The organism is Xanthomonas arboricola (assembly GCF_003353015.1).
Taxonomy (GTDB): Bacteria; Pseudomonadota; Gammaproteobacteria; order Xanthomonadales; family Xanthomonadaceae; genus Xanthomonas; species Xanthomonas arboricola_E.
The window spans coordinates 58,984-114,598 of sequence record NZ_QREM01000001.1; the positions used below are offsets into that span (position 1 = coordinate 58,984).

53 protein-coding genes, 1 other RNA gene and 3 pseudogenes (1 of these 57 cut by a window edge) are annotated in these 55,615 nt (G+C 67.3%); 30 read left to right on the forward strand and 27 right to left on the reverse strand.

The features are described from left to right. On the forward strand, positions 1-157 hold a 157-nt coding region (locus C0541_RS21200; RefSeq protein ID WP_238601243.1), incomplete at its 5' end, for an integrase core domain-containing protein. Positions 158-280: 123 nt separating this feature from the next. Here the strand turns inward: C0541_RS21200 and C0541_RS00280 are convergent. Continuing rightward, complete coding sequence (locus C0541_RS00280; RefSeq protein WP_115045201.1) at positions 281-883, reverse strand: hypothetical protein; 603 nt, start codon at positions 881-883, stop codon at positions 281-283. Positions 884-930: 47 nt separating this feature from the next. On the opposite strand from C0541_RS00280, the gene C0541_RS21205 reads away from it, so the two are divergent. Further along, the gene (locus C0541_RS21205) at positions 931-1,227 is read left to right on the forward strand and encodes a hypothetical protein (protein WP_238601228.1); all 297 of its coding nucleotides are present in this window, start codon (positions 931-933) and stop codon (positions 1,225-1,227) included. Between the two features lie 82 nt (positions 1,228-1,309). On the opposite strand, the gene C0541_RS00290 is transcribed toward C0541_RS21205, so the two are convergent. The 4 genes from C0541_RS00290 to C0541_RS20560 form a co-directional block, all read right to left on the reverse strand. Further along, positions 1,310-1,780, reverse strand: coding sequence for a GNAT family N-acetyltransferase (locus C0541_RS00290; RefSeq protein WP_115045203.1), 471 nt, complete (start codon positions 1,778-1,780; stop codon positions 1,310-1,312). Positions 1,781-1,847: 67 nt separating this feature from the next. Continuing rightward, entirely contained in the window at positions 1,848-2,309 is a 462-nt protein-coding gene (locus C0541_RS00295; RefSeq protein ID WP_115045204.1) for a methyltransferase family protein, read from the reverse strand. 369 nt (positions 2,310-2,678) lie between these two features. After that, positions 2,679-3,047, reverse strand: coding sequence for an Imm50 family immunity protein (locus tag C0541_RS00305; RefSeq protein ID WP_115045205.1), 369 nt, complete (start codon positions 3,045-3,047; stop codon positions 2,679-2,681). A gap of 72 nt (positions 3,048-3,119) precedes the next feature. Further along, on the reverse strand, positions 3,120-3,374 hold the full coding sequence (locus C0541_RS20560) for a hypothetical protein (RefSeq protein ID WP_153064929.1): 255 nt from the start codon (positions 3,372-3,374) through the stop codon (positions 3,120-3,122). A gap of 210 nt (positions 3,375-3,584) precedes the next feature. On the opposite strand from C0541_RS20560, the pseudogene C0541_RS20965 reads away from it, so the two are divergent. Continuing rightward, positions 3,585-3,951 (forward strand): annotated as a pseudogene (locus C0541_RS20965) (phage integrase N-terminal SAM-like domain-containing protein); the annotation flags it as partial. 231 nt (positions 3,952-4,182) lie between these two features. Here C0541_RS20965 and ilvD read toward each other — a convergent pair. After that, positions 4,183-6,021, reverse strand: a complete 1,839-nt coding sequence (gene ilvD, locus C0541_RS00315; protein ID WP_115045206.1) for a dihydroxy-acid dehydratase — start codon at positions 6,019-6,021, stop codon at positions 4,183-4,185. Positions 6,022-6,429: 408 nt separating this feature from the next. Between ilvD and C0541_RS00320 the strand changes: the two genes are divergently transcribed. Continuing rightward, positions 6,430-7,797: a glycoside hydrolase family 5 protein gene (locus C0541_RS00320; RefSeq protein ID WP_115045207.1), complete on the forward strand. Its 1,368-nt coding sequence runs from the start codon at positions 6,430-6,432 to the stop codon at positions 7,795-7,797. A gap of 48 nt (positions 7,798-7,845) precedes the next feature. Beyond that, positions 7,846-8,112, forward strand: a complete 267-nt coding sequence (locus C0541_RS00325; protein WP_104650573.1) for a YkgJ family cysteine cluster protein — start codon at positions 7,846-7,848, stop codon at positions 8,110-8,112. Positions 8,113-8,368: 256 nt separating this feature from the next. Here C0541_RS00325 and C0541_RS00330 read toward each other — a convergent pair whose 3' ends face one another. Then, positions 8,369-8,914 carry a gamma carbonic anhydrase family protein gene (locus C0541_RS00330; protein ID WP_161959851.1) on the reverse strand — a complete coding sequence of 182 codons (546 nt, stop codon included), beginning with the start codon at positions 8,912-8,914 and terminating at the stop codon, positions 8,369-8,371. Positions 8,915-9,486: 572 nt separating this feature from the next. Here C0541_RS00330 and C0541_RS00335 point away from each other — a divergent pair. The 6 genes from C0541_RS00335 (at position 9,487) to C0541_RS00365 (ending at position 16,676) form a co-directional block, all read left to right on the forward strand. After that, on the forward strand, positions 9,487-10,797 hold the full coding sequence (locus C0541_RS00335; protein ID WP_115045209.1) for an MFS transporter: 1,311 nt from the start codon (positions 9,487-9,489) through the stop codon (positions 10,795-10,797). Positions 10,798-10,935: 138 nt separating this feature from the next. Further along, positions 10,936-12,168, forward strand: a complete 1,233-nt coding sequence (locus tag C0541_RS00340; RefSeq protein WP_115045625.1) for an HD-GYP domain-containing protein — start codon at positions 10,936-10,938, stop codon at positions 12,166-12,168. A 570-nt stretch (positions 12,169-12,738) separates the two neighbouring features. Continuing rightward, the gene (locus C0541_RS00350) at positions 12,739-13,215 is read left to right on the forward strand and encodes a MarR family winged helix-turn-helix transcriptional regulator (RefSeq protein WP_115045211.1); all 477 of its coding nucleotides are present in this window, start codon (positions 12,739-12,741) and stop codon (positions 13,213-13,215) included. 121 nt (positions 13,216-13,336) lie between these two features. Next, on the forward strand, positions 13,337-14,365 hold the full coding sequence (locus C0541_RS00355; RefSeq protein WP_429001320.1) for a SphA family protein: 1,029 nt from the start codon (positions 13,337-13,339) through the stop codon (positions 14,363-14,365). 33 nt (positions 14,366-14,398) lie between these two features. After that, positions 14,399-15,166, forward strand: coding sequence for a coniferyl-alcohol dehydrogenase (locus C0541_RS00360; RefSeq protein ID WP_115045213.1), 768 nt, complete (start codon positions 14,399-14,401; stop codon positions 15,164-15,166). Positions 15,167-15,194: 28 nt separating this feature from the next. Next, entirely contained in the window at positions 15,195-16,676 is a 1,482-nt protein-coding gene (locus C0541_RS00365; RefSeq protein WP_115045214.1) for a benzaldehyde dehydrogenase, read from the forward strand. A 212-nt stretch (positions 16,677-16,888) separates the two neighbouring features. Here C0541_RS00365 and C0541_RS00370 read toward each other — a convergent pair whose 3' ends face one another. Then, positions 16,889-17,785 (reverse strand): helix-turn-helix domain-containing protein, encoded by an 897-nt coding sequence (locus C0541_RS00370; protein WP_115045215.1) that lies wholly within the window; start codon positions 17,783-17,785, stop codon positions 16,889-16,891. 98 nt (positions 17,786-17,883) lie between these two features. Between C0541_RS00370 and pobA the strand changes: the two genes are divergently transcribed. Then, positions 17,884-19,068, forward strand: coding sequence for a 4-hydroxybenzoate 3-monooxygenase (gene pobA / locus C0541_RS00375; RefSeq protein WP_115045216.1), 1,185 nt, complete (start codon positions 17,884-17,886; stop codon positions 19,066-19,068). Between the two features lie 259 nt (positions 19,069-19,327). Beyond that, positions 19,328-19,840: a nuclear transport factor 2 family protein gene (locus C0541_RS00380; protein ID WP_115045217.1), complete on the forward strand. Its 513-nt coding sequence runs from the start codon at positions 19,328-19,330 to the stop codon at positions 19,838-19,840. Positions 19,841-19,976: 136 nt separating this feature from the next. Here the strand turns inward: C0541_RS00380 and glpK are convergent. The 8 genes and pseudogenes from glpK to C0541_RS00420 all read right to left on the reverse strand — a co-directional run. Continuing rightward, a pseudogene (gene glpK / locus C0541_RS00385) lies at positions 19,977-21,329 on the reverse strand (glycerol kinase GlpK); the annotation flags it as partial. Between the two features lie 73 nt (positions 21,330-21,402). Next, positions 21,403-21,594 (reverse strand): annotated as a pseudogene (locus C0541_RS00390) (FGGY family carbohydrate kinase); the annotation flags it as partial. Between the two features lie 133 nt (positions 21,595-21,727). Continuing rightward, entirely contained in the window at positions 21,728-22,549 is an 822-nt protein-coding gene (locus C0541_RS00395; RefSeq protein WP_115045218.1) for an MIP/aquaporin family protein, read from the reverse strand. Between the two features lie 178 nt (positions 22,550-22,727). Further along, entirely contained in the window at positions 22,728-24,242 is a 1,515-nt protein-coding gene (gene glpD / locus C0541_RS00400; protein ID WP_115045626.1) for a glycerol-3-phosphate dehydrogenase, read from the reverse strand. Positions 24,243-24,466: 224 nt separating this feature from the next. After that, complete coding sequence (locus tag C0541_RS00405; RefSeq protein ID WP_115045219.1) at positions 24,467-25,294, reverse strand: DeoR/GlpR family DNA-binding transcription regulator; 828 nt, start codon at positions 25,292-25,294, stop codon at positions 24,467-24,469. A gap of 138 nt (positions 25,295-25,432) precedes the next feature. Continuing rightward, a complete protein-coding gene (locus C0541_RS00410) occupies positions 25,433-26,416 on the reverse strand; it encodes a PDR/VanB family oxidoreductase (protein WP_115045220.1) in 984 nt (327 codons plus the stop codon). Then, on the reverse strand, positions 26,409-27,212 hold the full coding sequence (locus C0541_RS00415) for a GntR family transcriptional regulator (RefSeq protein ID WP_115045221.1): 804 nt from the start codon (positions 27,210-27,212) through the stop codon (positions 26,409-26,411). Before C0541_RS00415 ends, C0541_RS00410 begins: the two co-directional genes overlap by 8 nt. Positions 27,213-27,234: 22 nt before the next feature. Continuing rightward, entirely contained in the window at positions 27,235-28,311 is a 1,077-nt protein-coding gene (locus C0541_RS00420; RefSeq protein ID WP_115045222.1) for an aromatic ring-hydroxylating dioxygenase subunit alpha, read from the reverse strand. Between the two features lie 256 nt (positions 28,312-28,567). Between C0541_RS00420 and C0541_RS00425 the strand changes: the two genes are divergently transcribed. From C0541_RS00425 to C0541_RS00465, 9 genes are all read left to right on the forward strand, one after another. Further along, a complete protein-coding gene (locus tag C0541_RS00425) occupies positions 28,568-29,431 on the forward strand; it encodes a CoA transferase subunit A (RefSeq protein WP_115045223.1) in 864 nt (287 codons plus the stop codon). Continuing rightward, entirely contained in the window at positions 29,428-30,216 is a 789-nt protein-coding gene (locus C0541_RS00430) for a CoA-transferase subunit beta (RefSeq protein WP_115045224.1), read from the forward strand. The genes C0541_RS00425 and C0541_RS00430 overlap by 4 nt, the downstream gene beginning before the upstream one ends. Beyond that, positions 30,213-31,421, forward strand: coding sequence for a 3-oxoadipyl-CoA thiolase (gene pcaF / locus C0541_RS00435; RefSeq protein ID WP_115045225.1), 1,209 nt, complete (start codon positions 30,213-30,215; stop codon positions 31,419-31,421). Before C0541_RS00430 ends, pcaF begins: the two co-directional genes overlap by 4 nt. Before the next feature lie 80 nt (positions 31,422-31,501). Further along, positions 31,502-32,230 carry a protocatechuate 3,4-dioxygenase subunit beta gene (gene pcaH / locus C0541_RS00440; RefSeq protein ID WP_115045226.1) on the forward strand — a complete coding sequence of 243 codons (729 nt, stop codon included), beginning with the start codon at positions 31,502-31,504 and terminating at the stop codon, positions 32,228-32,230. 4 nt (positions 32,231-32,234) lie between these two features. After that, positions 32,235-32,798 carry a protocatechuate 3,4-dioxygenase subunit alpha gene (pcaG, locus tag C0541_RS00445; protein WP_115045227.1) on the forward strand — a complete coding sequence of 188 codons (564 nt, stop codon included), beginning with the start codon at positions 32,235-32,237 and terminating at the stop codon, positions 32,796-32,798. A 342-nt stretch (positions 32,799-33,140) separates the two neighbouring features. Further along, entirely contained in the window at positions 33,141-34,493 is a 1,353-nt protein-coding gene (locus C0541_RS00450) for a 3-carboxy-cis,cis-muconate cycloisomerase (RefSeq protein ID WP_115045228.1), read from the forward strand. 10 nt (positions 34,494-34,503) lie between these two features. Beyond that, a complete protein-coding gene (pcaD, locus tag C0541_RS00455; RefSeq protein WP_115045229.1) occupies positions 34,504-35,292 on the forward strand; it encodes a 3-oxoadipate enol-lactonase in 789 nt (262 codons plus the stop codon). 262 nt (positions 35,293-35,554) lie between these two features. Next, complete coding sequence (pcaC, locus tag C0541_RS00460) at positions 35,555-35,959, forward strand: 4-carboxymuconolactone decarboxylase (protein WP_115045230.1); 405 nt, start codon at positions 35,555-35,557, stop codon at positions 35,957-35,959. A 266-nt stretch (positions 35,960-36,225) separates the two neighbouring features. Further along, on the forward strand, positions 36,226-37,152 hold the full coding sequence (locus C0541_RS00465) for an alpha/beta hydrolase (RefSeq protein ID WP_161959807.1): 927 nt from the start codon (positions 36,226-36,228) through the stop codon (positions 37,150-37,152). Positions 37,153-37,168: 16 nt separating this feature from the next. Here C0541_RS00465 and C0541_RS00470 read toward each other — a convergent pair whose 3' ends face one another. Then, positions 37,169-38,026 carry an IclR family transcriptional regulator domain-containing protein gene (locus C0541_RS00470; protein WP_115045628.1) on the reverse strand — a complete coding sequence of 286 codons (858 nt, stop codon included), beginning with the start codon at positions 38,024-38,026 and terminating at the stop codon, positions 37,169-37,171. 147 nt (positions 38,027-38,173) lie between these two features. Between C0541_RS00470 and C0541_RS00475 the strand changes: the two genes are divergently transcribed. Both C0541_RS00475 and C0541_RS00480 read left to right on the forward strand, forming a co-directional pair. Continuing rightward, positions 38,174-39,034, forward strand: a complete 861-nt coding sequence (locus tag C0541_RS00475; protein WP_115045231.1) for a PA4780 family RIO1-like protein kinase — start codon at positions 38,174-38,176, stop codon at positions 39,032-39,034. A gap of 327 nt (positions 39,035-39,361) precedes the next feature. Beyond that, positions 39,362-40,330, forward strand: coding sequence for an alpha/beta hydrolase (locus C0541_RS00480; protein ID WP_115045232.1), 969 nt, complete (start codon positions 39,362-39,364; stop codon positions 40,328-40,330). 116 nt (positions 40,331-40,446) lie between these two features. Here the strand turns inward: C0541_RS00480 and C0541_RS00485 are convergent, their stop codons facing one another. Beyond that, positions 40,447-41,157, reverse strand: coding sequence for a DUF2490 domain-containing protein (locus C0541_RS00485; protein WP_115045629.1), 711 nt, complete (start codon positions 41,155-41,157; stop codon positions 40,447-40,449). Here C0541_RS00485 and C0541_RS20815 point away from each other — a divergent pair. Further along, complete coding sequence (locus C0541_RS20815; protein ID WP_161959808.1) at positions 41,156-41,293, forward strand: hypothetical protein; 138 nt, start codon at positions 41,156-41,158, stop codon at positions 41,291-41,293. The genes C0541_RS00485 and C0541_RS20815 overlap by 2 nt on opposite strands. A gap of 83 nt (positions 41,294-41,376) precedes the next feature. Here C0541_RS20815 and mnmG read toward each other — a convergent pair whose 3' ends face one another. After that, entirely contained in the window at positions 41,377-43,281 is a 1,905-nt protein-coding gene (gene mnmG / locus C0541_RS00490) for a tRNA uridine-5-carboxymethylaminomethyl(34) synthesis enzyme MnmG (protein ID WP_115045233.1), read from the reverse strand. 571 nt (positions 43,282-43,852) lie between these two features. Then, positions 43,853-44,332, reverse strand: coding sequence for a hypothetical protein (locus C0541_RS00495; protein ID WP_115045234.1), 480 nt, complete (start codon positions 44,330-44,332; stop codon positions 43,853-43,855). A gap of 157 nt (positions 44,333-44,489) precedes the next feature. On the opposite strand from C0541_RS00495, the gene C0541_RS00500 reads away from it, so the two are divergent. The 3 genes from C0541_RS00500 to C0541_RS00510 all read left to right on the forward strand — a co-directional run bounded on the left by C0541_RS00500 (position 44,490) and on the right by C0541_RS00510 (position 46,550). Further along, positions 44,490-45,449: a pyridoxal-phosphate dependent enzyme gene (locus C0541_RS00500; RefSeq protein ID WP_115045235.1), complete on the forward strand. Its 960-nt coding sequence runs from the start codon at positions 44,490-44,492 to the stop codon at positions 45,447-45,449. Further along, the gene (locus C0541_RS00505) at positions 45,434-46,051 is read left to right on the forward strand and encodes a YdcF family protein (RefSeq protein WP_115045630.1); all 618 of its coding nucleotides are present in this window, start codon (positions 45,434-45,436) and stop codon (positions 46,049-46,051) included. The genes C0541_RS00500 and C0541_RS00505 overlap by 16 nt, the downstream gene beginning before the upstream one ends. A 79-nt stretch (positions 46,052-46,130) precedes the next feature. Continuing rightward, a complete protein-coding gene (locus tag C0541_RS00510) occupies positions 46,131-46,550 on the forward strand; it encodes a nuclear transport factor 2 family protein (RefSeq protein ID WP_115045236.1) in 420 nt (139 codons plus the stop codon). Between the two features lie 664 nt (positions 46,551-47,214). On the opposite strand, the gene lpxO is transcribed toward C0541_RS00510, so the two are convergent. After that, a complete protein-coding gene (lpxO, locus tag C0541_RS00515; RefSeq protein WP_115045237.1) occupies positions 47,215-48,120 on the reverse strand; it encodes a lipid A hydroxylase LpxO in 906 nt (301 codons plus the stop codon). A gap of 100 nt (positions 48,121-48,220) precedes the next feature. Here lpxO and C0541_RS00520 point away from each other — a divergent pair. Continuing rightward, positions 48,221-48,297: non-coding RNA, sX9 sRNA (locus C0541_RS00520), on the forward strand. A 167-nt stretch (positions 48,298-48,464) separates the two neighbouring features. Here the strand turns inward: C0541_RS00520 and bioC are convergent. The 5 genes from bioC to bioB form a co-directional block, all read right to left on the reverse strand. Further along, positions 48,465-49,349: a malonyl-ACP O-methyltransferase BioC gene (gene bioC / locus C0541_RS00525; protein ID WP_115045631.1), complete on the reverse strand. Its 885-nt coding sequence runs from the start codon at positions 49,347-49,349 to the stop codon at positions 48,465-48,467. A gap of 366 nt (positions 49,350-49,715) precedes the next feature. Then, a complete protein-coding gene (locus C0541_RS00530; protein WP_115045238.1) occupies positions 49,716-50,498 on the reverse strand; it encodes an SDR family oxidoreductase in 783 nt (260 codons plus the stop codon). 44 nt (positions 50,499-50,542) lie between these two features. Continuing rightward, positions 50,543-51,304 (reverse strand): pimeloyl-ACP methyl ester esterase BioH, encoded by a 762-nt coding sequence (gene bioH, locus C0541_RS00535; protein WP_115045239.1) that lies wholly within the window; start codon positions 51,302-51,304, stop codon positions 50,543-50,545. A 301-nt stretch (positions 51,305-51,605) separates the two neighbouring features. Beyond that, a complete protein-coding gene (gene bioF, locus C0541_RS00540) occupies positions 51,606-52,811 on the reverse strand; it encodes an 8-amino-7-oxononanoate synthase (protein WP_115045240.1) in 1,206 nt (401 codons plus the stop codon). Between the two features lie 99 nt (positions 52,812-52,910). Continuing rightward, positions 52,911-53,945 carry a biotin synthase BioB gene (bioB, locus tag C0541_RS00545; protein WP_115045241.1) on the reverse strand — a complete coding sequence of 345 codons (1,035 nt, stop codon included), beginning with the start codon at positions 53,943-53,945 and terminating at the stop codon, positions 52,911-52,913. A 49-nt stretch (positions 53,946-53,994) separates the two neighbouring features. Between bioB and C0541_RS00550 the strand changes: the two genes are divergently transcribed. Further along, on the forward strand, positions 53,995-54,720 hold the full coding sequence (locus C0541_RS00550; protein WP_193725833.1) for a ComF family protein: 726 nt from the start codon (positions 53,995-53,997) through the stop codon (positions 54,718-54,720). A gap of 109 nt (positions 54,721-54,829) precedes the next feature. Here the strand turns inward: C0541_RS00550 and ubiA are convergent, their stop codons facing one another. Next, positions 54,830-55,615, reverse strand: the 3' portion of a protein-coding gene (ubiA, locus tag C0541_RS00555) for a 4-hydroxybenzoate octaprenyltransferase (RefSeq protein ID WP_115045243.1). Its footprint extends 120 nt past the window's final position; the window shows 786 of its 906 coding nt (coding positions 121-906); its start codon lies beyond the right edge, outside the window — the gene reads right to left on this strand; its stop codon occupies positions 54,830-54,832.

A 55,615-nucleotide genomic window follows, 5' to 3' on the forward strand; every position in this document is an offset into this window, starting at 1 on the left:
GCATCTCTTCCGCACGCTGAGCGAGGTCCGCGAACAGACCGAACACTGGCTGGCCGACTACAACCAGCAGATCCCGCACGACAGCCTGGCCGGGCTAACGCCCGCCGAGTTCCGTGATCAACATCAACCGCAGACCTCTAGTTTTAGCTGGCATTGAATTGTGGGGAGTCGACACGCCGACCCGCTCAGGAACTCCACTACAGGCAAGGACTACTCGATACATGGGGCCTAACGCCTGAATTAAGCCGCGCCGCGAAGCGGCGTCGGCTTGAATGAATTGTTAGGCGTCAAACCGATCAAATGTGTACATGCGAACCGAGTCATTGCCTTGCTCTGTCATGTGCACGAGATAGAAGTGCTCATCGCCGACAAGGCGAATCTCGTGGGTGTTGAGTAGCTTAACTGCTTTGTCTGTCCAAACAACAACGCTGCGAAGGAAGCCCTCATAGTCAATGGACGGCCTGAAAGGGTTTCGAGCATGAATGAGACCGCCACACCGGCCATGCACCTCCACAAGTTCATGTGTTGTCAGAAAGCCATCGGCAAGCAGCTGATGATTCCGAACGCCTCGATCATCCGGCTCACTAGCACGGATCGGCGTTGGGAAGAAACGCGGGTTAAGCCGCTCGAGATCTTTTATGATCTTGTTAGGGTGCCAATGCCTCTCGAAGCGTAATGACTGCTTTTGGAACAGCTCCTTGTTCGCAGCAAGAGAGGCAAGAGCTATAGTTTCTAGGGTCATGCGGAGTTGGAGGGTCGCAGTCTCAACTCGAGGCGGACCGCTCAATTTCAAGCGCCCATCAATACACGCATATACCACGTCTATGCGGCGCTTTATTTGCTCCATCGCTGTTATGTAGGGCTGGATATCAGCAATCTGCATTGGATGCCTAACACCTGAGTTAAGCCGTGCCGCGAAGCGGCGTCGGCTTGGACGAATTGTTAGGGCGCAGCTGGCGACAGACCATGACGCGTGCTCCACTCGGCGGACCAACTGAAAAGCTTGACGTGGTGCACCTGATGCCAGCCCTCGCCTCGCTCATTATCCAGCATGGTCTCGGTGAGATCGACTCCGCCCCAGGCCTGCGTAAAGAGGTGGCCGTCTTGGCAACTACCTTGCTCGGCATGCTCTCGAAGCCTGTGAATCTCCTGTTCCAGCGCGAGAAGGCCAGACACGTCACCATGAATATGGACGACATTGCCTTTCGGGTTTGCAACGATGCTTAGCATGAGAAGCGAATCACCTTTGTCTGCGGCCAAACAGCTGAGTTAAGTCGCGCCGCGAAGCGGCGTCGGCTTGGACGAATAGTTAGGTGAGCGGTAGAGCCATAATATGCTGCGGCCCGCGCGAACCATCCAGGTATAGCTCGCCATTATCGACAAAGCCACACTTGCGATACAGCGACGCCGCTGCTGTGTTCCGACAGTTTACCGTTAAGAATACCGAGCTTGCCTTTACTCGTTGCGCCTGGAGATAGGTGGAAAGATTCTGGAGTGCGCGCCTTGCCAAGCCTTTACCCTGGTAGTTGCTAGCAATAAAAAATGACCTTAGTCCGACCGATCCGGCGGCCGCAAATGCATAACGTGTCGGATAGTCGAAATCGATGATGAAGAAGCCGGCTGGCGCTCCCTCGTTTAGTATCACGTGGCCTGTCGCGCGCTCGGAGACGTCCGCGAGTGTAGATTCGAATGCGCCGATGAAATCCCTCTGATTGTCTTCTACGTCGAGGGTGGCAACGCCGCCAGACAGGTCTTTGGTAAGCGGCACGATCAAGTTCATCCAATCACCTAACGCCTGAATTAAGCCGAGCAGCTAAGCGGCTTCGGCTTGAATGAATTGTTAGGCCTCATAGCCAGCGCGAGGCCTGCCTGCAGAATGCAGTGTACGTGTCCGGGAAGCGAGCGGACAGATACCGCTCCTCCGGCTGAATTTGGAACCGCGTGATGTAGAGCATGAAGGCAGGGACGGCTATGAGCGTGGCCGCATTGTGGAGGTGGAGCGCCCAGCCCAGGAGGATCACGGAGTGGCCCAAGTACATTGGGTTGCGGGTGTAGCGATAAATGCCAGATGTGACCAGGTGCGTGGCTGAGGCCGGCCTGAGTGGGTTGACCGTAGTACCGACGCGCTGAAAGGCGAGTTTGGGAAGAATGTTGAGCGCCAAGCCCACAACGGCTAGAGCAACAGCGACGGGTGTGCGTAGTGGAAGCTCGAACGAGAGCGCGGGCATGAAGTATGCTGCACCGAACGCGGCAACGCCCAAGAGCACCATGACAACCGGCGGCGGGATTTTTGTCTCAAGCCATTGCATGTAGGTTGGAATGAGGCCTAACGCTTGAATTAAGCCGAGTTGCGAAGCAACTTCGGCCTGAATGAATTGTTAGGCAGTGAGTGGCCGCGAAGGTTGGATGGTGCAACCATGCTCCCCAGCACTGCCGCTTGGACCGAGTGTGCCACAGCTTGCGAGACGAAGCTTGCCCAGCGATGCAGTGGCGCGCGATGCCACCGAAGCCAACTGCAACGAGCGCAGCGCGGGAACGATTTGCCAAGGCGAAGCACCGAATTTACCGCAACCAGCAACGGTGATGACTGCTGTCCGGAGCCAACCGCATGCACGCCTGCTAATTCACCAAAGCGGAAACCACCAACGCATTTGCTCCACCACTGCCTAACGCCTGAATTAAGCCGAGCCGAGAAGCGGGTTCGGCTTGAATGAATTGTTAGGCACCACCCCGGCAACTGTGGCGGCCGCACACGTGAAACTACCACCCAAGCCAATGCATGGCTCAAGGGTGACAACAAGAGGATTGCCTTCAGCAATTACCAAGCTGTCTAGTACGTTTTCCGATGCCAACCCAGTGAGCTCGATATGCCGGACACCCGTGAATGACAAGCTGATCTCGGCGCCCTTGCCGGCCGACCCATCAATGTAGAAGAGGCCAAGTGTGACACTACCCTCAGCCGAGTAGCTGAAAGAGATCAGGCGGGCATCAGCGAACTCCGGCCAGTAGCCGAAGATTGACGTGACTGCATTAGAGCTAGAGATCATTCCTGTGGTGCCTAACGCCTGAGTTAAGCGGCGGCGAAGCCGTCCACCTTGAACGAGTTGTTAGGCGACTCGTTAAGAGATGGAGTCGCCGGCTGCCAGAGCCTTACTACCTAAATTCATATTGTCAATGGTGCTTGGCTCTGTTACATAAACCTCAATGTTCCCCAGACCTTGCGAGCCTACATAGTCGCTTGAAATATGAAAATGCTGCTCAGGCTCGTTGCGCAGGTTTGTAAGCAACATAATAAGATGATCGATCTCTGTGACAGACAAGCCGAGGCTTACACCATACCAACCGTTGTTCCAATTTTCGATCTCGCCGCGCATAACAATCTCTTTGAGCCTAACTAATATTGGACCGCCTAAGAGCGGTGTTGCGCCAAGTATCGACTAAAGGCCGGAGGTCTGGGAAGGGGGAATTCCTATTCCGTAACAATGACTTGCCGGATGGCATTCTACGGTCTTGGCGCCGATGCTGGTTGCGTTATCCGACGCTTGAGTAGGCGTATGAGTTACACCCATGACGATGCAGGCGTAATGACGCGTCTAACCCCCAAGCTGTTGGATCAGGTCCGTGGGCGGCTGCGGCTTCGCCACTACAGCTTGCTACCGAGCAGGCGTCTGTGGGCTGGATCCGACGCTTCATTCTGGCCAACGGCAAACGGCATCCAGTATAGATGGGGCGGGCAGAGGTCGAGGCGTTCCTCACTGAACTGACGACGCGGGGCCAGGCGTCGGCCGGAACGCAGAATCAGGCACTGGCGGTGCTGCTGTTCCTGTATCGCGAGGTTTGTGCGTTGAGTTGCCCTGAATGGAGAAATTGCGGCGCGCCAAGCGGGCGCGGCCCATTCCGGTGGTGCTCTCGGCCAAGGAGGTCGCGCGCACCGTGCAGGAGCTGTTGGGTCACAACGGTGTGGCAACCACGTAGATCTACACGCATGTGCTCGGGCGCGGGGCTTCGGCGGTGCGCAGCTCGCTGGATGGGCTGGGCATCGGCGGTGGATGATGTTGCCGCCAGGAAAAGCCAACCCGCTGTGGCGGTTGCGGTCAGGAGTTGGGACTGAAGTGCCTTCCGCAGTCCTATGCCGGGAGTCGATGAAGACCGCTAAAAATCCGCGGTCTTCATGGCAACGCCTCAGCCGTCCAGCATCGCTTTGTCCCGCACCGCACCCTTGTCTGCGCTGGTCGCCAGCAACGCGTACGCCTTCAACGCTGTAGTGACCTTGCGCGGACGCACCTCCACCGGCTTCCAGCCTTTTGCATCCTGCTCTGCGCGACGACTAGCAAGCTCTTCGTCGGACACCAGCAAATTGATCGAACGATTGGGAATGTCGATCAGGATCTTGTCGCCGTCGCGTACCAGGCCGATCGCGCCGCCCGCCGCCGCTTCCGGCGAGGCGTGGCCGATCGACAGGCCCGAGGTGCCGCCGGAGAAGCGGCCGTCGGTGAGCAGGGCGCATTGCTTGCCCAGGCCCTTGGACTTGAGATAGCTGGTGGGGTAGAGCATTTCCTGCATGCCGGGGCCGCCCTTGGGGCCTTCGTAGCGGATCACCACGATGTCGCCGGCTTTCACTTCGTCGGCCAGGATGCCCTTGACCGCCGAATCCTGGCTCTCAAAGACGCGCACATTGCCTTCGAAGACGTGGATGGATTCGTCCACGCCCGCGGTCTTCACCACGCAGCCGTCGCGGGCGATATTGCCGTACAGCACGGCCAGGCCGCCTTCCTGCGAGAAGGCGTGAGCGACATCGCGGATGCAGCCTTCGCTGCGGTCTGTGTCCAGGCTGTCCCAGCGCGTGGCCTGGCTGAAGGCGATCTGCGTGGGGATGCCGGCCGGGCCGGCCTTGTAGAACGTGTGCACCGTTTCCGCGTCGGTCTGGGTGACATCCCATTGCGCGATGGCGTCGGCCAGCGTGCGTGCGTGCACCGTGGCCGCGTTGGTATGCAGCAGGCCGCCACGTGCCAGCTCGCCGAGGATGGCCATGATGCCGCCGGCGCGGTGCACGTCCTCGATGTGGTACTTGGGCGTGTTCGGCGCCACCTTGCACAGCTGCGGCACGCGCTTGGACAGGCGGTCGATGTCGCGCATGCCGAACGGCACCTCGCCTTCCTGCGCCGCTGCAAGCAGATGCAGGATGGTGTTGGTCGAGCCGCCCATGGCGATGTCCAGGGTCATCGCGTTTTCGAAGGCTTCGAAGGTGGCGATGCCGCGCGGCAGGGCGGTGGGGTCTTCGCCGCCATACCAGCGATGGCACAGCTCCACCGCCACGCGCCCGGCGCGCAGGAACAGCTGCTCGCGGTCGGCGTGCGTGGCCACCACGGTGCCGTTGCCCGGCAGCGACAGGCCCAGCGCTTCGGTCAGGCAGTTCATCGAGTTGGCGGTGAACATGCCCGAGCACGAGCCGCAGGTGGGGCAGGCGCTGCGCTCGAACTCGGCCACCTTTTCGTCGGAGGCGCTGTCGTCGGCGGCGATCACCATCGCGTCGATCAGGTCGAGCTTGTGCTCGGCCAGCTTGGTCTTGCCGGCTTCCATCGGCCCGCCGGAGACGAACACGGTGGGGATGTTGAGCCGCAGCGCGGCCATCAACATGCCGGGGGTGATCTTGTCGCAGTTGGAAATGCACACCAGCGCGTCGGCGCAATGCGCGTTGACCATGTATTCGACCGAGTCGGCGATGATCTCGCGGCTGGGCAGCGAATACAGCATGCCGTCGTGACCCATGGCGATGCCGTCGTCCACGGCGATGGTGTCGAACTCCTTGGCCACGCCGCCGACGCGTTCGATCTCGCGTGCGACCAGCTGGCCGAGATCCTTCAGGTGCACGTGCCCGGGCACGAACTGGGTGAACGAGTTGGCGATGGCGATGATGGGCTTGTGGAAGTCGCCGTCGCGCATGCCGGTGGCGCGCCACAGTGCGCGGGCGCCGGCCATGTTGCGGCCGTGGGTGGAGGTCTTGGAGCGGTACTCGGGCATGGCGAAGTCGACGGCTGATTGGCGAGCGGTGGCTGGCAATTAGACCGCGTCGTGACTGTTGCTGCTGCAACGGTCGCGGCGCGCTCCGGTGATCGGGCACGGTAGCACGCGGGCGGATGCACGCCGTGCTGGCGGATGGGCGTGGGCATCGTGCGCAGCACACGCAGAGTGCGGCAGCGCCGGCCGGCACTGCAGGCGAACACGCGCCTTCGGCCCCGCTGCCTCACGTCGTCGGCCCGGCATGTAATGCGATGTAAACGTATGCGGACGCGCATGCAGTGGCCGGAGTGCGAACCGGAGCGCAGATCGCGCCGCCGGGACATCGGCACGATGGTCCCTGGACCGGTGCGGCCAATGGGGGAGCAGCACCGGCAAGGATCTCCACCAACGGCACCGCAGGAGGCGCCCATGTCCGACCATCCTCATTCACGCCGCACGGCGGCAACGTCGCAGCCCATCGACCAGACGCCGGCGGCAACGGCCGGCATCACCCGCCGTCGCGTGCTGCAGGGCGCAGCCGGCGCGGCGGCGCTGGCCGGCCTCGGGTGGGGCGGCCGCGCGGCCGCGCAGAGCGCCACCCTGCCGTTCGCGGGCCTGAACCTGTCGGGCCTGGCCTCCAACAGCTATGTGGAGAATGCCGAGATCGGCACGCACTACCGCGCCATCACCGCGCAGCACGTGGCTGCCGCCGGAGCCTGCCCGCTGTTCCGGCTGCCGACCACCGCCGCGCGCTTCACGCGTGGGCAGGGCGTGGCCTTGAACGAGACCTATTGCCGCCAGGTCCAGGACGCACTGGACCACATCGCCGCACGCGGCAAGCGCGCCATCGTGGAGCTGCACGACTACATGCGCCTGCCGCAGCGGGTGGCCGCCAAGTCCGGCTACCGGCGCGACGCCAGCGGCACGCTTGTCGATGCACGCGGCAACCGCATCGACAACCCGGCCGCAGCCGAGGTCTGGGCCGACACCTATCCGCTGCGCAGCTTCGGCTACCAGGGCTATTTCGATCGCCGCGACCAGTTGCTCAAGCTCTACGAATACCGCGTGATCGGCACGCCGGGGTGCACGCTCTACAACGAGGCCGGCCTGCCCGACCTGTGGGCACGCATCGTCAACCGCTTCAGGCAACACCCGGCGGTGTTCGGCTGGGGCGTGATGAACGAGCCATACCAGGGAAAGGAGCGCAACGCCGATGGCAGCGTGTTGTCGATGGCGGCGCACTGGCAGAACACCGCCACCGCGTGCTGCAAGACCATCATCGATCGCGATCGCGACCACTTCGTGTTCGTGTGCGGCAACGGCTATGCCAGTGCCCGGCTCTGGCAGCAGGACTCGATGGGCCTGTTCGACATCCCCGATCCCTACAACCGCATCGTCTACGAAGCGCACAACTACCTGGATAGCGACGGGACGGGCGGCGGCAACTGGATCGGGCCCGGCGGGCGCAACGAGGTGGTCAAGCCGGACACCGGCATCGAGATGGTGGCGCCCTTCATCGACGCCCTGCAGCATGCCGGCAAACGCGGCTATCTGGGCGAGCATGGCTATCCGGCCGGCAACCACAGCGCGGAGGTCGCAACCACCCGGATGCTGGCCCATCTGCAGGCCAACAATATCCCCAGCACGCAGTGGTGCTTCGGCCCCGGCTGGCCGGATGACGATGTGCTGGGCATGAGCTACGACGTGGGCGCGGACATCCAGGCCAAGAGCAATCTCGCTGCGGTGCAGGCCTTCTTCGACGTGCGCCTGTCCGGCTACGTGCCGCCACCTCTCTAACCCCGGCGCCGCCGCGGCCCGGAGGACGCGGCGGTTTACACTGATGGCATGCGCATGGACTTCCCGTGCCGCGCCGGCTGCGCGGCCTGTTGTATTGCCCCGTCGATCAGTTCGGCGATCCCCGGCATGCCGCAGGGCAAGCCGGCGGGCGTGCCCTGCGTGCAGCTCGATGGCCGGGGCCGGTGTCGCCTGTTCGGCTTGCCGACGCGGCCGGCGGTGTGCGCCAGCCTGCGCCCGTCCGAGGACATGTGCGGCGCTTCGCGCGCCCAGGCGCTGGCCACATTGACGGCACTGGAGCAGGCCACGCGGCCGTAAGCGGCGCCAGGTCGCCGGCGTTCTTGCCGCCATGCAACCCCGCCGCCATGCAAACCGCGCCTGGCTGCGGCTGCGCTGCATCCCGGGCGGCCAGGGATGCGCGACGTGTGGCGCGTTGCTGCCGTCATCTCTCTGCGCGTCGGCCTGCCAGCATCAGGCCACGGGCGTCTGCGGCAGGTGCATCCAGCTCGAAGGCGGTGTACCCGTGTCGCACAGGGCCGATGCTGGCCTGCAGCCGCAGGGCGGGGACCCGGATTCAGCCGGCGCTGGTGCCGCCCAGATACTGATCCTTGAGCCGCACGTAATGCTGCGCGGAGTAATGCAGGCTTTCGATTTCCTTGTCGCTGAGGGTGCGGGCCAGGCGCGCGGGATTGCCCAGCCACAATTCGCCTTCGCCGACGATCTTGCCCGGGCCGACCACCGCCCCGGCACCGACAAAGCCGTAGCGCCTGACGGTGGCACCGTCCAGCACGCAGGCGCCCATGCCGATCAGGCAAAGGTCTTCGATGGTGCACGCATGCAGGATGGTGCCGTGGCCAACCGTGACGTCGGCGCCGATCAGCGTCGGGTAGCCGGCCTTGTTGAACGGGCTATGGTGACTGACGTGGATGATGGTGCCGTCCTGCACGTTGGTACGCGCGCCGATCTGCACGTGATTGACGTCGCCGCGAATCACCGTGCCCGGCCACACCGATACGTCATCGCCCAGGCTCACCTTGCCGATGATGGTGCAGGCAGGGTCGACATAGACGCGTGCGCCCAGTTGCGGGGTGTGGTCCAGGAACGAGCGGATCGGGGTCACGATGATCTCCAGCATGTCGGCGTGCCGCCCGGTGCGGGCACTGCCGGCATGATAGCGGGGCGACTGCCGGCATGCGGGAAGCGCTGCGCGACGGCGTACGCGATCGTGCGCGGGTTGCCTCATGCAACCCTGGTTATCGAGTTTCGCAACGCCATGCCTGCAGCGCGACTGCGGCAGCGCACTTCGCGCTCCGGACCAGGCGACCCCGATGCTTGCCCGGTCTGATCGGGCTGCAGGCCGCGCCTTGCGGCGGCACGTGCCAGATCGTTTCGATGCGGGCAGTGCGCGTCCCTGGCTGCCGTCGTGCAGGCGGGTCAACGAACGCGCGGAGAGGAAAACGAAGCGTCGTGCCAGCCTGTTCGATAAGCGCACACCAGTGCGTGCCGTTGTATTGAACGCCACCTGCGATCGGCCTAGCGTGCCGATGGCGTCTTGCAATGTGGTGCTCGTGCTGCGTTGTCGAATGCCGATGCAGGTTGGCTTGCTCGTGTCTTGGTCGTGGTGCCGCTGCGCGGTCGCATGGTCGCGCGTGAGGTCGCCAACGTACCCGCCTTCCCCACCAGGATTGCCCGATGACCCAGAGCACCGTGACACCCGCAAGTTTCGTGCTGGAGCGCATGACGCCGTTCCAGTGGAGGGCGGTGGCGGTGTGCGTGTTGCTGACCATGCTCGATGGCTTCGATGTGATGGCGATGGCCTTCACCGCCCCGCATGTGTCGGCGCAATGGCAGTTGTCGGGCAAGCTGCTCGGCGTGTTGTTCAGTGCCGGCCTGGTCGGCATGGCGGCAGGGTCGCTGGTGTTGGCGCCCCTGGCCGACCGCATCGGGCGGCGCGCGATGATCCTGGCGTGTCTGGCGATATTGACCGTGGGCATGGGCGCCTCGGCGTTGGCCACCGACGTGTGGCAACTCGGCGCGTTGCGTGCGTTCACCGGCATCGGCATCGGCGGCATGCTGGCCTGTGTTGCGGTCATCGCTGCCGAGTATTCCACCCCCCGGTGGCGCAGCACGGCATTGGCGCTGCAGGCCACCGGTTACCCGATCGGCGCGACGCTGGGCGGTGCGATCGCGGCGGTGCTGCTGCAGCAGTGGTCCTGGCATGCAGTGTTCGTGCTCGGCGCGCTCGGGTCGCTGCTCTGCGTACCCCTGGTGCTGGCGTTCCTGCCCGAGTCGCTGGACTTCCTGATCGTGCGGCGCCCGGCCGATGCAGCTGCACGCTTCAATGCTGTGCTTGCGCGCATGGGCATGCCGCCGCATGGGGGACTGCCGCCGCCGCCGCGCCAGCCCGGCGATCGGGCGCAGGGCTATGCGGCGCTGTTCGTGCCGGCCTTGCGGCGGCAGTCGCTGTTGATCGCGCTGGCGTTCTTTCTGCTGATGTTCGCGTTCTATTTCGTGCTCAGCTGGACACCGAAACTGCTGGTCGTGGCTGGCCTGTCGGAGGCGCAGGGTGTGACCGGTGGCGTCCTGTTGAATCTGGGCGGCATTGCCGGCGGCGCGATCTTCAGCGCGTTGGCCGCACGTGCGCGCCTGTCGCGGTTGACCGCCGGCGCGCTGGGTCTGTCGGCGCTGGCGCTGCTGGCATTTGGTCTCTGCAGCACCGTGCTGAGCTGGGCGTTCGTGATTGCGGTGCTGAGCGGCGCGGTGCTGTTTGCCGCCATCGCCGGGCTGTATGCGGTGGCGCCGGTGGTCTTCACGGCGGCGGTGCGTTCCACCGGCATGGGCTGGGCGATCGGGGTGGGCCGCTTCGGCGCGATCGCCTCGCCGTTGTGCGTGGGCGTGCTGGTGGACGCGGGCTGGTCGCCGGCAGCCCTGTACCTTGCCTGCGGCGTGCCGCTGCTGCTTGCGGCCATCGCCGTGCTGGGCATGCGCCTGCCGGCTAGCTGAACTGCTCAGCTGGCGGTCACCAGGTAACGCTGGCGAGGGCGCACGCCCCAAAGAAATTCCGCACATTGCCGATACCTCGACAGACCCGCCATCCGCATGGCGGGCTCTTCCGCGGACTACGTGCAGACCAGCGCCGGCATGCTCAGAACCATCGACTCAGACCAACTCCGCCCCGGGATGTATGTCTACAAGCTGCTGGGCGCGTGGGTGCACCATCCGTTCTGGAAGACCTCGTTCCTGGTCGATTCGGACGACGTGGAGAAGATCCATGGCAGCCGGATCGAGCAACTGGTGATCGACACCGCGCGTGGCCTGGATCTGGACACGGCTGCGCCGGCGGCATCCGGCCTGCAGCTCGAGCCCGCGGCACCGCCACCGGCGCCCGAGCCACCCACCGCCACGCGCACCGCGCGCACCAATAGCGTCACCGCACAGGTCGGCATCGAGTCCGAAGTGGTGCGTGCACGCAAGATCTTCGAAGACGGCCGCGACATGGTCGAGGCGATGTTCCGCGATGTGCGGCTGGGACGCACCGTCGACACCGAGGCGGCGATGCCGCTGGTGGAAGCGATCAACGAGTCGGTCCTGCGGCATCCGCAGGCCCTGATCAGCGTGGCAAGGCTCAAGACCGCCGACGACTACACCTATCTGCATTCGATGGCGGTGGCCGGCCTGATGAGCGGGCTGGCGCGCCAGCTCGGCTTGCCCGACGGGCAGGTGGTCGAGGCGGCGATGGGCGGCCTGCTGCACGACATGGGCAAGGCGGTGACGCCGCTGGACATCCTCAACAAGCCCGGCAAGCTCACCGACGACGAAATGGAGGTCATGCGCCAGCATCCGCTGGATGGCCATCGCCTGCTGGTGGCCGGCGGCGTGCAGAACGCGGTGGTGCTGGAGATCGCGCTGCATCATCACGAGAAAATGGACGGCAGCGGCTACCCGAATCGCCTGGCGGGCGAGAACATCGCGCTGATGTCGCGGATGGGCGCGGTGTGCGATGTGTACGACGCGATCAGCTCCGACCGCCCCTACAAGCGCGGCTGGGATCCGGCCGAATCGCTCAAGCGCATGGCGTCGTGGCAGGGACATTTCGACCCGGTGGTGTTCCAGGCCTTCGTGCGCCGGCTGGGCATTTATCCGGTCGGCTCGCTGGTGCGACTGGAGTCGCAGAAACTGGCGGTGGTGATCGAGCAGAGCCCCGATGCGCTGCTCAAGCCCAAGGTGCGCGTGTTCTATTCGGCCAAGCTGCGCAGCCATGTGCTGGTGCAGGACATCGATCTGTCGCGGCCGGACTGCCAGGACCGCATCGCACAGATGGAAAGCCCTACCGACTGGGGCTTTCGCGATCTCGAGAAGCTGTGGTTGCCGTAATCGGTAATCGGTAATCGCTACTCCGTACTCCGTCACTCGCGTGTGCCGGGCGGCGATGGTGCCGCGTCCAGCCGTCCAGCCGTCCAGCCGTCCAGCCGTCCAGCCGGGCGAATGGGCTGGATGCGCAAGCGTCGCATGGCGACACCCGCAGCGGTGGCGTAGCCGCTGCCGTCACCACGGCCAGGCAGGCGTACTGCACGTGTCGTTGCCGGGCTTTACGGCAGCAAGCCGTTGCCGTCATGGCCACCCGGCCCGTCGGCCCGCGGGTCGACCTGGCGAGCGCGACCATGCTGCGCTGCAGCTTGGCAATGTAGTTATGATCCATAACTATTCCGGAACGCAATCACTTGCCGCTCCGGATCCCCATGTCCCAGCCACGCCTGGATGACCATCGCTTCCCACGCTTGCCTGCCGCCGCCTTCCTGCGCGGCCGGGTCATGCCGTTGGCGGCCACGGCCACCTCGGCATGCCTGAGCGCGTCTACAATGCAGCTCACGCCGCGGATCGGCGTTGCGGGCGGTGAGCGTTGCGCACACCGGTCCGCCCGTCGTCTTCGCTGCGAGAACCGTCATGTCCGCCACTGCCAATGCCGTACCGCTGCCGGATGCCGTCACCACGGTGGATCAGGCGCGCCTGCTGCGGCTGCTGGGCTACCGCATCACCCGCACCGAGTTGCTGGTGCGGCGGATGTTTCAGGACTGCGTGGCGGCATTCGATCTCAAGCCGGTGGACTTCTCGCTGCTGATGCTGGTGGACGGCAACCCGGGCATCAACCAGCGCCAGATCGGCGATGTGCTGCACGTGTCGGCACCCAACCTGGCGATCGTGGTGGCGCGGCTGGTCAAGCGGCGCCTGCTGCGGCAGGTGCGTGGACGCCAGGACCGCCGCATGCAGCACCTGTCGCTGACCGCCGCCGGGGTGACCCTGCTGAGCGCCGCCGAGGCCGAAGTGCTGCGCATGGAACAGCAACTGAGTGTGGTGCTTGGCAGCAGCGAGGCGCCGTTGCTGCGCGCACTCGACCGGCTGGACCGTCTGGACACCATGTAATCCCCGGCTGCCGTGCAGGCGCACGGCCCGCTTTCCACCTGAGCCTTGCACGCGCCGTCACCGGCGTGTCGATCGCGCCTGCCTGACTGTTGTCCCGCCGCAGTTCCCGCTGTCCCTCCCCATGTCGGAGATGTTCGCAGTGAGCCATCGATCGGTGTTGTCCGGGTTGTCCTTCCACGCGTCGGCAGTGTGCCGCGCAGCGCTTGGCATGGTGTCGCTGCTTGCTGCCGGCATGGCTGGCGCACAAGGCCTGCCGCAAAGCACGACGCTGACCAACGGCATCAATACCGGCGGTACCAGCTACCTGGACGGCTTCACTCGCACCACGCCCGGCTGGGCGGTGGTCACCTATCTGCGTCATGGCTCGCTGGATGCGATCAAGGATTCCCGCGGCAACGACGTGCCGGTGTTCGATCGCCCGCGCATCGATTCGAGCCTGCTGCTGACCCAGCTCGCCTATGTCACGCCGTACAGGCTCTTCGGCGGCGCGGTTGGCATCAACACATTGCTGCCGCTGATCAACCTGGATGCCTCGTTCGGGCGCGACAGCATTGCCACCTTGCGCGACAACGGCGCCGGCGTGGGCGACCTGACGTTCGGGCCTTACCTGCAGATGCTGCCGGTGATGCGCAATGGCAGGCCGGTGTTTTCGCAGCGTTTCGAAATCGATGCGATCGCACCGATCGGCAAGTTCGACCGCGACCGCGACCTCAATCAGGGCGCCGGCTACTGGTCGTTGGTGCCGAACTATGCGTTTACCGTGTTGCCGACGCCCAACTGGGAAGTCAGCGCACGCCTCAGCTACATCTACAACTTCCGCAGCGAACGGCGTCCGAACCTGCCGCCGGGCGTTGCGTTCCGCAACGGCCAGGCCGGCGATGCGGGCTGGATCAACTTCGCCACCTCCTGGGAAGTGGTGCCCGACATCCGCCTTGGCGTGAATGCCTATTACCTCACCCAGCTGCGCGATAACCGCACCAACGGGCAGCGCGTGGCCGAGACCCGCCAACGCGTGGTCTATGCCGGCCCGGGTGGCGTGTGGCGGATGGATGCCAACAACATGCTGTTGGCCAATGTGTACCTGCCGGTGGAGGTCAGGAACGCTGCCTCCGGCAACAACGTCAACCTGCAGTACGTCCATGTGTTCTAGCGCCGGTACGGCCGGCCTCTTCGGAGAGTGGCAATGAATTTGCAGAACAAGACGATCGTGGTCACCGGCGTGGCATCGGGCATCGGTGCCGAAGTGGCGCGCCTGGCCCGCTTCCATGGTGCCAGGGTGATCGGTGTCGATCGCACGCCGGTGCAGATGTCGCTGCATGGGTTCCACCAGGCCGATCTTGGCGATCCGGCGTCCATCGATGCGCTGGTGCAGGCCTTGCCGGAGCGCATCGACGCCCTGGCCAACGTGGCCGGCGTCCCCGGCACCGCACCGCTGGAGGTGGTGGCACGCGTCAACTACCTGGGCCTGCGCCATTTGAGCCAGGCGCTGCTGCCGCGCATGGCCGCTGGCGGTTCCATCATCAACGTGGCCTCCATCCTGGGCGCCGAATGGCCGCAACGCCTGGAGCTGCACAAGCAACTGGCCGCCACCGACAGCTTTGCGGCCGGCACTGCATGGCTGCAGGCGCATCCGGTGAGCCACGCCACCTGCTACCAGTACTTCAAGGAAGCGCTGATCGTATGGACCTTGCTGCAGTCGCGGCCCTGGTTCGCCGAGCATGGCGTGCGCGTCAACAACGTCGCGCCGGGACCGGTGTTTACGCCGATTCTCGGCGATTTCGTCACCATGCTCGGCGAGGAGCGCGTCAAGGAAGATGCCAAGCGCATGACGCGTCCGGCGTACGCCGACGAGGTGGCCGAGGCCATCGTGTTTCTCGCCTCCGATGCTGCGCGCTGGATCAACGGCATCACCCTGCCGGTCGATGGCGGGTTGGCGTCCACCACCCTGTAACACCACCCCCTCAGCAGGAGGCTAGACCATGAACGCTCTCCCCAACACCGCGATTGCCGCGTCCTCCGTCCCGGCGTGGCATGGCTGTATCTTCAATGGCGACTGGGTGCCCGGCAACGGCGGCACCGCGCAGATCATCGAACCGGCCACCGGCAAGCTGCTGCACGAAGTCGGCAAGGCCGATCTGGCCGATGTCGCCGCTGCCGTGGCGCTGGCGAAAAAAGCGCAACGTGCCTGGGCCGCCACGACGCCGCGCGAGCGCGCTGCGGTGTTTCACCGCGCCGCGCAGCTGATGGAAGCGCGCAGTGCGGAAGCGGCGCTGCTGATCGCGCGCGAAACCGGCGGCATCCTGCCCAAGGCCCAGCGCGAAGTGAACGAGTCGGTGGTGTTCTATCAGCAGGCGGCGGCGTTGCCGCTGCAGGCCGTCGGTCAGGTGCTGCCGACCGGCGCCGGCCAGCTCAGCCTGGCCCGGCACCTGCCGCTGGGCGTGATCGCGGTGATTTCCCCGTTCAATTTTCCGCTGATCCTGTCGCTGCGCTCGGTGGCTCCGGCGCTGGCGATGGGCAATGCGGTGGTGCTCAAGCCGGACCCGCGCACGCCGTATACCGGTGGCGTGGTCATCGCGCAGGTGCTGGAAGAAGCGGGCCTGCCCAAGGGCTTGCTGCATGTGCTGCACGGCGATGCCGCCATCGGCCAGGCGCTGGTCGAGTCGCCGGATATCCCGATGATCGCCTTTACCGGTTCCACCGCCGCCGGGCGACGCATCGGCGAGATCGCGGGCCGGCACCTGAAGAAGGTGTCGCTGGAGCTGGGCGGCAACAACGCGGTGATCGTGCTCGACGACGCCGATCTGGACAAGGCGGCCTCTGCAGTGGCATTCGGCGCCTACATGCATCAAGGGCAGATCTGCATGGCCACCGGCCGCGTGCTGGTCCAGCGCGGGATCGCCGATGCCTTCACGCAGCGGCTGGCTGAAAAGGCCAGGCATCTGCCGGTCGGCGATCCGGTCAGCGGCACCGTGGCGCTGGGCCCGATCATCGACCATCGCCAGTTGCAGCGCGTGATCGATATCGTGGGCGACAGCGTCGCCGCCGGCGCGGTGGTGGAAGCAGGTGCCAGCAACGAGGGACTGTTCTATGCGCCGACGGTGTTGTCCAACGTGCGCCCGGGCATGCGCGCGTTCGACGAGGAAATCTTCGGCCCGGTGATCAACATCACCGTATTCGACACCGACGAAGAAGCCGCAGAACTGGCCAACCATGGCGAGTACGGCCTGGCTGCGGGCATCCTGTCGGCGTCGGTGTCGCGCGCCATGAACCTGGGCGACAGGCTCCACACCGGCCTGCTGCATATCAACGACCAGACCGTGGCCGATGAAGTCATCAATCCCTTCGGCGGCACCGGCGCCTCGGGCAACGGCACCAGCGTCGGCGGAGCGGCCGATTGGGAGCAGTACACCCACTGGCAGTGGCTGACGATCAAGAACGAAGTGCCGCAATACCCGTTCTGACCGGCGTGGGGCAAGGGCCCTTCAGCAAAACTCGCAGCGTCGAGGGCGCGCTGCCCTCATCGCTCGCGGGACACGCCGTGAACCCCTCCCCGTGGGTTCGATGGCGGCATCCATGCCGCAACACGGTCCGGCAATCGGCGAGGACACCGCACCGGACAGTCCGCTGGTTGCTTTGTTGGAAGCCCTGCAACCAGCCCGCGGATCGGCCGCTCTTAATCGCCAGCGCGAAAGCGCGTCGGCGAGCAGCCGGCGTGGCGGGCGAAATAGCGGCTGAAGTACGCAGCGTCGAAAAATCCAAGGCTGGCAGCGATCTGCTGCACGCTCAGGCTGGTGTAGCGCAGGCTGCGGCGGGCTTCGAGCATGATGCGGCGCTGCAGTAATTGCAGTGCCGAGGCGCCGGCCAGGCGTCGGCACAACGCGTTGAGATGGCCCGGGGTCAGGCCCAATTGCTCGGCGTAGCGGGAGATCGGCCAATGCGCATGGTAATGCTGGTCGATCAAGGCCTGATAGCCACGCAGATGACGTAATGCCGGGTCGGCGTACGGGCTGGCCGCAGCCGCATCCTGTGCGTGTTCCAGTGCCGTGCGTGCGGTCCAGATCAACAATTGCGCTGCGGCGGCGTGCGCTGCGGCCTCGTGGCCGATGCGTCGGCGGGTATGGTCGTCGGCAATGCTGGCGAACAGCACATCGAGCAATCCACGTGCGCGACGTGCGTGCAGGATCTGCGGCATGGTCAGGGCATTCTGCAATAGCGGGACGGCACTCAAGGCGCTACGCACCAGCGGCATGCACAAGGTGATGATGTGGCCGCGCACCCGCGGATCGAATCCGAAGCCATGCACGCACAGCGGTGGCAACCAGATGACGTTCGCGCCACGCACGCGCTGGCTGCGGCCATCCAGCTGCAGCGTCGCCGGCCCGCGTTGCACGTACAACAGCTGTGCCAGGTCTTCGTGCCGGTGCGGGGCGATGTGCCAGTCATGTAGCCGGCTGCGTGCGGCAATCGACTCCCAATGCAACAACTCGGGCGCGTCGGCATGCTGCTCGCCGTACAGGCCGAAGGCGGGCACCGCGGTGGCTGCAGCGATGGCGTGTGCGCGTGTGGGCATCGTCGAAAAGTCCAAGCACTGCGCGCAATCATCCCTTCAATGCGTGTGTTTGGCTACCCACACTGGCGTGCATTCGTCGGCCGAGGCAGGAGCATTGCATGCGCACCCAGATCGCGATCATCGGCGCTGGTCCCTCCGGCCTGTTGCTGGGCGAGCTGTTGTTGCGCGCCGGTATCGACACCGTGGTGGTCGAGCGGCAGACGCCGGAGCATGTGCTGGGGCGGATTCGTGCCGGCGTGCTGGAGCAGGGCAGTGTGGAGCTGTTGCGGCGGGCAGGGGTTGGCGAACGCGTGCAACGCGAAGGCTTGCCGCATCACGGCTTCGACCTGTCGCTGGATGGCCGGCGGGAGCGGATCGATCTGCTGCACAGCTGCGGACGCAGCGTCACCGTCTACGGCCAGAGCGAGGTCACTGCCGACCTGATGCAGGCACGTGCACGCAGCACTGCGCCGACGTATTACAGCGCGCAGGACGTGACGCTATGCGGGGTGGAAAGCGACTCTCCTGCGGTGGAGTTCACCCATGACGGCAGGCACCAGCGCATCGCCTGCGACTATATCGTCGGCTGCGACGGCTTCCATGGCATCAGCCGCGCCAGCATCCCGCCCGAGCGACTGCGCCTGTTCGAGCGGGTGTATCCGTTCGGATGGCTTGGCGTGCTTGCCGACCCCCCGCCGGTCCACGACGAGTTGATCTACGCCCGCCACCCGCGTGGTTTCGCGCTGTGTTCGATGCGCTCGCCGACACGCTCGCGTTATTACGTGCAGGTGCCGGCCGATGCGCAGGTGCAGGCATGGAGCGATGCGGCGTTCTGGGATGCGTTGCGTGCGCGGTTGCCCGAGACGCTGGCTGCACAATTGGTCACCGGGCCGTCGATCGAAAAGAGCATCGCGCCGCTGCGTAGCTTCGTCGCCGAACCGATGCAGTACGGACGCCTGTTCCTGGCCGGCGATGCGGCGCATATCGTGCCGCCCACCGGCGCCAAGGGCCTGAATCTGGCGCTGGCCGATGTCGGCCTGCTTGCGCAATTGTTCGAGCGCTGGAACGCGCGTGGCGACGCCGAGGTGCTGCAACAGTACTCGGCGCTGGCGCTGCAGCGCGTCTGGAAGGCCGAACGGTTTTCATGGTGGATGACCACCTTGCTGCATACCTTCGACGGGCAGGATGCGTTCACCACACGCATTCATGCCGCAGAACTGGAGTATCTGCTGGGTAGCGAGGCAGGGCGCGCCACCGTGGCCGAAAACTATGCCGGCCTGCCGTTGGTGGAACTGCCGGGGTGAGCGTCGCCATGGCCGTTGTCGGAGATGTCTCATGTGCGCGCGAAAGGATTCGGCCGCAATGGTTACCTTTGGATTACCACCAATGCCGGAGGTGCCCTGGTGCACTCCAGGGCGGCTAGCGGACCGGCAGACGCGGCCGTTAGGCTGGCGACGACGCGTAGAAACCCCTGTATGCCAAGGCGCGTCATCCCCCAATCAGCGGTGCACCGTGCTGGCGTCCCAGCCAGCACAGCGCCCGTCTCCAAGTAAGGAGTCCTCCATGAATAAGCTGTTCTCCCGCGCCTTGCTGCTGGTCATGCTGGTAGCGCCGGTGGCTGCGTTCGCGCAGACCGCAGTGACCGAAAACACCAATCACCAGAAGATGCTGATCGGCTCCAACTGGCTGGAAACTGCCAACAAGCGCCTGGTCTACGATTTCTGGCGCATCGTGTTCGAAGCCGGCCAAGTGGATTACGCCCCGTTTTACATGGACAAGAACTACATCCAGCACAACCCGAATGTGGCCAACGGGCGCGATGCGTTCATCCGGTTTTTGACCAGGCTCGTTCCCAAAAGCCCGGTGCAGGAGCGGGTGCAGTTGCCGCTTGTCGCCATCACCGCCGATGGCGATCTGGTCACGCTGGTGTCGGTGCGCAAGCTGCCGGACCCGCGCGATCCGAGCAAGAGCTACACCACCACCTGGTTCGACATGTTCCGCATCGAAAAGGGCCTGATCAAGGAACACTGGGATCCGGACACCATTGCCGGCCGCGCCGATACGGGCGGGCAGTAAACGCTGCTGCACTGCAGGGCTGCAGTGTGCAGCCCTGCGACGCGTGAGCCATGCAGGTAATCAGCAACCTTGCAGATGGTTGACGAAAACGACGACGCCCGCCTGATGGCGGGCGTCGTCGTCTTGATGGCAGCGGTCAACTGATACGGAAGCCCATCGTCGCTTCCACTGCCTGCTGCCAGCCGGCATAGAGTTGTTCGCGCTTGTCGTCGGCCATGGTCGGCTCGAAGCGGCGATCCACCGCCCACTGCGTGGCGATTTCTTCGCGGCTGCTCCAGAACCCGGTTGCCAACCCGGCCAGATAGGCCGCGCCGAGCGCGGTGGTTTCGGCCACTTCCGGGCGCAGCAGCGGCACGTTGAGCATGTCGCTCTGGAACTGCGCCATGAAGTCGTTGGCGATTGCGCCGCCGTCGGCGCGCAGTTCCTTCAGCTCGATACCCGAATCGGCCTGCATCGCGGTCAACACGTCGCGGGTCTGGTACGCCATCGATTCCACCGCCGCGCGCACGAAATGTTCCTTGGTGGTGCCGCGGGTCAGCCCGAATACCGCGCCGCGGATATCGCTGCGCCAGTACGGCGCGCCCAGACCGACGAAGGCCGGTACCAGATAGACCCCGTCGTTGTCGCCGGCACGTTCGGCATAGGCCTGCGAGTCGCTGGCCTTGCCGAGCATGCGCAGGCCGTCGCGCAGCCATTGCACGACCGAGCCGGCGACGAAGATCGAGCCTTCCAGCGCGTATTCGACCTTGCCGTCGATGCCCCAGGCAATCGTGGTCAACAGACCGGCCTTGGACGCGACCGCCTTGTCGCCGGTATTCATCAGCGCAAAGCAGCCGGTGCCGTAGGTGTTCTTGGCCATGCCCGGTTCGAAGCAGGCCTGGCCGAACAACGCCGCCTGCTGGTCGCCGGCAATCCCCGCGATCGGCACCTGCTCGCCATAGAAATACTGGGTCTGGGTCATGCCGTAGATTTCGCTGGAGGAGCGTACCTCCGGCAGCATTTCCTTGGGCACGTCGAGCATGGCCAGCAGCTCGGCGTCCCACTCCAGCGTGTGGATGTTGTACATCAAGGTACGCGAAGCATTGGTGTAGTCGGTGACGTGCACCTTGCCGCCGGTGAGATTCCAGATCAGCCAGCTGTCGATGGTGCCGAAGGCTAGCTCGCCGTTGCGCGCGCGTTCGCGGGCGCCGTCGACGTGATCGAGGATCCACTTGACCTTGGTGCCGGAAAAATATGCATCGATCAGCAGGCCGGTCTTGTCGCGCACCATCTGCTCGTGCCCGGCCTCCTTGAGCTGCGTACAGATGTCCTTGGTCTGCCGCGATTGCCACACGATGGCGTTGTAGATCGGCTGGCCGGTGGCCTTGTCCCACACCACCGCGGTCTCGCGCTGGTTGGTGATGCCGATGCCGGCGATCGAGCGCGCATCGATCTGCGCGTTGTTGAGCAGCTCGGTGATCGTGGTGTAGACGCTGGTCATGATCTCGCGNGATGTGTATAAGAGACAGCTGGTTGGTGATGCCGATGCCGGCGATCGAGCGCGCATCGATCTGCGCGTTGTTGAGCAGCTCGGTGATCGTGGTGTAGACGCTGGTCATGATCTCGCGCGGGTTGTGTTCCACCCAGCCTGGCTGCGGAAAGATCTGGCTGAACTCGCGCTGCGCCACGCCCGCCACCTTGCCGTTGCGATCGAACAGCATGGCGCGCGAGCTGGTGGTGCCTTGATCGATCGCAAGGACGTAGTGCTTTTCCATCGGAGATTCCTCGAACTATGCCGGCGCTGGCGCACGGCGAGAAAGTGGGCAATGCACGCCGCTGTTCGACAGGCCAATGAAACCGGGGCCTGCTCCGCAGCGGCGCGGTGCTGTCAGTCGTGCAGCAGTGCGGTCAGCGCGGATCGAGCGGCGCTTGGCCGCCCTGCAGATGGCGCACGCGTGCCGGCAGGAACGGCAGGATCAGCCACTGGTAGGCAAGCGCGCCGATCGGGCCGCCGATCAACGGGCCGACGATCGGAATCCACCAGTAGTTGTCCTTGGCCGGCAACGCGGCCTGGCCCCACCCGGCAAGATAGGCGAACAGGCGCGGGCCGAAATCGCGCGCCGGATTCATCGCCCAGGCTTCCAGATAGCCCATCGAGGCGCCCAGCGTGGCCACCAGCAGGCCGATCATCAGCGCGCCGGAATTGGCGGTCGGCGCGGCTTCGTTGAACTGCTCGGTGATGGCGAAGATGCCGAAGATCAGGAACGCGGTGATGATGATCTGGTCGACCAGCGCATGCATTGGCGTGACGGCAAGGCCGGGCGCGGTGAAGAACACCCCGGCGGCGCCACCGGCTTCGCGGGTGAGCTGCTGCACCTGGTTGTAGTGATCGATCACCGGACCATACAACTGGTAGACGATGGCCGCGCCCAGAAACGCGCCGATCACCTGCGCGCCCCAGTACGGCAGCACCTTCTTCCAGGAAAAACCGCGGAACAATGCCAGCGCCAGCGTCACCGCCGGATTGGCATGCGTGCCGGAGACCGAGCCGGTGACATAGATCGCCAGCGTCACCGCCAGGCCCCAGGCGATGCACACGCCCCAATAGGCGTTCTGGTACGGGCTGGGGTCGTAGAGCACATACATCGCCGCGACCGAATCGCCGAGCGCGATGATGATGAACATCGCCACCGCTTCGGAAATCAACTCACCCACCAGTTGGCGGCTCATGCGCGCGCCCTGGTGCAGAGGGCGACGACGCACGCAGGGTGGTGCGATGCGCGCATCGGCGCGCAGGGGTGTTCGGTAATGCTCATCAGGGGTGCCCTCCACGTGACTCAGGATGATGCCGGCGAATACGCCAGGATACGTTGCCGAACGACCCGTCCTCGCCGGCAACGCGGTTCGATCAGGCCGGCACGACGTCGGCCTGCTGGACTGGGCGCGTCTGCAGATACGCCTCCAGGCGCTGGCGCCCGGCCGCGTCGATGCGCAGGCCGAGTTTGCTGCGGCGCCACAGGATGTCGTCGGCGGTCACGGCCCACTCGTGGGCACGCAGGTAATCCACCTCGGCCTGGTACAGATCAGCACCGAAGTGCGTGCCCAGGGCCGCGATGTCCTGGGCATCGCCCAGCAGCTGCTCCGCGCAGGTGCCGTAGTTGCGCACCAGCCGCTGCGCAGTGGGCGCCGGCAGCCACGGGCGCGCCGTGCGCACGCGTTCGAGCAGGCTGGCGATATCGCGCTGTTCGCCGCCGGGCAAGGCATCGCCGCGCGCGGTCCATGCCGGCTTGCGTGCGCCCAGCGCCTGGGTGAGGCGGTCGACCGCTTCTTCGGCCAGCTTGCGGTACGTGGTCAGCTTGCCGCCGAAGACATTGAGCAATGGTGCGCCCTCGGTGAGCACCTCCAGCTGGTAATCGCGGGTGACCTCGGCGGCGTTGTCCTCCGCATCGTCGAGCAGCGGGCGTACGCCGCTATAGCTCCACACCACATCGGTGGGGCTGATCTGCTGCTGGAAATACAGGTTCACCGCCTCGCACAGGTACTGCACCTCGGCCGCATCGATGCTGGGCGCGGCGGGGTCGGCCTGGTAGTCCACGTCGGTGGTGCCGATCAGGGTGAAGTCGTGCTCGTACGGAATGGCGAACACGATGCGCCGATCCGGTTGCTGGAAGATGTACGCGTGGTCGTGGTCGAACAGTTTTGGCACCACGATATGGCTGCCCTTGACCAGCCGCAGCGCGTGCTTGTGCGGCACCGCGGCCACCTTGTCCAGGAACGACACCGCCCACGGCCCTGCCGCATTGGCCAGTGCGCGCGCCTGCACGGTGCGGCGGTGGCCATCACGGTCTTCCAGTTCGGCGTACCAGAGGCCTGCGTCGCGCCAGGCGCCGACGCAGCGCGTGCGCGTGCGGATCTGGGCGCCGCGCCTGGCGGCATCCATCGCATTGAGCACCACCAGCCGCGCGTCCTGCACCCAGGCATCGGAGTACACGAAGCCGGTGCGCAGCGATTCCTGCAGCGGCTGGCCGACCGGGTGGGTGCGCAGCGACAGCCGGCGCGAGCGCGGCAGGCTGCGCTTGCTGCCGCCGAGATGGTCGTACAGGAACAGGCCGGCACGGATCATCCAGGCCGGGCGCAAATGCGGTTGATGCGGCAGCAGGAAGCGCAGCGGCCAGATGATGTGCGGGGCCAGCCGCAGCAGCACTTCGCGTTCGGCCAGCGCCTTGCCGACCAGCGCGAACTCGTACTGTTCCAGGTAGCGCAGGCCGCCATGGATGAGCTTGGTGCTGGCGCTGCTGGTATGTGCGGCCAGGTCGTCCTGCTCGCACAGGCACACCGACAGGCCGCGCCCGGCCGCATCGCGCGCGATGCCGACCCCGTTGATGCCGCCGCCTATCACCAGAAGATCGTATGTCTCGCCCATCGGTGTCTCCGTCCGGGCGCGCAGGAGCGAACCCAAGTTGTCATGTTCGAACATATTCGAACATCAAACCTTTTTGGGGCGTGAAGACCGGAAAAGCCAAACACATCAGGCCGATCCGGGAACAACCGGCCTATCGGAACGTGGATTGCAATTGCCGGGATAGATCGGCCGGGTAGCCCCATCGGGATCTGGGTGACGCAAACGCACACAAACGAACAATCGGCTCAGCCGGTGTCGCCAGGCGCGGCCAGATGCACCCGGGTGCCGGCCTCGGCCAGCACCGTGGCCAGTTCCTGCGGCGGCGGCCGGTCGGTGAACCAGTCGTGCACCTGGGCGATCGCGCCCAGGCGCACCATCGCATTGCGGCCGAACTTGCTGTGGTCGGCGGCCAGCAACACCTGCCGCGAGTGCTCGATGATGGCCTGGGCCACGCGCACTTCCTGGTAGTCGAAGTCCAGCAGGGTGCCGTCCAGGTCGATGCCGGAAATGCCGATCACCCCGAAATCCACCTTGAACTGGCGGATCAGCTCCACCGTCGCCTCGCCGGTCACGCCCTGGTCGCGCCCGCGCACCACGCCACCGGCCACGATCACCTCGAAGCTGGGGTTGGCACTGAGCATCACCGCCACGTTGAGGTTGTTGGTGATCACGCGCAGGCCGCGGTGCTGCAGCAAGGCGCGCGCGACTTCTTCGTTGGTGGTGCCCAGGTTGATGAACAGCGAGGCATCGTCGGGGATGAAGCGGGCGACCTGCGCGGCGATGTGCTGTTTCTCGCGCGCCTGCAGCGCCTTGCGCGCGGTATAGGCCAGGTTTTCCACGCTCGATGGCATGCTGACGCCGCCGTGGTAGCGGCGCAGCACGCCGGCATCGCACAGCAGGGTCAGGTCGCGCCGGATGGTCTGCGGGGTGACCTCAAAGCGCGTGGCCAGGCCTTCGACATCGGCAAAGCCCTGCTGCCGCACCAATGCCACCAATTGCTCCTGGCGCGGGTTCAAGGCCGGCGCCGGGACAGTCCTGTAGTGAGTTGACTCCATGCGCCGATGATCGCGCATGCGCGTGAGGATGCAAGCACAGCGGGTGCTGGCGATGCCCGGCCGCGTGGAGGCATCGGCTGACGCCGCCGCTCGTCGCGTGGCGAGGTCAGCACGACCGCACCGGCACGACAGCCGCTGCGGTGAGCATGCCGCCGCCTAGCCCAGCTCGCCGCGGTAGCCGGTATCGATGCTGATGCTGCCGCCTACCGCGCGCGAGACGCAGGCGCACAGCTTGCGGTTCTCGCGGCGCTGTTCGTCGCTGAAGAACACGTCGCGGTGATCGATATCGGCCGCGCTGTCCAGCACCTCGACCGCGCACAGCCCGCATTCGCCACGCCGGCACTCGGCGATCAGCTCCACCCCGGCCTCGGCCAGCGCATCCAGCATCGATTCGTTCTCGGCTACCGGCACTTCCAGGCCCAGCCCGGGCAGCTTGACCACGAACGCCTGCGCCGGCACCCGCCCGCTGTTGCCGAAGGTTTCGAAATGCAGCCGCGCGCGCGAACGCCCGGCCGCGTGCCAGTGCTGGCGCACCGCTTCGAGCATGCCGAGCGGGCCGCAGACGTAGACCTCGGCGTTGGGCGACAGGCGCGCCAGTGCTGCGGCAAGATCCGCCGGGCCGGCACTGGCGTCGCAGTGCAGTTGCAGGCGCTCGCCGAGCAGTGTTTCCAGTTCGTCGACGTAGGCCATCGCACTGCGCGTGCGCCCGGCATACAGCAGGCGGAACGCGCGGTGCCGGCGCGCCAGCCGCTGCGCCATGCCGATGATCGGAGTGATGCCGATCCCGCCGGCGATCAGCAGGATCTCCTCGCCGCCTTCATCCAGCGCGAAGTTGTTGCTGGGCGGGGAGATCTCCACCACATCGCCGGGCTGCAGCGTCCACATATGCCGCGAGCCGCCGCGGCTGTCCGGCATCTGGCGTACCGCGATCTGGTAGTAGCCATCGGCACGCGGTTCGCCCACCAGCGAGTACGAGCGCACGTCGGCGCGGCCATGCAGCTGCAGGCGAAAATCCAGATGGCTGCCAACCTCGAAGCCGCGTGCCGCGGTGCCGGGGTCGAGCACGATCTCGCGCACGCCCTCGCAGGCATCGGCGATGGCGACGACATGGGCGCGGTGCCACTGGGTGTCTTTACGCATGGGGAACTCCAGGCAGAAGGGGAGGCTGGCTGTTGCCAGCGGTGGCGGGATGGGCGCGGCCGAGCAACGTGCCGCCGCGCACCTGGGTGATCGCCGCCGGGGTCTGCAGCACGTGGCGCAGATTGCGATGGGCCAGCCGTGCGTGTTCGCGCATCAGCGCTTCGGCACGCGCGCCCTGGCGGGACTCGATGGCGGCGATGACCTCGCGGTGCTGGTCCTGCGCCAGGGTCAGGATCAGCCGCGCCTCGTCGCTGGTGGTCTGTACCATGACCAGGCTGTTGGGCGAGGCGAACGGCAGCTGCAGCACGCGGGTGAGTTCGCGGCCCAGCACATCGCTGCCGGCCATGGCCACCAGCAGCGCGTGGAAGTGCGCATTGGCCTGCACGTACGCGCTGAAGTCGATGGCGTGCAGCGGCGGGCCGACGATGCCGTCGAGCGTGTCCAGCAACTGGCGTGCCTGGGCCAGCGCCGCGGCCGATGCCCCGCGCTCGGCCGCGATGCGCGCGGCCAGGCCTTCGAGCGTGCCGCGCAGTTCGATCGCATCGTGCACATCGCGTTCGCTGAAGGCCTGCACCGCATAGCCGCCGCCCGGCAGTGCGCTGGCCAGGCCTTCCTCGCACAGCCGCTGCAATGCCGCGCGTACGGGGGTGCGCGACATGCCCAGCCGCTGCACCACCGCCAGCTCGGACAGGCGCGTCCCGGCGGGCAGGGTGCCGTCGAGGATCAGTTCGCGCAGCGACAGCAGCGCACGCGTGGTCTGCGCGGCACTGCTGCGAAACGGGGTGGTGGGCGACATGCGGAGCTCCCGGCGCGCTGCCTCAGCCCACCATGCGCAGCGACAGTTCCTGCGCGCGCTGTTCCTGGGCGATCAGCCGGTCGATCACGCGGCGTGCCCACATCCCGCCGGCATCGACGTTGAGGTTGTAGAAGGTGTGATCCGGGTGCGCGTCGATGGCGCGTTGCTGCGCTTCCAGCACCGCCTCGTCCTCGCCGAACACGCCGGTGACGCCGGCACGGGTGAGCGTGGTCAGGGATTGGTCGTGCAGCGCGTAGTTGCGCATGAACGCCCAGAAGTAGTGGCAGGTGGTGTCGGTTTCCGGCGTGATGGTGTTGAGCACATAGCCGTTGACGCCCTGGCTGCGGTCGCCCTCCGGCGCGCCGGTGCCGGCGATGGCCACGCCGACATCGATGGCGATGGTGCCGGGCGCTTCGAAGCGGATGATCTGCCAGCGGTCGACCTTGCCGCGGTAATCCAGATGGCGCGCGATCTGGCCGGCCCAGAACGGCGGCGCGTCGATATTGCGCATCCAGCGCGACACCACCACCGAGCGCTCGCCGTGCATCACATCGAACGGCGCTTCGGCGATCTCGTCCTGGCCGATGCTGGAGCCATGCACGAAGGTCTCGTGGGTCAGGTCCATCAGGTTGTCCAGCACCAGCCGGTAGTCGCACTTGGCGTAGATGGTGCGGCCATCGCCGGCCCAGGCCGGATCGTGCGCCCAGTGCAGGTCGGGAATCAGGCGGGTGTCGGCCTGCGCCGGGTCGCCCGGCCAGATCCACACATAGCGATGCTTCTCGGCCACCGGAAAATTGCGCACGCATGCGGAGGGATTGATGGTTTCCTGCGAGGGCATGTGCACGCAGCGGCCCTGGCTGTTGTAGACCAGCCCGTGGTACCCGCACACCACGTCGTCGCCGCGCAGCTTGCCCATCGACAGCGGCACCAGGCGATGCCAGCAGGCGTCTTCGAGCGCGATCACCGCCCCGGCAGTGGTGCGGTAGACCACCACATCCAGGTTGCAGACCTTGCGCGGGGTCAGTGCGTGCTTGATCTCGTGGTCCCAGGCGACGGCGTACCACGCGTTGAGGGGAAACAGCTGCTTGGACTGGGACATGACCGTGACTCCTGGGATTTGTATACAACCTGGGGTGCGGATCGGCGGTGGTGCGCCGGCTGGAGACCAGTTGACGCGCATGCCGGCGCTGGCGTCTGCTTGCAAGCGAAGTTATGTATACACCGGAGACAATATCGCTGTCCCCGTCGCCCAACAAAACTGTGCGATTATCGAATGTGCAAGCCGATAATCGCATTGACCAGGCTGTGCAGCTGCGCCTAACGTGACCGCACGCCCGCTGTGCAGGACTCGAGCAATGGCCCAGATCGTTCCCCTTTCAGAAGCGGTGTCCCGGCTGATCGCCGACGGCGACTGCGTGGCGATGGAAGGCTTCACCCACCTGATTCCGCATGCGGCCGGCCACGAGGTGATCCGCCAGCGCAAGCGCGACCTGCACCTGGTGCGCATGACCCCGGACCTGATCTACGACCAGCTGATCGGTGCCGGTTGCGCATCGGCATTGCGGTTTTCCTGGGGCGGCAATCCCGGCGTCGGCTCGCTGCACCGGCTGCGCGATGCGGTCGAACACGGCTGGCCGCAGCCGCTGCAGATCCGCGAACACAGCCATGCCGACATGGCCAATGCCTACGTGGCCGGTGCCTCGGGCCTGCCGTTTGCGGTGCTGCGCGGCTATGTCGGCTCGGACCTGCCGCGCGTCAACGACAGCATCAAGTTCCTGCAATGCCCGTACACGGGCGAGACGCTGGCCACCACGCCGGCGGTCAAGCCCGATGTCACCGTGATCCATGCGCAGCAGGCCGACCGCCGCGGCAATGTGCTGCTGTGGGGCATCCTGGGCGTGCAGAAAGAGGCCGCGCTGGCCGCGCGCAAGGTGATCGTCACGGTGGAAGAGATCGTCGACACGCTGGAGGCGCCGCCCAACGCCTGCATCCTGCCGCGCTGGGTGGTCGATGCGGTCTGCCACGTGCCCGGGGGCGCCGCGCCCTCGTACGCGCATGGCTATTACGCCCGCGACAACCGCTTCTATCTGGCCTGGGATGCCATCGCGCGCGACCGTGCACGCTTCCAGGCCTGGATCCAGGCGCACATTCTCGACACCGACGATTTCGCCGCGTTCCAGCGCGTGTACGCGCAGTCGCTGCTGCAGGTGGCCGCATGAGCGACTACAGCACCAACGAGATGATGACCGTGGCGGCGGCGCGGCGCCTGCCCGATGGCGCGGTGTGTTTCGTCGGCATCGGCCTGCCATCCACCGCCGCCAACCTGGCGCGGCTGACGCATGCGCCGGATGTCACCCTGATCTACGAATCCGGCCCGATTGGCGCGCGCCCGGACGTGCTGCCGTTGTCGATCGGCGACGGCGAACTGGCGGAAACCGCCGACACCGTGGTCTCCACGCCGGAGATCTTCCGTTACTGGCTGCAGGGCGGGCGCGTGGACGTGGGCTTCCTGGGCGCGGCGCAGATCGATCGCCATGCCAACCTCAACACCACGGTGATCGGCCCGTACGCGGCGCCCAGGACGCGACTGCCTGGCGCAGGCGGGGCACCGGAGATCGCGGCCAGCGCCAGGCAGGTGTTCATCATCATGCGCCAATCCACACGCAGCTTCGTGCCTGCGCTGGACTTCGTCACCACGGTCGGGCATCTGGACGGTGGCGATGCGCGGCAGCGTGCCGGCCTGCCCGGCGCCGGCCCCACCGTGGTCGTCACCGACCTGTGCGTGATGGAGCCTGATCCTGTGACCCGCGAACTCACCGTCACCGCGCTGCACCCCGGCAGCACCCGCGAGCAGGTGCGCGCCGCCACCGGCTGGCCGATCCGCTTTGCCGACGCTCTGGCGCAGACCACCCCGCCCAGTGCTGCGGAGCTGCAGGCACTGCGCGCGCTGCAGGCACGCACCGACGCGGCGCACGGCAAGCAGGCAGCCGGAGCCGAGGCATGAGCGCGGTCTATCTGATCGATGGCATCCGCACGCCGATCGGCCGCTACGGCGGCGCCCTGGCCGGGGTGCGCGCCGACGACCTGGGCGCGGTCCCGATAGCGGCATTGATGGCACGCAATCCGCAGCTGGAACCGGCGCTGATCGACGACGTGTACCTGGGCTGCGCCAATCAGGCCGGCGAAGACAATCGCAATGTCGCGCGCATGAGTCTGTTGCTGGCAGGGCTGCCCAGTTCGGTGCCGGGCAGCACGCTCAATCGCCTGTGCGGTTCCGGGCTGGATGCGGTCGGCACGGTGGCGCGCGGCATCCGTGCCGGCGAGCTGGGGCTGGCGATCGCCGGCGGGGTCGAGTCGATGACGCGCGCGCCCTGGGTCATGGGCAAGGCCGAGAGCGCGTTCGCCCGCACCCAACAGCTGGAAGACACCACGATGGGCTGGCGGTTCGTCAATCCGCGTCTGCAGGGCGCCTATGGCGTGGAGCTGATGGGCGAAACCGCCGAGAACGTCGCCCAGCGCCATGCCATCGCGCGCGAAGACCAGGACGCGTTCGCGCTGCGCAGCCAGCAGCGCACCGCCGCCGCACAGGCGGCTGGTTTCTTCGACGCAGAAATCACTCCGGTGCCGTTGGCCGCACGCAAGGGGGGCGAGGCAAGCGCGGTCGATCGCGACGAGCATCCGCGCCCGAACACCACCGCCGAGATGCTGGCCAAGCTCAAGCCGGTGTTCCGCCAGCCCGGCACGGTGACGGCCGGCAATGCAGCCGGTCTCAACGACGGCGCTGCCGCCATGTTGCTGGCATCCGAGCAGGCCGTGCACGCGCACGGGCTGACCCCGCGCGCGCGCGTGCTCGGCTTCGCCTCGGCGGGTGTGGAGCCGGCCTACATGGGCATCGGCCCGGTGCCGGCCACGCAGCGCCTGCTGGCACGCCTGGGCCTGGACATCGCGCAGTTCGATGCGATCGAGCTCAACGAAGCCTTCGCCGCGCAGGTGCTGGCCTGCACGCGCGCGTTCGGCCTGGCCGACGATGCCGCGCACGTCAACGCCAATGGCGGCGCCATCGCGCTGGGCCATCCGCTGGGCATGAGCGGCGCGCGACTGGCATTGACCTTGCTGCGGCAACTGGAGGCGGTCAACGGGCGCTTCGGGCTGGCCAGCATGTGCATCGGGGTCGGGCAGGGCGTGGCGCTGGCGATCGAGCGCGTGTAATGCGCCAATTGCAACCGCCGCTGCCGTGACCGCACACCCACGTCTTGATCCTGCCGCAGCGCCACCGATGGAGATCCCGCATGCGCGACCCCAGCCCTGACACACCGATCGATCCGCTGCTCGGCTATCGCCGGCCGCGGATCGGCACGCAGCCGGCCTACCTGCATCTGCCCTACGCATCCACCGCATTGCGCGGGCCCACGCGCGCGCCGATCGAGATCCCGGCCACGCTGTCGGAAGTCACCGGCCCGCCGCTGAATCGGCTCACCCTGGGCGCGCATGCGGCCGACCTCACTGCCGGCTTTGCGGGCGAGCCGCTGGGCGAGCGCATCATCGTGTCCGGCCGCGTGCTCGACGAAAACGGCAAGCCGGTGCGCAACAGCGTGGTCGAGGTGTGGCAATGCAACGCCGCTGGCCGCTATCAGCATGCCGGCGACCAGCACGACGCACCGCTGGACCCCAACTTCCGCGGCACCGGCCAGGTGCTCACCGACGACCACGGCCGCTATGCCTTCAAGACCATCAAGCCGGGCGCGTATCCGTGGCGCAATCACTACAACGCCTGGCGGCCGGCGCATATCCATTTTTCGCTGCATGGCGATGGCATCGGGCAGCGGCTGATCACCCAGATGTACTTCCCCGGCGACCCCTTGCTGGCGCACGACCCGATCTACAACTGCGTGGACGATGCACAGGCGCGCGAACGCATGGTGTCCCGCTTCGACTGGGAAAACGCGGTGAGCGAATACGCGCTGGCCTACCGCTTCGACATCGTGTTGCGTGGCCGCAAGCAAACGGTCTGGGAGTGAATCGATGAGCCTGCACACCACCCCGTCGCAAACCGTCGGCCCCTATTACCGGCTCGGGCTGGAGCCGCTGTATCGCCAGCAGCTCGCGCCGGCGCAGGCCGCGGGCACGCACGTGCGGGTCAGCGGTTGCGTGTTCGATGGCGCCGGCAGCCCGGTGGCCGATGCGGTGCTGGAACTGTGGCAAGCCGATGCGGCCGGCATCTATGCGCATACCGCCGACGCACGCTGCGAGGCGCACGATCCCGGCTTCGATGGCTGGGGCCGCGTGCCGACCGACGCGCAGGGGCGTTTTTCCTTCGGCACCATCAAGCCGGGGCAGGTCGCCGGCCCGGGCGGCATGCCGCAGGCCGCGCATCTGACCGTGCTGGTGTTCATGCGCGGCCTGTTGCGCGGCGTGTCGACGCGGCTGTACTTCGCCGACGACCCGCAGCTGGGCAGCGATCCCATCCTGGCCCTGGTGCCGGCCGAGCGCCGCGGCACGTTGCTGGCGCAATCGCGCGGTGGTGGCGACTACGTGTGGGACATCCATATGCAGGGCGATGCGGAAACCGTGTTCTTCCACTATTGACCGCATCGTCAGTGGGCTGTTGGCTGCTGCGACGTGTCCGCATGAGCACGACGCCTGCATCTGCGTGCAGGCGCTGCGCGCTGATGCAGCGCCGCAAGCAGCCACGTGGCAATGCGCGATGCCGTCGATGATCTGTCGCGATCGGCACATGACCCGCGAACGGCGCTGTGGTCCGCAGCATCCCCTGCATTGGCGAAACACGTGGGACGCGCACATGACCACTGCAGACAGACGCGTCTGCACGCCACGCACACCTGCGTTTGCAGCATGCCGCACCGCGCACGCCGGTTGGCACTCCCGCGCATCGGTGCCATGCTGCCGGCACGCCACCCGAGGCCATGCATGACTGCGACGTCTTCCCTGTTGGGATCCCTGTTTGGCGAGCCTGCCTGCGACGCGTTGTTCGACGATGCGGCGCGCGTGCAGGCGATGCTGCACTTCGAATCCGCGCTGGCCCGCGCGCAGGCGCAATGCGGCGTGATTCCCGCCGATGCCGCGCAGTCCATTGCGGCCGCCTGCGACGTGCAGCATTACGATCTGGCCGCGCTGGCCCAGGCCACCGCACTTGCCGGCAACCCTGCGATTCCGCTGGTCAAGGCGCTGACCGCACGCGTGGCCGCCGACGATGCGCAGGCCGCGCACTGGGTGCACTGGGGCGCCACCAGCCAGGACGTCATCGACACCGGCACGGTGCTGCAGCTGCGCGCCGCGCTCGACCTGCTGCTGCCGCGCCTGCAGGGCCTGTGCGCCGCGCTGGCTGCGCTGGCCGAACGCGAACGCGACACCGGCCTGCCTGGCCGGACCTTATTGCAGCAGGCGGTGCCGGTCACCTTCGGGCTCAAGGTCGCCGGCTGGCTGGACGCACTGCAGCGCGCGCACCACCGCCTGCAGGCCCTGCAGCACGATGGCCTGGTGCTGCAGTTCGGCGGTGCGGCCGGCACGCTGGCGTCGTTGCAGGAGCGCGGTCTCGCTGTCGCCCAGGCACTGGCAACCACGCTGGCGCTGCCGTTGCCTGCGTTGCCGTGGCATACCGCGCGCGATCGCCTGGTCGAGGTTGGCTGTGCGTTCGGCCTGCTGGCCGGCACCCTGGGCAAGATCGGTGGCGACGTGGTGCTGCTGATGCAGTCGGAAGTCGGCGAAGTGTTCGAGCCGGCCGCGGCCGGCAAGGGCGGCTCCTCGGCGATGCCGCACAAGCGCAACCCGGTCTCCAGCGTCGCCGCGGTTGCCGCCGCCACGCGCGTGCCCGGCCTGGTCGCGACCCTGTTCAGCGCGATGGCGCAGCCGCACGAACGCGCCGCCGGGCAATGGCATGCCGAATGGGAGACCTTGCCGCAGATCGTGTGCCTGACCGCCGGCAGCCTGGCGCAGATGCAGGCCTGCCTGGCCGACCTGCAACTGGATCGCGCCGCCATGCGCGCGCACCTGCACAGCCATGGCGGCGCGCTGTATGCCGAGGCGGCGGTGTTCGCGCTCGCACCGCGGCTCGGCAAGGCGCAGGCGCATGCGCTGGTCGAGCGTGCCGTGGCGCGTGCACAGGCGCAGCAGCGCCATCTGCGCGAGGTGCTCGGCGACGACGCGCAGGTGGGCGCGGTGCTCACGCAGGCGCAACTGCAGGCGGTGTTCGATGTGGACAGCTGGCGCGGCATGTCCTCGGTCTGGATCGATCGCGTGCTGGCCGGTTCCTCATCCCGCTGACGGTGCCCCGATGGCTTATCTCCAGTTGCCCACGCATCGCCTGCATTACCGCCTCGACGGCACCGAAGGCCGCCCCTGGCTGACCTTCTGCAACTCGCTGGGCACCGACCTGCACATGTGGGACGTGCAGATCGCCGCGTTTGCGCCGCATTACCGCATCCTGCGCTACGACCGCCGCGGCCATGGCGATTCGGACACGCCGCCCGGCCCGTATCGCATTGCCGACCTGGGCCAGGACGTGCTGGAGCTGTGGGATGCGTTGCAGATCGCGCAGAGCGACTTCTGCGGCCTGTCGATCGGCGGACTCACCGGGCAATGGCTGGGCCTGCATGCGCCGCAGCGCCTGCGCCGGCTGGTGGTGTGCGCCACCGCGCAGAAGATCGGCAGCAGCCAGAGCTGGAACGCGCGGATCGAACAGGTGCGCAGCGAAGGCCTGCCGGGGCTGGTCGATGCGACCTTGCAGCGCTGGTTCACGCCGCCGTTTGCCACCCGCCATGCGCAGCGCCTGGACATGATCGTGGCCGCCTTCGTGTCGACCTCGCCGCAGGGCTACATCGCCTGCTGCCAGGCGGTGGCCGACGCCGACTTCCGCGGCGCGCTCGACACCCTGGAACTGCCACTGCTCGCACTGGCCGGCGACGACGACCCGGTCTGTCCGCCGGCCGATCTGCGCGAGATCGCCTACGCCGCCCCACGCGGCCACTACGCGCAGGTGCCCGGCCGGCATATCTGCAACCTGGAATCGCCGGCCGCCTTCAACGACAGCGTGCTGGGCTTTCTGCAGGCCGACCACGTGTGACCCTCGCACGCCCAGCCAGGCAATTGCCCCACGCGCGAAGCCGGCTCCCCGATCCGGCAGGCGCGACGCTCGGCATTCGCGGTCGTAGCTTGCATCCGTGCCCAGCTGATCCATGCCTGCCGCACCAGGTCGGCAACGTCGATGGCCACCACGCCACCTGACACGTCAGCATCTGGCTACCGCCGCTGCGGATCTGCAGCGACCATTCCCCATTCCCCATTCCCCATTCCCCATTCCCCATTCCCCACGCAGGAGAACTCCGATGCACGAAGACGAGCGTTACCAGGCAGGTCTGCGCGAGCGCCGGCGCGTCCTGGGCGATGCGCATGTCGAGCGCTCGATGGCCGCACGCACCGCGTTCACCGACGAGTTCCAGGCGCTGATCACCCGCTATGCCTGGGGCACCATCTGGACCCGCGATGGCCTGCCTGCACACACCCGTTCGCTGCTGACCCTGGCAATGATGGTGGCGCTGGGCCACGACGAGGAATTCAAGCTGCACGTGCGCGCCGCGCGCAACAACGGGGTCACCCCCGAGCAGATCAAGGAAGTGTTGCTGCAGGCCGCGGTCTATTGCGGCGTACCGGCCGCCAACCATGCCTTTGCGCTGGCCAGGCCCATCCTCGAAGAGCAGGCAGGCGACGCAGGGCCGGCAAGCGAAGGCTGACGGCCACGGCCACGCGCGACTGCAGCAGGCGCGCGTGGCTGACACGCCAGGTGGCGATGCAAGGCGATTGATTCGGCTGACCGCGCCCTGCTCGGCCAGCAGCGCAGGTGGCGACGACGATGCAGACGCAATGCATCTGGTTGCACGCCGGCGGCGTCGTGAGCACACCGGTCGGTGATGACATTCCCGACCGACGACGGGATGATGGACATGCGGCGACCGACAACCGGTTCCGGTCGCACAGGACATTCCCCACGAGGTTGCCGATGCTGCTGCGTACCGTTTGCTTGCTCTTGCTGCTGCTCAGCGCCTCTGCGCTGCAGGCACAACCGCATCCCGGGCCCGGAACCGAGCTGGCGCAGGTGCGCACTGACGATGGCCAGGCGCTGGCGGTGTGGTCGCGCGTCCCGGCGCAGCCGCGCGGCACGCTCCTGCTGGTGCATGGGCGCACCTGGAGTGCGTTGCCCAATTTCGACCTGCAGGTTCCCGACGAACCGCGCGATGCGCGCTCGGTGCTGGCGGCACTGGCGCAGGCCGGCTATGCCGCCTACGCGGTGGACCTGCGCGGCTATGGCGGCAGCGCGCGCGATCGCAGTGGCTGGAACACGCCCGCGCGCGCGGTGGCCGATGTCGGTGCGGTGCTGGCCTGGGTGGCCCGTCAGCACCCGCAACTGCCGCCGCCGGCGTTGCTCGGTTACTCCAACGGCGCGCGGGTGGCGCTGCTGGTCGGCCAGCAACACCCGCAGGCAGTGTCGGCGCTGGTGCTGTACGGCTTCCCGGACGATGTCGACGCAGCGCCCGACACCACCCCGGCGCCGGCACAGCCATTGCGTGCGCGCACCACGGCCGCGGCGGCCGGCGAGGATTTCATCACCGCCAACGCCGCACCGCCCGGCGTACGTGCGGCCTACGCGGCGCAGGCGGTGTCGGCCGACCCGGTGCGCACCGACTGGCGCGCGATGGAGCAGTTCGCCTTCCAGCCCGAGCAGGTGACCACGCTGCCGGTGCTGCTGCTGCGTGGCGTCGACGATCCCATCGCGACCCAGTCCGACAACGCGCACCTGTACGCCCGTCTGCGCAGCGAGGACCGCAGCTGGGTCACGCTGCCGCACGCCGATCACGTGGCGCACGTCGAGGACACCCATGCCGCCTGGGTGGATGCGGTGGTCAGCTTCCTGCGCCGGCCGCGCTGAGCGCGCCGGCAGCCCGCTAGCTCAGCAATGCACCCAGCCGCTGCGCCGCCTGCTTCAACGGCTCCAGCAGCGTCTGCATCGTCTGCAGGCTCACGCGCCCGGCCTGGGCGCCGATGTTGAGCGCGGCGATCACCTCGCCGCGCAGGTTGCGCACCGGTACCGCGATCGAGCGCAGGCCGATTTCCAGTTCCTGGTCGGTCAGGCACATGCCTTCGCGGCGCGTACGTGCCAGCACCTCCAGCAATGCCGATGGCTGGGTCACGGTGCGGTCGGTGCGCGGACGCAGCGTGGTGCGCTCCAGGTACGCCTGCAAGGTGTCGCCGGGCAGGGCGGCCAAAAGTACACGGCCCATCGAGGTGCAGTAAGCCGGCAGGCGTGTGCCCGGGCGCAGCCCGATCGACATGATGCGCACCGTCTCGGCACGCGCCACATACAGCAGGTCGTCGCCATCCAGCACGCCCAGCGAGCAGGATTCGTGCAGTTGGTCGCGCAGCCCGTCCAGCACCGGCTGCGCCGCCGCCGTCATCGACGACGACGCCGCATAGGCGCCGCCGATGCCCAGTACGCGCGGCAGCAGCACGTAGCCGCGGCCCTGCTCGCCGACATAGCCCAGCTTGGCCAGGGTGTGCAGCACCCGCCGCACCGCCGCGCGCGAGATGCCGGTCTCCAGGCTGATCTGCGACATCGTCACCTCGCGCGCGTGCTGGGCGAACACGCTCAGCACCACCAGCCCGCGGCCCAGCGAGGTCATGAAGTCCGGGTCGCCCTGGGCCGCGGCGATCTGCTGCATCAACTCATGCGGCAGGCCGCGTTCGCTGGTGGCGACGACGGCGGCGGTGGAGCGCTTGCGGCGGCTGGAGGCGGGCTCGTGCATCGGATCGCGGGCTGGACGGGTCCGTGCATGGTAAGCGCTCATGCCGATGCATGCGCCCGGTCGCAGCTTGCGCGCGCACATGTAAGCGCTTCACCCTGGTTGCCGCATAATCGCTGCTGGTTTGTTTCGGATCGGTCTCCTTAGTCCATGAAAACCCCCAAGGGCCTGCAACCGCTGATCGACGACGGCATCATCGACGAAGTGTTGCGACCACTGAAGAGCGGCAAGGAGGCATCCGTCTATGTGGTCAGCACGGGCGCCGACATCCTGTGCGCCAAGGTCTACAAGGACATGGCGCAACGCAGCTTCCAGGCGCGCGTGCAATACCAGGAAGGCCGCAAGGTGCGCGGCAGCCGCCAGGCGCGCGCAATGGGCAAGGCCACCAAGTTCGGCCGGCGCGAAGCCGAGACCGCATGGAAGAACACCGAAGCCCAGGTGCTCTACCAACTGATGGATGCCAGCGTGCACGTGCCCAGACCGCGCGGCTATTTCCACGGCGTGCTGCTGATGGATCTGGTCACCGACGAGGCCGGCCACAGCGCACCGCGGCTGGGCGAAGTGGACCTGGAACCGGGACAGGCGCGCAGCTTCCACGCCAGCCTGATCGGCGACGTGGTCAAGATGCTGTCGCTGGGCCTGGTGCACGGCGATCTGTCCGAATACAACGTGCTGGTCTCGCCCGAGGGCCCGGTGCTGATCGACTTCCCGCAGGTGGTCAGCGCTGCCGGCAACAATGCCGCCCGCGACATGCTGCTGCGCGACGTGCACAACCTGCGCGACTGCCTGGGACGGTTTGCACCGGAACTGCTGGAAACCCATTACGGCGAAGAGATGTGGGCGCTGTTCGAAAAGGGCGAGTTGCGCCCGGACAGCGTGCTGAGCGGACGCTTCAGGTTTGACACGCGCCGCGCCGACGTGCGTGCCATCCGCGCCTCGATCGAAGACGCGCGCCAGGAAAACCTCATCCGTCAGCAGGGCCGCGAGGCCGCTGCCGAGGACGACGACTAGACTGCCGCTGCCCTGGTGCGCGCCGGCGCGACAGCAGCGGCACCGACAGCGCTGCCGGCATGCACCGCGCAGGGAGGTCGCGCAGGTGCGCGCCGATGCAGGCGCGCAGATGCGCAGGTACGCTGCAGTGCAGCAAAAAACCAACGACGACCGATTGCAGCGAGCGTTTGCCGGACGCCGCGACGGCGGGGGCATGCATCGTAACCACCGGATTTTGCGCTGCTGCGGCGCATCCTCGGCAACGCCATTGAAACGATCGATGACGCTCGATGGTGATTGGTCATAAGGATCTGGCAGGCTCGGCCATTATCTTTCGGAGAGTACGTCATGTCGTTTGATCCCGATGTCGTGCGCCTGTTCACCCAGCTTCAACACGCCGGCCAGCCGCCGATGGAGACCCTGCCGCTGGAGCAGGCGCGCGCAATGATGCGTGCCTTCGGCGCGCAGCTGGGGTTTCCGCCTGTGGAGATGGCCGAGGTGCGCGACCTGCAGGCCGACACCGCGACCGGACCGGTGCGGCTGCGCCTGTATCGCCCATTCGGGCTTGCTGCCGGCCCCGCACCGACCTGCCTGTTCGTGCATGGCGGTGGTGGCGTGGTGGGCGATCTCGACTCCCACGACGATGTATGCCGGCAACTGGCGGCGCGCGCCGGCTGCCAGTTGCTGGCGGTCGACTATCGCCTGGCGCCGGAACATCCCGCGCCGGCCGGCGTGGAGGACGTGCTGGCGACCCTGCACTGGCTGGTTGCCCAGCCCGATGCGGTCGGTGCCGATGCACGGCGCCTGGCAGTGGCGGGCGACAGTATCGGCGGGACCATGGCCGCGGTCGCGGCGCTGGCCGCGCGCGATGCCGGAATCGCGTTGCGCTGCCAGGTGCTGGTGTATCCGCTGACCGATGCGCGCGAGGACAACGGGCAGTATCCGTCGCGATCGCACAATGCCGACGTGCCGCCGCTGACCGCAGCGGCGGTGCGCTTCTTCAATCGCCATCTGTTGCCCGACCCCGGCGTTACGCAGGACTGGCGCATCTCGCCGATGCTGGTGCCGGAGGTGGCTGGCGTGGCGCCCGCGCTGGTCGTGGTATGCGACCGCGACATGCTCTACGACGAAGGATGCAGCTATGCCGAGCGTCTGCGCGCGGCCGGTGTGGAAGTCACCCTGCATAGCTTTCCCGGCATGATCCACGGCTTCATCAACATGGGCGGTGCGGTGCGCGCCGCGGCCGAAACGCTGGAGATGGCGGCCCTGGTGCTGCGCCAGCGCCTGCTGCCGGCCGTCGAACGCAGCGCGGCCTGATCGCATGCGGCAGGCGTGCGATGCGCGCGCTGCCGCAACGCTGCCACTCGCCCATGCAGGTCACCGGCGCCCGGTAACGCCGCTCCACGCCGGTGATCATGCAGGCCTTGCTGGCCTCAGAAGTTGAAGCGGAAGGTGGTCATCAGCACGTGGTTTTCGCGGTCCACCGTATTGGTGTTGACGAACTGATTCAGATAGCCGACGTCGACATTGGCGATGTCGTTGAACTTCCAGTTGATGCCGACGAAGACGCGGTTCTGGTCCAGGCCGCGTCGCGCGCCCCATTCGGTCCGATCGAGATTGACGAACAGTTCGTTGAACGCCACCCACGACAGTTGCGCAGACAACGCACTGGGCCGGACCGCCCTGATCATCTGGCGCACCCGATACCCTTCATCGCTGAATCCCTCGCGGTGACGCTGCTCCAGGCGGGTGCGGCTGGTGATGGTGATGTTGGCAATCGGATCGAACTGATATTGAAATTGTCCCCACCAGCGATTTTCGCGATTGGAGGATTGCCCGGCCGGATGGCTGATGATGGTGTCGTAGCCCATCCAGACGCTGGCCTTGGGAGTGAGCCGGTAAAACAGCGCGGGACGCAGGATCAACTGATCGAACTGTTCGCCTTCTTCGCGCCAGCGTGGATGCACATCCATGCTCCAGTACAGGTTTTCCACCGGCAGCTTGCCCTGGGCATACACGCTCAGCCAGTAACGCCCGTCTTCCTCGGTCTGTGCCGCCGCCTGCGAGGTGCCGCCCAGCATCAGCAGCAGGGCGGGACAGGCGATTCGGTAGGTTGCCGTCAGCAGCGCGCGCAGTGGGTTCATGATCAGCAAGTCGTCAGTGGTGCCGGAGCATAGCAACTCGGTCGCGACCTCCATCAAACTTCCCTGCATCGCCGCTGCGCTGACGGCGTGTTGCTTCGCATGCGGCGACATGGAGTCGCGCAGTGACATCGGCTGACAATCGTTCAGCCACATCCAGCGCGTAGATGCGCAAGCTCGAATACGCGGCCGATGCGCACCTGCCAGCGTATCGGCGGGCGTCTACGCCACCTGGCTGCGGCGCGCCCGTTCCAGATGCACCAGCAGCAGCGAGATCGCCGCCGGCGTCATGCCGGGAATGCGTTGCGCCTGGCCGATGCTTTGCGGGCGTACGCGTTCGAGCTTCTGCTGCACTTCGATCGACAACCCACGCACGCCGGCGTAATCGAATCCTTCCGGAATCGGGGTGGTTTCGTGGCGCTGCTGGCGCGCGATGTCGTCGCGTTGGCGATCCAGGTAGCCGGCGTACTTGACGCTGATCTCCACCTGCTCGGCCACCTGCGCATCGTCCACGCCCGGCCCCAGGGTCGGCACGCGCATCAGCGTGGCGTAGTTGAGTTCGGGGCGCTTGATCAGGTCCAGCACGTTGGTTTCGCGGCTCACCGCCACGCCCAGGGCCTGGGCCACTTCGCGGCCCAGCGCATTGCCCGGGGTGGCCCACAGCGCCGACAGGCGCGCGCTTTCGCGCTGCACCGCCTCCTGCTTGGCCGCAAACCGCGCCCAGCGCGCATCGTCGACCAGCCCCATCGCGCGGCCGACGCCGGTCAGGCGCGCATCGGCATTGTCCTCGCGCAGCTGCAGCCGGTATTCGGCGCGGCTGGTGAACATGCGGTACGGCTCGGTGGTGCCGTGGGTGATCAGGTCGTCCACCAGCACGCCCAGGTAGGCCTGGTCGCGGCGCGGCGACCACGCCGGCAACTCCTGCCCATGACGCGCGGCATTGAGGCCGGCGAGCAGGCCCTGTGCGGCGGCCTCCTCGTAACCGGTGGTGCCGTTGATCTGGCCGGCGAAGAACAGCCCGCCCACTGCCTTGGTTTCCAGCGAGGCCTTGAGCCCGCGCGGGTCGAAGAAGTCGTATTCGATCGCATAGCCGGGGCGGGTGATGTGCGCCTGCGCAAACCCGTGGATCGAGCGCACCAGCGCCAGCTGCACGTCGAACGGCAGCGAGGTGGAGATGCCGTTGGGATAGATCTCGGCCACGTCCAGGCCTTCGGGTTCGACGAAGATCTGGTGGCTGGTCTTCTCGGCAAAGCGCACCACCTTGTCCTCGATCGACGGGCAGTAACGCGGGCCGATGCCTTCGATCTGCCCCGAATACAGCGGCGAGCGATGCAGCGCGTTGCGGATGATGTCGTGGGTCTGCTCGGTGGTCTGGGTGATCCAGCAGCTGACCTGGCGCGGGTGATCGCTGAGCTGGCCCATGAACGACATCACCGGCAGCGGATCGTCGCCGGGTTGTTCGGCCATCACGCCGTAGTCGAGCGTGCGCCCGTCGATGCGCGGCGGGGTGCCGGTCTTGAGCCGGTCGATCGCGAACGGCCGCTCGCGCAGGCGCGCGGCCAGCGTGGTGGCCGGCGGGTCGCCCATGCGCCCGGCCGCGTACTGGGTTTCGCCGACGTGGATCTTGCCGGCCAGGAAGGTGCCGGCGGTCAGCACCACCGCCGGCGCTTCGAAGCGCAGCCCGGTCTGGGTGACCACGCCGCGCACGCTGTCGGCTTCGGCAGCGCCGTTGTGGATGATCAGGTCGTCCACTGCCGCCTGGAACACGGTCAGGTTGGGCTGCGCCTCGACGATGCGGCGGATCGCATTGCGGTAGAGGTTGCGGTCGGCCTGGCAGCGGGTGGCGCGTACCGCCGGCCCCTTGGAGGCATTGAGCGTGCGCCACTGGATGCCGGCCTGATCCGCCGCACGTGCCATCGCCCCGCCCAGCGCGTCGATCTCCTTGACCAGATGGCCCTTGCCGATCCCGCCGATGGCCGGGTTGCAGCTCATCGCGCCCACCGTCTCGATGTTGTGGGTCAGCAGCAGGGTGCGGGCACCGGCGCGCGCGGACGCCAGCGCCGCCTCGGTGCCGGCATGGCCGCCGCCGATCACGATGACGTCGTAGCGATAAAAGGAGTCGGACATGGGCGTGGACCAGGAGCAGAAGGAGGTTGGCGGCCGCGAAAGTATCGGCTGAAGGGCGAACGAGGTCACTTGATCACTAAAAATGTGATGTACATCACACTATTGAACACTGCCCCTCAAGTTGGCATGTTCCGTGCGGATATCCCTACTGCACCCGTCGTGGCATTGCGACATGGGCGCAAAGGCTGGAATTGGAACAGGGGCCAGCCGCGCGTGCGATGGGGTAGCGTAAGGGTCGGTAGTCGGGGGACTGCCGACCCTTATTTTTTCGCGATCCCGTGCCGGCGCAACCTGGCCGCAACCCATGCCGGTTCCCACGGCAGGGCAGACGACAAAAACATAAAGCCCCGGCATGCCGGGGCTTTATGCATTGAAGGCGCCGATATCCGACAGGGCCGGAACAGGGGGGATCCAGATTTCCCTGTCGGACATCGACATAAGTCGGTCAATGCGGCCGGCCAGGTCAAAAAATGACGCGGCGGGTCACACAGAGCGCCTAGCTTGCGACCAAGTGCCGGCTGAACGCAAGCCCCCAGCATCGCCATTTGTGGGCCACGTCGCAGTCAGCAACTCAGGGAATCTGCTCGCGCGGGTTGCGGGGCGCAGTCTGTCGTTGAATCTCGCGGATCACCCGCGGCGGCGCACCGATACGCGGCGGTGGCCGCGACGGCGGCGCACCGGTCGGCGGTGGACGATTGGGCTGCTGCGGGCGCGGCCCGTTGGGACGGGGGGCGTTCGGACGCGGGCCGTAGAACGCGCCATCCGGACGCGGCGGCCGGTATTGCGGGCGCCGATCGTTCTGGCGGTAGTAGTAGCCGCCACCGCCGCGGTAGACCGGATACACCGGATAGTCGTACAGCCCGATCGACCCGGCACCATAGGGGTAGCCGTACGGGCTGCCGTAGGAATACGGTGTGTACCCCGGCGGGTAGCGATACTGCACCGCGGGCGCGCCGCGGTAGTAGCCGCCCGACCCAGCGCCGGTGTAGTCGTACGTTGCGCAGCCGCCCAGGGCCAACAGCCCGGCGGCGAAGATCAGACGGAATTTCATTGATGGTGCCCTCCTGCAACCATGGTGTCACTTTCGAACCGATGCATTGAATCGGTCCTTAACTGTGCCGCAATGTGCTGCTTCTGCCTCGATCCAGCATGCGCGGGCAGTGCGCCTGCAGCCGTGAAGGCGAAGACGATACGTTAATCTTGCAGGCATGATCGAGACGGTCCCTCTTGCCCATTCCGACGTCCTGCAAGCCGCTGCGCGCATCGCGCCGCAGTGCGCGCCGACACCGCTGCTGACCTCGCACAGCCTGGACGCCCTCTGCGGCGCGCAGCTGTTCTTCAAGGCCGAACACCTGCAGCGCAGCGGCGCATTCAAGTTCCGTGGTGCCTGCAACGCGGTGTGGTCATTGCCGGCCGGGCTTGCCGCACGCGGCGTTGTCACCCATTCGTCCGGCAATCACGGCGCCGCACTGGCGCTTGCCGCGCGCACGCGCGGGATCGGTTGCCATGTGGTGGTGCCCGACGGCGCGGTGGCCGCCAAGCTGGCCAATATTTCCCGTCACGGCGCCACGCTGTGGCGCTGCGCGCCCACCATCGCGGCACGCGAGCAGATGTGTGCCGAGGTCCAGTCCGGCAGCGGCGCGACGCTGGTGCATCCGTATACCGACCCGGCCGTGATCGCCGGGCAGGGCACCGCCGCGCTGGAGCTGCTGCGGCAGAGCGGCGGGCTGGACGTGCTGGTGGCACCGGTCGGCGGTGGCGGGCTGGCCGCCGGCACCGCACTGGCGCTGCAAGCGGCACCGGGCTGTGCGCTGGTGCTGGCCGAGCCGAGCGGGGCGGCCGATACCGCGCGGTCGCTGGCGGCCGGCGAGCGCCTGGTCGACTTCGTGCCCGACACGCTGTGCGACGGCCTGCGTGGCACCCTGGGCGCGCCGAACTTCGCGCTGTTGCAGGCCGCCGGCGCGCAGGTGATCACCGTGGACGATACGGCGGTGGTGCAGGCGATGCGGCTGATCTGGCAGGTGCTCAAACAGGTGGTGGAGCCATCCTCGGCAATTGCGCTGGCGGCGGTGCTGGCCGAGCCGGCACGCTTTGCCGGACGGCGGGTCGGGCTGATCCTGTCCGGCGGCAATGTCGACCTGGATGCGCTGCCCTGGGCTGCGGCGTGAGCAGGCGCTCGCGCGGGATCGGCCTGTGGGGCTGGAGCTGGCGGCTGTGCATGCTGGCGCTGATCTGGCTGGTGGGCGTGGCCGGCTGGATCGTCTGGGTCGGCGATCGCGACCAGGCCGCGCCCGCCGACGTGATCATCGTGCTGGGTGCGGCGGCCTACGACGCGCGCCCCTCGCCGGTGTTCGAGGAGCGCATCCGGCATGCGCTGGACCTGTATACGCAGGGCTACGCGCCGCGGCTGCTGTTCACTGGCGGCTTCGGCAACGGCGCACGCTTTGCCGAGTCGCAGGTGGCGCGGCGCTATGCGCTACGCCACGGCGTCCCGCCGGAAGCGATCGTGATCGAGACGGTCTCGCGCACCACCCGGCAGAATCTGCAACAGGCACGCGCGCTGATGGCCCGTCACGGCATGCACCGGGCGATCATCGTCAGCGACCCCCTGCACATGGCGCGCGCGCTGCGGCTGAGCCAGGAGCTGGGGGTGGATGCAGTGGCCTCGTCCACGCCCAGCACGCGCTTTCGCAGCTTCCACACCAGCTGGCGTTTCCTGCTGCAGGAGGTCTATTACTTCCATCGCGATCTGGTGGTCAAGGGCGCCTGATGCGGGCGTGCCGCATGGCAGGCGTGTCGAAGCGCAGCACGCGCTCTATGATGCGGCTTTCCCAGCGGCAGGTACGAGCATGAGCGAGCGCAATCGGCAACACGCCATCGGCCTGGTCCAGGCCTACTACGACGCCTTCAACCGCGGCGATTGGGACGCCATGCTGGCGTTCCTGGCCGACGATGTCGCGCACGACCTCAATCAGGGCCCGCGCGAGATCGGCCGGGCGGCATTTGCCGCCTTCCTGCAGCGCATGAACGACAGCTACCGCGAGCAACTGCGCGATGTCGTGGTCAGCGCCAACGAGGACGGTACGCGGGTCGGCGCCGAGTACGTGGTGCACGGGGTCTACCACACCACCGACGAAGGCCTGCCGGAGGCCAACGGGCAGACCTACGTGCTGCCGGGCGGTGCGTTCTTTGCTGTACACGAGGACAGGATCACCCGCGTCACCAACTACTACAACCTGCAGGAATGGATCGCGCAGGTGTCGCGCTGAGTGCCCCACGTAGGAGCGCACCCGGGCGCGACGGGTGTTACCGGGAATGCCTCATCGCGCCCGGGTGCGCTCCTACGTGGGTTGTCCGGCGTTGCGGCATTAGTCCGGTGTTGCGGCACTCGGTGCGTGGCCAGCCTGTGCCGGTCGGCATGGCGGTCAGGCCCGCGTAGGAGCGCGCTTGCGCGCGACGGGCGTTACCGGGAACGCCCCATCGCGCGCAAGCGCGCTCCTACGTGGGTTGTCCGGCGTTGCGGCATTAGTCCGGCGTTGCGGCACTCGGTGCGTGGCCAGCCTGTGCCGGTCGGCATGGCGNCCCGCGTAGGAGCGCACCCGGGCGCGACGGGCGTTACCGGGAATGCCCCATCGCGCGCAAGCGCGCTCCTACGTGGGTTGTCCGGCCTTGCGGCATTAGTCCGGCGTTGCGGCACTCGGTGCGTGGCCAGCCTGTGCCGGTCGGCATGCCAGTCAGCCCCGCGTAGGAGCGCACCCGGGCGCGACGGGCGTTACCGGGAACGCCTCATCGCGCGCAAGCGCGCTCCTACGNGCGTGGCCAGCCTGTGCCGGTCGGCATGCCAGTCAGCCCCGCGTAGGAGCGCACCCGGGCGCGACGGGCGTTACCGGGAACGCCTCATCGCGCGCAAGCGCGCTCCTACGCGGGGGCGGGTTACAGCAGCACGATCCCGACCACTACCAGGATGAAGATGCTCCACTTGAGCGTCTGGTACAGCGGGTTGTTGCGTTCCTTCAGCGCCTTGGCCTTCAGGCGCGCGGCGTAGAAATAGCGGAATACGCGGTTGATGCCGCCGGTCTTGTCGCCTTCCTGGTTGGGCGAGGCACCGGCCGAGAGCAGGCTGCGGCCGACGAAGCGGTTCACCGCCGCGGCCCAGCGCCAGCGCATCGGGCGCTCGATGTCGCAGAACAGGATGATGCGGTCCTGGTCGGTGTCGTTGCGCGCGTAGTGGATGTAGGTCTCGTCGAACATCGTCCATTCGCCATCGCGCCAGCTGTGGCGCTGGCCGTCGACGTCGATGAAGCAGCGGTCGTCGTTGGGCGTGGCCAGTCCCAGGTGCAGGCGCATCGAGCCGGCGAACGGGTCGCGGTGCGGGCGCAGTTCGCTGCCCGGCGGCAACTCGGCGAACATCGCGGCCTTGACCGTGGGGATGGACTTCAGCAGCGCGGTGGTCTGCGGGCACAGCTCGGACGCCGACGGGTGCGCGGTGCCGTACCACTTCAGGTAGAAGCGCTTCCAGCCACGGCGGAAGAACGAGTTGAAGCCGATGTCGGTATAGCCGTCGGCGGCGCGGATCTTCTGCATCTGCTGCAGGGCCACCGCTTCATCGCGGATCAGCGGCCAGTTGGCACGCAGCGGCGCCAGTTCCGGGAATTCCTTGCCGGGATCGATGAACGGCGTGGTCGGCACCCGCGAACACAGATACATCAGCGTGTTGATCGGCGCCATGAAGGTGGAATGGTCCAGCAGCTGCCGGCTGAGCCGGTGCCGCACGCGACCGCGGTAATGGATGTACAGCGCCGATGCGATGAACAGCGCGATGATGAGCCACTTCAACATTGGGAAGGCCGATTGGGGGACGGGGGCCGCAAGCACAGCAGCGGCGGACAAAACGACCGTGCAGCGGCCGGGCGGGGCGCTGCTGGTGCCCGGAACCGGCATGTACCACGCGTACATGGGCGGTTCCTGCGCGTGGCGTGCAGCCACCTGGGGACTGCTCGCGACGTTTTGCTAGCCATGCTGGTTGAGGCGTTGAACAAGGCGGGCCGCAACAGGAACCTGCGGCCGTCGACTGCTGAATTCTACCGGGTGTCGGGACCGAGCCTGACAGGTCCGCATTGGTGTGGTCGCAAAACTGTGTGTCTCGCCGGCAGCGGCTGCGTTGCCGGCGGCGATCTGTACCGCTAGTCGATGCGGCGGCGGATCGGAATCGAGGCCACCGGCACGCTGGCAACGTCATGCCCCTGGTCGCGGATGGGCGCGCCCGGTGCCGGTGCCCAGGCATGGGCATAGATCACTTCCCAGGAGCTGGGCAAGGTGCCGTCCGGCCGCCGCAGGGGCTCGTAGGCGGCGCTGGCGGCGGCAAAGCGGCCGCGTCCGGTCAGGGTGGCGCGGCGATTGCTGAGCGCGTTGGTGGCGCCCATCGCGCGCAGCTCGCGCATCAAGGCGGGCAGGTCGCTGTAGGTCAGCGTGAACAGGTCGCGGTCCAGCACCGGGTCGCGGAAGCCGGACATCAGCAGGGCATCGCCGAACTGGGCGATCGGCGGGAAGCGGCTGACATGCGGGGCCGGGTCGGCCTGGGCGAAGGCCTCGCGCAATTCGATCAGCGTCTCCGGGCCGAAGGTGGAGCACAGCAGCAAGCCGCCCGGCCGCAGCGCGCGGCGGAACCCGGCGAACACCGCCGGCAGGTCTTCCACCCATTGCAGGCACAGGTTGCTGAAGATCACGTCCACGCTGCCGTCGGCCACCGGCAGGGCGCGCGCATCGGCGCAGACCTGCGCGAACGGCTTCCACCAGCCCGCCGCCTTACGCGCCTGGCGCAGCATCGGCATGGCCTGGTCCAGCGCGATCACCTGCGCCTTGGGCCAGCGCTTCTTGATCGCGCCGCTGGCATGGCCGGGGCCGGCACCGACATCCAGCACCACCTTGGGCACCTGGTCGCCCAAGTAGTCGAGCGATTCGAGCAGGCGGGCTTCCGCCTCGCGCTGCAGTGCGGCGGCGGCGGCATAGCTGCTGGCGGCACGCGCAAAGGCGCGCCGGACGTGGCGGGGGTCGAAGGTACTGTTCATTGCGTCGCTATTGTCGCCGCTGCGCGCGGCGGAGGGAATCGATGTGTGGTGCGAGAAGGCATTCGGGCTGGGCGCTGCGCAGGTGGTCATACGGCATCGGGCGGGGCTGGAGGCGCGAGCGATCTGCACGGTGTCCTGCCAGGCAGACATCCGACAGCGGGTGAGATCACTGCGTTGATTGCAAGGCGCGCTGGCTTGACGCATGCAATCGGTCTCTCGCTGCACGCCCGCCGCTGCGGGCATTTGATCCGTGCCCGCCTGCGCTTCGCTGCGTTCGCGCGAGGTGGACCGAAGATGCGCTGCAGGGTGTGGGTAGGCAGGCCGCCATGCGATGTGTCACAGCTCGGCTGAGGCGATGCGATTTGGCTAGAACGTGCCGGGATAGCTGCCGCCGTCGATCAGCAGGTTCTGCCCGGTGATGTAGCCGGCCTGCGCGCTGCACAGGAACGCGCAGGCCGCGCCGAATTCGTCCGGCTCGCCGAAGCGTGCGGCCGGAATGCCCGCACGCTTGCGCTCGGCGACGTCGTCGGCACTGCTGCCTTGTTGTTGCGCGATCGCCGCGAAGTTGCCGCGCAACCGGTCGGTGGCGAACTGGCCGGGCAGCAGATTGTTGATGGTGACGTTGTCGGCGACCGTGCTGCGCGCCAGCCCGGCGACGAAGCCGGTGAGGCCGGCGCGTGCGCCATTGGACAGGCCCAGGATGTCGATCGGCGCCTTCACCGCGCTGGAGGTGATGTTGACGATGCGGCCGAAGCGTCGCGCGCGCATCGTATCGACGGTGGCGCGGATCAGTTCGATCGGCGCCAGCATGTTGGCATCCAGCGCGCGCAGCCAGTCGTCGCGTTCCCACTGGCGAAAATCGCCGGGCGGCGGGCCACCGGCGTTGTTGATGAGGATATCCACCTGCGGGCAGGCCGCGAGTGCATCGGCGCGTCCCTGCGGGGTGGCGATATCGGCCACCACGCTGCGCACCTCGCCGGCACCCGGCAGCGCGCGTAGCGCAGCGGCCGATTGCTCCAGGGCAGCGCGGCCGCGCGCGACGATCACCACGTTGACGCCTTCGCTGGCCAGCGCGCGTGCGCAGCCCAATCCCAGGCCCTTGCTGGCGGCGCACACCAATGCCCAACGTCCGGCGATTCCCAGGTCCATGCGCTGCTCCCTCGATCAGTGAGTCGGCATGATCGGCGATCCGCTCACGGCACGGACGCAACGAAGCGTTGCAGCGCCTCGGCGACCTGGTCGGCGTGGCCGAGAAATGGTGCGTGTCCGCCGCCGGCAATGGTGAGGGCTTGCGCCTGCGGCGCCAGCGCTGCAGCGGCCTGCATGCCGGCGGCAGGGACCAGGCGATCGCGCTGGCCGGCGATCCACAGGCTGGGGCGTGTCAGTTGCGGCAGCGCGCGGCGCAGGTCGGTGCGTTCCAGCAGGCCAAGACCTTGCTGCAACGCTGCGGCGGCTGGTTCGCCGCGCGCCACCAGCGTCTCGCGCAGGCTGCGCAACTCGGCGCGGGCATGCGCCGAGCCCAGCGTATCCAGCGCCAGAAAGCGCTCCAGCGTGCCGCGATAATCGCGTGCCAGATCCTGGCCGAATTGCACGAAGACCTCGCGCTCGACCGCGTCCGGCCACTCGTTGCCACGCACGAAACGCGGCGTGGCCGCGATCATCGCCAGCCCGCGCACCTTCGGCTGGGTGGCGGCGGCATGCAGTGCGAACAGCCCGCCCAGCGACCAGCCGAGCCACACCGCCGGCGGGGTGGCCGCGGCGATGCCGGCGACCACGTCCGGCAGTGCCAGCGGCGTGCTGTCCTCGCGGCTGAAACCGTGCCCGGGCAGATCCACCAGATGCAGTTGATGCTGCGCGGCCAGGCGTTCCACCAGCGGCGCGAACACGCCGCCGTGCAGTGCCCAACCGTGCAGAAGAACCAGCGCAGGCCCGTGGCCGATGACATCGATATGCATGCGGGGATTGTCGCCGATTGGCGACAGTCGGTGCGCAGATCCGTGCGCAAGCGGCGGTGAGTTTGAGTCGGTGCTTGGCGCTTGCGCGTGGCGCGTCGATCCCGGGATTGGAAGCAGTTCCGTGGCATGCGCACATGACCATGACCATGACCATGACCGCAGCAGTACCAACGCCAGTGATCCATCAGGTGTCAGTTGGTAGGGATTGCGCGCGCGGCGCTGCGGTTTCAGTCGGGCAATCGGTGCCCCCCGCGTACCGGCAGCGCTGGCCGGCTGCTGGGCAATCGTCCTGATGTCGCCCTCAGGCCGACGCGCGCAGCGGCTGCCGACCGACCACATCGCGCGCCTGCACGATGGCCTCGATCAAGGCCTGCACCTGCTGCGGCGTATGCAGGGCGGACAAGGTCACACGCAGGCGCGCCTTGCCTTCGGGCACGGTGGGCGGGCGGATTGCGCCGACCAGGAAGCCGGCCTGTTCCAGCGCGGCGGACATTGCCATCACCGTGGTTTCTTCGCCGCACAGCAGGGGCTGGATCGGCGTGTCGGAGGCCATCAGTTCGAAGCCGTGCCGGCGTGCGCCATCGCGAAAACTGCCGATCGACTCGGCCAGCTTGGCACGCCGCCAATCGTCGCGACGCGCCAGGCGCACGGCCGCCAGCGTTGCAGCGACCTGCGCCGGCGGCAACGCGGTGGTGTAGATGTAGGGGCGCGCGGTTTCGGCCAGATGACGCACCAGCGTTTCATCGCCGACAACGACGGCGCCATAGCCGCCAAGCGCCTTGCCCAGGGTCACCAGCTGCAGCGGCACCTCGGCCAGGCCCAGGCCGGCATCGGCCACGCAGCCGCGCCCCTGCGGCCCGAGCACGCCCACGCCATGCGCGTCGTCAACGTAGAACAGCGCCTGCTGCATGCGCGCGACCAGGCTCAACGCACGCAGCGGGGCCACATCGCCATCCATGCTGAAGACGCCATCGCTGGCCAGCATCGCCGCGCCCTCGGGCGCGCCCTTGAGCTGGCGCATCGCGCCTTCCACATCCAGGTGCGGATAGCGCCGCAGCCGGCAGCCGGCCAGGCGCGTGGCATCGAGCAGGCTGGCGTGGTTGAGCCGGTCCTGCACGCAGACATCGTCGTCTTCGCTGAGCAGGGCCTGCTGCACCGCCAGATTGGCGACAAAGCCGCTGCCGAACAGCAGCGCCGATGGATAGCCCAGCCACTGCGCGATCTCGCGTTCCAGCGTTTCGTGCGCGGTGTGGTGGCCGCAGATCAGGTGCGAGGCGGTGGCGCCGGCACCATCGCGCGCGGCGGCGTCCTGCAACGCGGCGACCACTTCGAACTGCTGCGACAGGCCCAGATAATCGTTGGAGCAGAAGCCGGTCAGCCAGCGGCCATCGATCTCCAGCCGCACGCCATCGCGCCGGCCGACCAGCCGCCGTACCCGCACCCGTTCCTGGGCCACACGCAAGGTGCGCAGCGACGAAATCCGTTCGTGCAGATCGGGGCGAGCCATGGGGGGGCGTTCAGCGGCAGAAAGGTGCGCTAGCGTAGCCTGCCGCGCCCGGCGCGCCCAGCCGGCACCGACGATCGGTGCCGGGTGCTCGCTTCGCGGTCAGGCGGCGTGCTCGCAGGCCGTGCTGCGGGTGATCTCCGCATGCACGGTGCCGGGGTGGTCGTGGTCGGCGGCGTCGACGGTGACCTGCATCGGGCGCAGGCCCAGGCGCTGGAACAGGGCCTGGTCGCGTTCGGTGTCCGGGTTGCCGGTGGTGAGCAATTTTTCGCCGTAGAAGATCGAGTTGGCACCGGCCAGGAAGCACAGCGCCTGCAGCTCGTCGCTCATCGCTTCGCGGCCGGCGGACAGCCGCACCATCGAATGCGGCATCGTGATGCGGGCCACCGCGATCATGCGCACGAACTCGAACGGGTCCAGCTGCTGGGTGCCGTGCAACGGCGTGCCGGCAACCTGCACCAGCTGGTTGATCGGCACCGAGTCCGGATGCGCCGGCAGCGTGGCCAGCGCCAGCAGCAGGCCGATGCGGTGCTCGCGGGTTTCGCCCATGCCGACGATGCCGCCGCAGCAGGTCTTCAGGCCGACATCGCGCACATGCTCCAGCGTGTTCAGGCGGTCCTGGTACTGGCGGGTGTGGATGATCGAGTCGTAGTAATCCGGCGCGGTGTCCAGATTGTGGTTGTAATAGTCCAGCCCGGCGTCCTTGAGCGCGCGCGCCTGGCCGGCATCGAGCATGCCGAGCGTGGCACAGGTCTCCAGCCCCATCGCCTTGACCTCGCGGATCATCGCCGCGACCTTGGGGATGTCGCGCTCCTTGGGCGAGCGCCAGGCCGCGCCCATGCAGAAGCGCGAGGCGCCGGCGGCCTTGGCCTGGCGTGCCTTGGCGACCACCTCGTCGGTCTCCATCAGCTTCTGCGCGGTCACGCCGGTGTCGTAGCGCTGCGCCTGCGGGCAGTACGCGCAGTCTTCCGGGCAGCCGCCGGTCTTGACCGACAGCAGCGTGGAGACCTGCACTTCGGCCGGATCGAAGTGTTCGCGATGCACGCTGGCGGCGCGGTGCAGCAGCTCCGGAAACGGCAGATCGAACAGCGCCTGCAGTTCGTGGCGATCCCAGTCATGGCGTACGACAACAGACATCGGGGTTTCCTGACAGTCAGCGGCTTGGAAGCCAGGCAGTCTGGTGAGCATGCGAGAGGCTGTCAACTTCGATGGGGTGCGCTCGGTTTACAGGTGGCCGCGACGGGTGGTGCGGCTGCTGCTGCCGAGCCTGTGCCTGGTGTGCGCCGAGGCCGGCACGGCCGATGGCGATCTCTGCCCGCCGTGCCGTGCGGCCTTGCCGGAGCATGGCCACGCCTGTCGGTGTTGCGCAATGCCGCTGTCCGCCTCCGATGGCGCGCGGCTGTGCGGGCAATGCCTGCAGCAGCGCCCGCCGCTGCAGCACGTGCATGCGTGCTTTAGCTATCGCTGGCCGGTGGATGGCCTGCTGCGGCGGTTCAAGTTTCACCAGGATCTGGCCGCCGGGCGCCTGCTCAGCGCGTTGATGGCCCACCGGTGTGCCGGACTGCCGCGTCCGCAGGCACTGGTGCCGGTGAGCCTGCATCGGCAGCGCCTGCGCCAGCGTGGTTACGACCAGGCGCTGGAACTGGCCAGGCCGCTTGGCCGCGCGCTGCGGTTGCCCTGCCTGCCCTTGCTGCGCCGGGTCCGCGCGACCGCGCCGCAGTCGGAGCTGGACGCGGCCGAACGCCAGCACAACCTGCGCGGCGCCTTCGTCGCGGGTGGCACGTTGCCGGCGCATGTGGCGTTGGTGGATGACGTGATGACCACCGGCGCGACGCTGCATGCGGCGGCGCAGGCCTTGCGTCGGGCCGGTGTGCAGCGGGTGGATGCGTGGGTATGCGCGCGGGTGCGGTGACGCTTGGTGGGTTGTGAGCTGCACCATGGGGCTTCGCCCGTACCCTCACCCCCAACCCCTCTCCCGCGGGGAGAGGGGCTCGAGCCGAGGCGATTTGCCTGTCTGCGGGTCAGCGCATTGCCAGGGCGGCGGCGATTCCGGCGAAGATCGCCAGGCCCACCCAGTTGTTGTGCAGGAAGGCGCGGAAGCACGGGCCGCGTTCGCGGTGGCGGGCAAGGCGGAATTCGTAGGCCACCAGCAACGCGGCCGCGCCCAGCCCGGTCCAGTAGGCAATGCCGAGATCGGCGCGCAGGCCGACCAGTGCCAGTGCTGCAAACATCGCCGCATACAGCAGGCCCTGTGCGAGCAGGTCGAACCTGCCGAACAGGATGGCGGTGGACTTGCTGCCCATGCGGATGTCGTCCTCGCGGTCGACCATGGCGTACCAGGTGTCATAGGCCGTCGCCCACAGGATGTTGGCCGCGTACAGCAGCCAGGCCAGCACGGGCACACTGCCCTGCACCGCGGCGAACGCCATCGGGATGCCCCAGCCGAAGGCCATGCCCAGATAGACCTGGGGCAGGTGGGTATGGCGTTTGAGATAGGGGTAGCTGGCGGCCAGGAACACGCCCGGCACGCTCAGCGCCACGGTCAGCCAGTTGAGCGTGAGCACCAGCGCGAACGCCACCAGCATCAGCACCACGAACACCCACAGCGCCTCGCGCCCGGACACCGCCCCGGTGGCCAGCGGACGCGACCTGGTGCGCTCCACATGCGGGTCCAGCCAGCGGTCGGCATAGTCGTTGATCACGCAGCCGGCCGAGCGGGTCAGCCAGACCCCGGCAGTGAACACGCACAGCGTCCACAACGGCGGCAGGCCATCGGCAGCCAGCCACAATGCCCACCAGGTGGGCCA

Coding starts and splice junctions, on each gene's coding strand:
- C0541_RS00280 (WP_115045201.1), bottom strand. CDS start 883: ATGCAGATTGCTGATATCCAGCCCTACATAACAGCGATGGAGCAAATA.
- C0541_RS00290 (WP_115045203.1), bottom strand. CDS start 1,780: ATGAACTTGATCGTGCCGCTTACCAAAGACCTGTCTGGCGGCGTTGCC.
- C0541_RS00295 (WP_115045204.1), bottom strand. CDS start 2,309: ATGCAATGGCTTGAGACAAAAATCCCGCCGCCGGTTGTCATGGTGCTC.
- C0541_RS00305 (WP_115045205.1), bottom strand. CDS start 3,047: ATGATCTCTAGCTCTAATGCAGTCACGTCAATCTTCGGCTACTGGCCG.
- C0541_RS20560 (WP_153064929.1), bottom strand. CDS start 3,374: ATGCGCGGCGAGATCGAAAATTGGAACAACGGTTGGTATGGTGTAAGC.
- ilvD (WP_115045206.1), bottom strand. CDS start 6,021: ATGCCCGAGTACCGCTCCAAGACCTCCACCCACGGCCGCAACATGGCC.
- C0541_RS00320 (WP_115045207.1), top strand. CDS start 6,430: ATGTCCGACCATCCTCATTCACGCCGCACGGCGGCAACGTCGCAGCCC.
- C0541_RS00325 (WP_104650573.1), top strand. CDS start 7,846: ATGCGCATGGACTTCCCGTGCCGCGCCGGCTGCGCGGCCTGTTGTATT.
- C0541_RS00335 (WP_115045209.1), top strand. CDS start 9,487: ATGACCCAGAGCACCGTGACACCCGCAAGTTTCGTGCTGGAGCGCATG.
- C0541_RS00340 (WP_115045625.1), top strand. CDS start 10,936: ATGCTCAGAACCATCGACTCAGACCAACTCCGCCCCGGGATGTATGTC.
- C0541_RS00350 (WP_115045211.1), top strand. CDS start 12,739: ATGTCCGCCACTGCCAATGCCGTACCGCTGCCGGATGCCGTCACCACG.
- C0541_RS00355 (WP_429001320.1), top strand. CDS start 13,337: ATGTCGGAGATGTTCGCAGTGAGCCATCGATCGGTGTTGTCCGGGTTG.
- C0541_RS00360 (WP_115045213.1), top strand. CDS start 14,399: ATGAATTTGCAGAACAAGACGATCGTGGTCACCGGCGTGGCATCGGGC.
- C0541_RS00365 (WP_115045214.1), top strand. CDS start 15,195: ATGAACGCTCTCCCCAACACCGCGATTGCCGCGTCCTCCGTCCCGGCG.
- C0541_RS00370 (WP_115045215.1), bottom strand. CDS start 17,785: ATGCCCACACGCGCACACGCCATCGCTGCAGCCACCGCGGTGCCCGCC.
- pobA (WP_115045216.1), top strand. CDS start 17,884: ATGCGCACCCAGATCGCGATCATCGGCGCTGGTCCCTCCGGCCTGTTG.
- C0541_RS00380 (WP_115045217.1), top strand. CDS start 19,328: ATGAATAAGCTGTTCTCCCGCGCCTTGCTGCTGGTCATGCTGGTAGCG.
- C0541_RS00395 (WP_115045218.1), bottom strand. CDS start 22,549: ATGAGCCGCCAACTGGTGGGTGAGTTGATTTCCGAAGCGGTGGCGATG.
- glpD (WP_115045626.1), bottom strand. CDS start 24,242: ATGGGCGAGACATACGATCTTCTGGTGATAGGCGGCGGCATCAACGGG.
- C0541_RS00405 (WP_115045219.1), bottom strand. CDS start 25,294: ATGCGCGATCATCGGCGCATGGAGTCAACTCACTACAGGACTGTCCCG.
- C0541_RS00410 (WP_115045220.1), bottom strand. CDS start 26,416: ATGCGTAAAGACACCCAGTGGCACCGCGCCCATGTCGTCGCCATCGCC.
- C0541_RS00415 (WP_115045221.1), bottom strand. CDS start 27,212: ATGTCGCCCACCACCCCGTTTCGCAGCAGTGCCGCGCAGACCACGCGT.
- C0541_RS00420 (WP_115045222.1), bottom strand. CDS start 28,311: ATGTCCCAGTCCAAGCAGCTGTTTCCCCTCAACGCGTGGTACGCCGTC.
- C0541_RS00425 (WP_115045223.1), top strand. CDS start 28,568: ATGGCCCAGATCGTTCCCCTTTCAGAAGCGGTGTCCCGGCTGATCGCC.
- C0541_RS00430 (WP_115045224.1), top strand. CDS start 29,428: ATGAGCGACTACAGCACCAACGAGATGATGACCGTGGCGGCGGCGCGG.
- pcaF (WP_115045225.1), top strand. CDS start 30,213: ATGAGCGCGGTCTATCTGATCGATGGCATCCGCACGCCGATCGGCCGC.
- pcaH (WP_115045226.1), top strand. CDS start 31,502: ATGCGCGACCCCAGCCCTGACACACCGATCGATCCGCTGCTCGGCTAT.
- pcaG (WP_115045227.1), top strand. CDS start 32,235: ATGAGCCTGCACACCACCCCGTCGCAAACCGTCGGCCCCTATTACCGG.
- C0541_RS00450 (WP_115045228.1), top strand. CDS start 33,141: ATGACTGCGACGTCTTCCCTGTTGGGATCCCTGTTTGGCGAGCCTGCC.
- pcaD (WP_115045229.1), top strand. CDS start 34,504: ATGGCTTATCTCCAGTTGCCCACGCATCGCCTGCATTACCGCCTCGAC.
- pcaC (WP_115045230.1), top strand. CDS start 35,555: ATGCACGAAGACGAGCGTTACCAGGCAGGTCTGCGCGAGCGCCGGCGC.
- C0541_RS00465 (WP_161959807.1), top strand. CDS start 36,226: ATGCTGCTGCGTACCGTTTGCTTGCTCTTGCTGCTGCTCAGCGCCTCT.
- C0541_RS00470 (WP_115045628.1), bottom strand. CDS start 38,026: ATGCACGAGCCCGCCTCCAGCCGCCGCAAGCGCTCCACCGCCGCCGTC.
- C0541_RS00475 (WP_115045231.1), top strand. CDS start 38,174: ATGAAAACCCCCAAGGGCCTGCAACCGCTGATCGACGACGGCATCATC.
- C0541_RS00480 (WP_115045232.1), top strand. CDS start 39,362: ATGTCGTTTGATCCCGATGTCGTGCGCCTGTTCACCCAGCTTCAACAC.
- C0541_RS20815 (WP_161959808.1), top strand. CDS start 41,156: ATGATCAGCAAGTCGTCAGTGGTGCCGGAGCATAGCAACTCGGTCGCG.
- C0541_RS00485 (WP_115045629.1), bottom strand. CDS start 41,157: ATGAACCCACTGCGCGCGCTGCTGACGGCAACCTACCGAATCGCCTGT.
- mnmG (WP_115045233.1), bottom strand. CDS start 43,281: ATGTCCGACTCCTTTTATCGCTACGACGTCATCGTGATCGGCGGCGGC.
- C0541_RS00495 (WP_115045234.1), bottom strand. CDS start 44,332: ATGAAATTCCGTCTGATCTTCGCCGCCGGGCTGTTGGCCCTGGGCGGC.
- C0541_RS00500 (WP_115045235.1), top strand. CDS start 44,490: ATGATCGAGACGGTCCCTCTTGCCCATTCCGACGTCCTGCAAGCCGCT.
- C0541_RS00510 (WP_115045236.1), top strand. CDS start 46,131: ATGAGCGAGCGCAATCGGCAACACGCCATCGGCCTGGTCCAGGCCTAC.
- lpxO (WP_115045237.1), bottom strand. CDS start 48,120: ATGTTGAAGTGGCTCATCATCGCGCTGTTCATCGCATCGGCGCTGTAC.
- bioC (WP_115045631.1), bottom strand. CDS start 49,349: ATGAACAGTACCTTCGACCCCCGCCACGTCCGGCGCGCCTTTGCGCGT.
- C0541_RS00530 (WP_115045238.1), bottom strand. CDS start 50,498: ATGGACCTGGGAATCGCCGGACGTTGGGCATTGGTGTGCGCCGCCAGC.
- bioH (WP_115045239.1), bottom strand. CDS start 51,304: ATGCATATCGATGTCATCGGCCACGGGCCTGCGCTGGTTCTTCTGCAC.
- bioF (WP_115045240.1), bottom strand. CDS start 52,811: ATGGCTCGCCCCGATCTGCACGAACGGATTTCGTCGCTGCGCACCTTG.
- bioB (WP_115045241.1), bottom strand. CDS start 53,945: ATGTCTGTTGTCGTACGCCATGACTGGGATCGCCACGAACTGCAGGCG.
- C0541_RS00550 (WP_193725833.1), top strand. CDS start 53,995: ATGCGAGAGGCTGTCAACTTCGATGGGGTGCGCTCGGTTTACAGGTGG.